Genomic DNA, 57,671 nt, shown 5'->3' on the forward strand with positions numbered 1-57,671 from the left:
CCTTCATCATGGTGGCTTTCAGATGCACCGAGAACAGCACGTCGCGGGCCTTGGCATCGGCGATCTGCGCGTCGATGAAGCTGGCCAGCGCGCGCTTGCTCAATACGGCAGCATCGACGATTTCGCCGGCTTTGACCGCGACCTTGTCTTTCAGCACGGTGCTGCTGCCATCGGCACCGACGAATTCGATCTTCAACGTGCCGGCGTCGGCGATGGTGGCGGACTGCTCGCTACCGAAGAAATCGCCGGACTCCATGTGCGACACGTGCGACTTGGAATCGCTGCTCCACTTGCCCATGCGATGCGGGTGCTTGCGTGCGTAATTCTTCACCGACAGCGGTGCACGACGATCGGAATTGCCCTCGCGCAGCACCGGATTCACCGCGCTGCCCTTGACCCTGTCGTAGCGCGCCTTGATGTCTTTTTCCGCAGCATCCTTGGGCTCGTCCGGATACGCCGGCAACGCGTAGCCCTGGCCTTGCAGCTCCTTGATCGCGGCCTTGAGCTGCGGCACCGAGGCGCTGATATTGGGCAGCTTGATGATGTTGGCCTCCGGCGTGGTGGCCAGCTCGCCCAGTTCGGCCAGGTCGTCGGCGATCTTCTGCGTGTCGCTCAAATGCTCGGGAAACAGCGCAAGAATGCGCCCGGCCAGCGAGATATCGCGCGTTTCGACCACGATGCCGGCGGTATCGGTGTAGGCATCGATGATCGGTAGCAGCGACTGCGTGGCCAGGTAGGGTGCTTCGTCGGTGAGCGTGTAGAGGATCTTCGGTGTCTTCGACATGGCGCGGGATAGGACCTCGGAGGAAAGGAGACAGTGGCGACTATACGGAAGGGTACGTCGCCGACTGGATCGCGGGCGGCATCGGGGAGAACGCCCCCGGGGGGTTACGTCCCGCGATTGTCGCGCGTCCATCCCGTTCTGGCAAAATCCGGCTCGACCATCCTGCCACTGTGTCATTGGCGCAGATTCGCCCATACCTGCATGACAGCACGCTTTTCGCCTGCCGATCTCGATCGCTCCTTCCTGCTCGGCATCACCACGCCCAGCTACTATGCGCGCGGGCTGGTCTATGCAGATCAGGACCGCGTCACCTTGCAGACGGTTGAGGCGCTGCGGGTCGACGCTCTCGTCAGCGGTAGCGACGACTATGCCGTGGAGCTGGTCTGGCGAAATGGCCGCTTGCTGGGGCGGTGCGACTGCCCGGTCGGTCAGCAAGCGGAATTCTGCAAGCACCAGGTGGCTGTTGCCCTCAGCTGGGCACGGACGAGTGCCGACCCCAGCTCCCAAAAACGCACCAAGCGCACGACTGCCGGCATGCCAGTGGCCGAATCGAGCGATCGTGTATTGCAGCACTGGTTGTCGACGCTGACCACACAAGCCTTGCAGGCTTTGATCCTGGAGTTGGCTGACAACGATGTCCAGTTGCGCAAGCGTCTGCTGAGCCAGGCACAACTGGCAGTCGCACCCTTGCAGCAGTGGCGCAAGGCGATCTCCACCTTGCTTGGCCGCAAGCGATTCATGGACTGGAGCGCCACCATTGCCTATAGCAGGCAGCTGGGTGTGTTGCCATCCTTGCTGGAGCAGGCGCGGCAACGCGACCCGCTGGCGGCGCTGGATCTGCACGAGTACGCGTTCAAACGGCTGCTGGCGATCTACGAAGAGGTCGACGATTCGCGCGGCGATCTGGGCGAGCGCCTGCGTGTGTTGGGACATGCGCACCTGGAGGCCGCGCGTGCAGCCGGCACCGATACGCTCGGCGATCGCCTGTTCGAGCTGCGCATGCTCGACCAATGGAGCCTGCTGCGCCCCTTGCAGGACTATGCCGCATTGCTGAGCGCTACGGACATCGCACGGCTGCAACACGCGGCACTGGAGATCCTGCATGCCCGCGGCAACCGGGCGCGGCGACTGTCGGCCGAGTCGCTACTCGAAGACACCGCGCGTTGCGGCGGCAGCGTGGATGCCATGCTGGAGTTCTTCGCCCACACCTGTTCCAGCGGCTGGGATCACCTGGAGATGGCGCGCCGCTGTGGCGAACACGGGCGCCAGCGCCAGGCCTTGGAGTGGCTGGAACGCGGCGTCAAGGCCGACCCGCAAGACGGCCGCCTGCTGGCCGCGTTGGCGACAGCCTACGTGCATGATGGCTTTCCTGAGGATGCGTTGACGTTACGCTGGAAGGCGTATCTGCTCATGCCCAACGAAGAGACCTACCTGGCCCTGCAAGAGGCGGCATCGCTGCTGGACGCCTGGGAGGCATGGCGCGAACGTGCATTGCAGGCGCTGGACACCAAGGCGGTGCCGCGCTTCATCGATGCGCACGATACCCGCATCAGTCTGCTGCTCGCCGAGGAACAGATACAGCGCGCGCTGGAACTGGCAGCAGACCAGACACGCAAGCTCCCATTGGGTACCTGGGAGCAGCTGCTGCCGGCGGCCGAGACGTGCGACCCGGCCGCCGCGCTTCGGATTTGCCATACCGTGATCGGCATGCACATCGAGCGCACTGTTCGCCAGGGCTACGTGGCGGCGATCAGGCTGCTTCCCACCCTGCAGCGCCTCTACCAGCAACAGGGTGGGCAGGGTCATGCCGCATTCGACGCCGAACTTGCCCGCTTGCGCCAGCAATACCGCGTCAAACGCACGTTCATTGAATTACTGCACAAGCGGTTTCCTGCACCCTAGGTTATGCACAGCAGCGAGATTGGACAGCCGCAGACTGCGACCAGATGCGGCCCGCATCGGCAGAAACCCCGCTGATGCACAGCGGCGGCGCGATGCAGACGCTCCACTGCAGGGGCAGACAGCATCGGCCTGCTCTCACCAAGGCCACAAACGGAGCAACGCCATGGACTTCTTTGCGCATTCGACCAAGCGGCAGGATCGCAGCGATTGGCAACGGCTGGCCGATCACCTACTCGCCGTCGGCGAACGCGCCGCCAGGAATGCCGCACCGTTTGGAGGCCAACTTCTGGCCAGTCTGGCCGGACAACTGCACGACCTCGGCAAGTACACACAGAAATTTCAGGGCCGGCTGGACGGTGACCCGGCCCGTGTCGACCATGCGACCTGGGGCGCTCGGATCGCCTGCGAGCGCTATGGTACCGCCGGCACCTTGCTCGCGTACGGCATCGCCGGCCATCACGCCGGCCTAGCCGATGGACGACCAGGACACGCAGCGCAATCACGCCCTTCGCTGCACGAGCGCCTATCGGAGGACTACCGCGAACGGGAACTGCCACCGCTGCTGTCGGACTGGGAACGGGAGTTGTCACTCCCGGCCAAGCTGGCGTTGCCGGACGGCTTTATTGGTCATCCGCGCCAGGAGCGTCGCCCTTTTCAGCTCACGGTCCTGACGCGGATGATCTTCTCCTGCCTGGTCGATTCCGACTTCACCGAGACCGACGATTTCTATCGCCGCCTGGAAGGGCGCCAGTCGCGTGCGGAGGACACCGGCACGCGTCCGGCCCTGCCAGAATTACGGCAATGCCTTGATGCGCACCTGTCCACGTTGCCCACCGAGGGCGGCATCAACCCCTTGCGCGCGCAGATCCTGAGCGAAGTTCGTGCCAAGGCCGGCATGCGTCCTGGTCTGTTCTCCCTCACCGTACCCACCGGCGGCGGCAAGACGCTGGCTTCACTGGCATTCGCCCTGGACCATGCCATCGCCCATGGATTGCGCCGGGTGATCTACGTGATTCCGTTCACCAGCATCGTCGAACAGACCGTACAGGTGTTTCGGCACGCATTGGGCGTGCAGGAGCGCGACGACATCGTGCTGGAGCACCACAGCGCCTTCTTCGACGATCCGACCAAGGCACCGCAATCCATCGACAAGCGCAAATTGGCCATGGAGAACTGGGATGCGCCGATCGTCGTTACCACCGCAGTGCAGTTCTTCGAGAGCCTGTTCGCCGATCGTCCTTCCCGCTGCCGCAAGCTGCACAACATCGCCGGCAGCGTGGTGGTTCTGGACGAAGCGCAGACCCTGCCGCACGCATTGCTGCGCCCGTGCGTGGCGCTACTGGACGAACTGGCGCGCAACTACCGGGTCAGTCCGGTGTTGTGCACCGCCACGCAACCCACGCTGCGCCTGGACCAGGGCTTCGTTGGGGGTCTGGACCAGGTGCGAGAGCTGGTGGACGACCCACCGGCGCTGTATGCAAGGCTACGACGCGTCCAGGTGCGCCACGTCGGCACGCTCGACGACGCTGCGCTGACCGACCACCTCCGGCAACGCGAACAGGTGCTGTGCATCGTCAACAATCGTCGCCACGCGCGGCACCTGTTCGACGCGATCGCCGACCGACCCGGTGCACGGCACTTGACCACGCTGATGCACGCGCGCCACCGCAGCGCGGTGCTGGCCGAACTGCGCGAAGACCTGAAAGCAGGCCGGCCATGCCGGCTGGTCGCCACGAGCTTGATAGAAGCGGGGGTGGACGTGGACTTCCCAACGGTGCTGCGCGCTGAAGCCGGTCTGGATTCCATCGCCCAGGCTGCCGGCCGCTGCAACCGCGAAGGCTTGCGGCCGGTAGAGGTCAGCCAAGTGCAGGTATTCGCGCCGGCCAATCCCGACTGGGCACCGCCAAAGGAACTAGACCTGTTTGCAGAGGTCTTCCGTGGCATCGAGCGTACCCACCGCAACGACTTGCTGGCGATGGCAGCAGTCGCCGACTACTTCGCGGCGCTCTATCGTCGCCTGGGCGATGGACGGCTCGACCGCGAGGACGTGCTCGGCCTGCTGCGCGATGCCGACATCAAGGGTTTGCCGCTGGACACCCTGGCGCGGAAATTCAAGATGATCCAGACCACCCTGCGGCCGCTGATCGTACCGTACGCCCCCTACGCCGAAGGCTGCGACAAAGAGGTGCCCGAGGTGGCCGACATCCTGCGCCAGCTCGAACATGCAGAACACGTGGGCGTAGCCGGCGCTGCCCGACGCCTGCAGCCGTGGCTGGTGCAGGTGCCCGAGCAGGCCTACCGCGCGCTGTGGCAGGCCAATGCCATCGCCCCGGTGGCACAGGCGCGCTATGGCGAACAGTTCGTGAGGCTGGTCAATCCAAGACTGTACGACCCGCGATTCGGGCTGCGCTGGGACGACAGCCCGCAGTTCCTGGCAGCCGAGGCTCTGGTCCAGTGAGCTAAGGCAACCCCGATCCAAATCTCGGCATTTGAGATACCAGCCAGGTAGGCTAGCTTGTGAAACGCTAGCTAGGGGACACAAGGATGAGTTACGGAGTGAAGCTCCACGTCTGGGGCGAACGAGCGCTGTTCACGCGGCCGGAAATGAAGGTGGAACGCGTCTCATACGACATCATCACGCCATCGGCGGCGCGCGGCATCCTGGAGGCGATCCACTGGAAACCGGCGATCCGCTGGATGGTGGACAGCATCCAGGTGCTCAAGCCGATTCGCTTCGAGTCGATCCGCCGCAACGAAGTGGGCGGCAAGCTGTCTGCCGCCAGCGTGAGCAAGGCGATCAAGGCCGGGCGCACCGATACGCTGGTGAGCTACGTCGAGGAGGACCGCCAACAACGCGCCGCCACGCTCCTGCGCGACGTGGGTTACGTGATCGCTGCACACTTCGAATTGACCGACAAGGCGGGCGCCGACGACAACGTCGGCAAGCACCTGGACATCTTCAACCGCCGTGCGCGGCGCGGGCAGTGCTTCCAGGCCCCGTGCCTGGGCACGCGCGAATTCCCGGCCAGCTTCGCGCTGATCGAAGACGACGCGGCGATGCCGGCTGCCGATGCAACGCTGGCCGGCGAGCGCGACCTGGGCTGGATGCTGCACGACATCGACTTCGCCGACGGCATGACCCCGCGCTTCTTCCGCGCACGCATGGTCGATGGCCAGGTCGAGGTGCCAGCGCCGGAAAACGGTGGGGTGCGCGCATGATCCTGTCCGCACTTGCCGACTACTACCACCGGCTGCTGGACGATCCCACATCGGGGATCGCCGCGCCCGGCTACAGCCAGGAGAAGATCGGCTACACCATCGTGCTGGACGGCGGTGGCCGCGTTGTGGCCGTGGAGGACGAACATGACTACGACAGCAAGAAGCGAGTCGCCAAGGCGCTGAGCGTGCCGCAGCCGGAGAAGCGCACCGTGGCGGTCAAGTCCAACTTTCTTTGGGACAAGACCAGCTACGCGCTGGGCGTCAGTGCCAGCAGCAAGCGCAGCGCGCAGGAACACGCTGCATTCAAGACCTTGCACCAGCAGGCGCTCGGCGGCAGCGAAGACCCCGGGCTGCGTGCGCTATTGACGTTCCTCGACACCTGGTCGCCCGCGCAATTCGCCGATCATCCACAGTTTTCCCGTCACGGCGAGGCGCTATTGGATACCAACCTGGTGTTCCGCCTGGAGGGCGACACCGGCTATCTGCATCAGCGCGCCACGGCGCGCGCGGCATGGGAGCGACTGCAAGAGGCCAAAGCGCCGACGGCGCATCCGGCATGTGCCTGGTCAGTGGCTTACGCGCGCCGTTGGCGCGGCTGCACCCGCCGATCAAAGGATTTGAAAGCACGGGATCTTCCATCGTTTCTTTTAACGCGGATGCTTATATTTCATACAGAGGTTCGCTCCTAAAAGTTCAGTCGAAACACAAGGAAAATGATAGCGGTGCCAATGCGCCGATTTCTAAATCTGCGGCTTTCGCCTACACCACCGCGCTCAACCATCTGCTGCGCCGCGACCCACGCAATCGCCAACGTGTGCAGATCGGCGACACCACGGTGGTGTTCTGGGCGCAGGCCAGGACGACCGCGCACGCTGAGGAGGCCGAAGATCTGATCGCCGATTTCCTGCGCGGCGGTGAAACAGAAGGCCCTGGCATCGCCGACGGCCAGGCCACCCAGCGCCTGCACCTGGCACTGGAGCAGGTGCGACAGGCACGTCCACTACGCGAAATGGACGACGCACTGGACGACGACGCCCGCATCTTCGTACTGGGCCTGGCACCCAACGCCTCGCGCCTGTCGATCCGCTTCTGGGAAACGCAGACGCTGGCCGGCTTTGCCGCACGGCTGGCTGCCCACTATCAGGACCTCAAGCTCGAGCCGCCAGCCTGGAAACGCGCGCCTACCCCGCAGTTTCTCGCCCTGCAGACAGCGCCGGTCTACGGCGAGCACGGCAAGCCCAAGGCCGAGGACGTCTCGCCGCTTCTGGCAGGGGAGCTGACCCGCGCCATCCTCGCCGGCACCCGCTATCCGCGCAGCCTGCTCGGCGGCATCGTCATGCGCTTCCGCGCCGATGGGCAGGTCAACCCGCTGCGCGTGGCCTTGTGCCGGGCAGTACTGGCACGCGAGGCACGTCTGGACACGCAACAAGGACTGTCATCCACCAAGGGAGAGCCCCCCGTGAGTCTCGATACCGCCAATACCGACCCCGGCTACTTGCTGGGCCGGCTGTTCTCATCGCTGGAAAACCTGCAACGCACCGCACTGGGCGGGCAGGTCAACGCCACCATCCGCGACCGTTACTACGGCGCCGCCTCTGCAACCCCGGCGAGCATTTTCCCGGTGCTGTTGCGCAATGCGCAGAATCACTTCGGCAAGCTGCGCAAAGACAAGGCGGGCCTGGCGGTGAACCTGGAAAAAGAAGTCGGCCAGATCATCGACGCACTTCCCGCCAGCTTCCCGCGCAGCCTGCCCATCCACGAGCAAGGCCGTTTCGCCATCGGTTACTACCACCAGACCCAGGCGCGCTTCGCCCGCAACAACGGCCAGGACGCCCCCGACACCGCTTCCGAAGGAGAACCCACATGAGCGCCATCGCCCACCGCTATGAATTCGTCTATCTATTCGACGTGGCCAACGGTAACCCTAACGGTGACCCCGACGCCGGCAACCTGCCGCGCCTGGACCCGGAGACCAATCGCGGCCTGGTGACCGACGTGGCGCTCAAGCGCAAGATCCGCAACTACGTGGCGCTGGAGAAAGACAACGCGCCGGGTTACACGATCTACATGCAGGAGAAATCGGTACTGAACAACCAGCACAAGCAGGCCTACACCGCACTTGGCATCGAGCATGAAGCCAAGAAACTGCCCAAGGAGGGCGACAAAGCGCGCCAATTGACCGCGTGGATGTGTGAAAACTTCTTCGACGTGCGCACCTTCGGTGCGGTGATGACCACCGAAGTCAATACCGGCCAGGTCCGCGGCCCGGTGCAACTGGCCTTCGCCACTTCGGTCGAACCGGTATTGCCACTGGAAGTATCGATCACCCGCGTGGCGGTGACCAACGAAAAAGACCTGGAGAAGGAGCGCACCATGGGCCGCAAGCACATTCTGCCCTACGGCCTGTATCGCGCGCATGGCTTTGTGTCGGCAAAGCTGGCCGAGCGCACCGGGTTCTCCGAGGAAGACCTGCAACTGCTGTGGCGCGCATTGACCAATCTATTCGAGCACGACCGCTCCGCCGCGCGCGGCGAGATGGCCGCACGCAAACTGATCGTATTCGAACACGAACACCCGATGGGCAACGCACCGGCGCATGTGCTCTTCGACAAGGTCAAGGTCGAGCGTATTGACCAGGCGGACCAGGGACCGGCACGCAGCTTTTCCGATTACCGGGTGGTGATCGACCACGCGCTTCCTGCCGGCGTAAGCGTGACCGAACTGTTCTGACAATCAGGAGAGCGGGACCATGGACGACGACGACCTGATCCCGCTCTCTGCCCTACAGCACTACCTATACTGCCCGCGCCAATGCGCGCTGATCCATGTCGAACGGCAATGGGCAGAGAACAGGCACACCGCCGAAGGCCGGCTGCTGCACGAACGTGCCGATGTGGCACACACGCAGCGCAGGCGTGGCGTGCGCACCGTCACCGCGATGCCGCTGCTGGCGCTCGAACTGGGCATCACGGGCAAGGCCGATGTGGTCGAGTTCCATCACGATCCCGCAGGGGAATTCGCGTTCCCCGTGGAGTACAAACGGGGCCGACCCAAGTCGCACCGGGCCGATGAGGTACAGCTGTGTGCCCAGGCACTGTGTCTGGAGAGCATGCTCAAACGCCCAGTAGACGCCGGCGCGCTGTTCTACGGGCAGCCTCGCAGGCGCAAGGATGTGGTCTTCGATCCAGCGCTGCGCGAGCTCACGCAGCGCACCATCGCCGAAACCCGTGCACTGCTGTCTCATGGGCTGACGCCCGGTGCGCGCTATGACAGCAAACGCTGCGATGCCTGTTCATTGATCGACCTGTGTCAGCCGCGCCTGCTCGGCCGCGGCAGCGTGGACACCTGGCTGCGTCGACAACTCGATGCTGAAGAGGAATGACGATGCGCCGCCAACTCAACACCCTGTATGTCACCACCGATGGTGCCTGGTTGCACAAGGACGGTGCCAATGTCGTCCTGAATGTGGAGCGGCAAGAACGCACACGATTGCCGGTTCACATGCTGGAGAGCATCGTCTGCATCGGACGTGTCGGAGTCTCGCCTCAGTTACTCGGCTTCTGTGCCGAGCAAGGCATCAGCATCTGTTATTTGACTGCGCAAGGGCGCTTTCTCGCGCGTGTCGAAGGCCCGGTGTCCGGAAATGTGCTGCTTCGCCGCGAACAGTACCGATGCAGCGACGACCCCGTGCGTTGCGCCGCGATTGTGCGTCACATGCTGGCAGGAAAAATCCACAACCAGCGTGCCGTCCTGGCGCGCGGCTGGCGCGACCACGGCGACCGCATGATCGATATCCCCGCCTTTCAACACGCACTCAAGCGACTCAAGCGCATTCCACAGCGCCTGCTCATCGAGACCAGTGTTGACGTGCTGCGTGGCCTGGAAGGCGAGGCAGCGCAGTCGTATTTCGGCGTCTTCGGCCAGCTGGTGCGCACCGAGTCGCCGCTGCTGCGCTTTGGCGGACGCAATCGCCGCCCACCGCGCGACGCCTTCAATGCGTTGCTGTCGTTTCTCTACACCTTGCTGACCCACGACTGCCGTTCGGCCTTGGAAACGGTTGGTCTGGACCCGGCAGTCGGCTTTCTGCATCGCGACCGACCAGGACGGCCAAGCCTGGCCCTGGACCTTGCAGAGGAATTCAGGCCACTGCTTGGCGAGCGCCTGGCACTGTCGCTGATCAACCGCCGGCAATTGAACCAGCGCGACTTCCAAGTCTTCGACAACGGCGCGGTTCTTCTCAAGGACGATGCGCGCAAGACGGTGCTGATCGCCTACCAGGAGCGCAAACGCGAACAGCTTCAACATGCCTTACTGGGTGAAAAGATCGACATCGGCCTACTGCCCTTTGTGCAAGCACAGTTGATGGCACGGCACCTGCGTGGCGATCTGGATGGCTACCCCTCCTTCTTCTGGAAATGACGCGGCTCAAGTCCCATGATGATTCTTGTAAGCTACGACGTCAGCACCAGCTCTCCCGGGGGCGAGAAGCGCCTGCGCAAGGTCGCCAAAGCCTGCCGGGACCGTGGCCAGCGCGTGCAGTTCTCGGTCTTCGAGATCGAAGTCGAGCCTGCCCAATGGACTGAATTACGGCAGCAGCTATGCGACCTGATCGACCCGGCCCTGGACAGCCTACGGTTCTATCACCTTGGCGCGAAATGGGAGACCCGCGTGGAGCACATCGGCGCCAAGCCCAGCCTGAACCTCAAAGGCCCACTGATTTTTTGACGCGAACCCCAAGCGCCCCATAAAAACCGGGCAGGTTCGCAGTCTCCTCAAGCAACTGATTTGCAAAAAAAAAAAAAAAATACATAGCGGATTCACGGGGTCCGCATGACGACTTCTCGACTGCTTTTTTCAGCAAGTCCGCGCAATTGCCCGTGTTTTAGCAACGATGGCAAACACTTATGCTAAGGGGGGGTCGCGCCCTCACGGGCGCGTGGATTGAAACAAATGCTTTCGACGCGCATAAAGCGCTGGCGCAGGAGGTCGCGCCCTCACGGGCGCGTGGATTGAAACCTGTTCAAGCTCCGCCGCCTGATCCGCTTGCCGAGGTCGCGCCCTCACGGGCGCGTGGATTGAAACCTCGGGTTTCGGGATGTGCTTCAGATCTGCGTCGGTCGCGCCCTCACGGGCGCGTGGATTGAAACCGCTGCACGGATGCGCCAGGCGGCGAGGCGATCATGTCGCGCCCTCACGGGCGCGTGGATTGAAACTCGAGCGCATCGATGACGGTCACCCATCCCCCAATGGTCGCGCCCTCACGGGCGCGTGGATTGAAACGTGCCACCGACAGCGACGCACGTGGACCTGCAGATCGTCGCGCCCTCACGGGCGCGTGGATTGAAACCTCTCTCACGCCGCGCGTGCGAGATCCTGCGTGCGTCGCGCCCTCACGGGCGCGTGGATTGAAACGCAGACTGCCGAGGCCGGCATGCTGGAGGGGCGCCTGTCGCGCCCTCACGGGCGCGTGGATTGAAACGGGTTAACAACGCCTTGAAACGGCTTTGCCGCGACGCGTCGCGCCCTCACGGGCGCGTGGATTGAAACGCCATCATGCTTTGAATGCGCTTACCCACGGCGAAGTCGCGCCCTCACGGGCGCGTGGATTGGAACGCGGATATGTGATTAGACCCTTTTACGACTTTCAGGTCGCGCCCTCACGGGCGCGTGGATTGAAACTCATTGAACCCAAGGACCACTTCGCAGGGCGACTGTCGCGCCCTCACGGGCGCGTGGATTGAAACTGTCGAGCGCGCACTGCTGCCGCGATGGCCGGAAGTCGCGCCCTCACGGGCGCGTGGATTGAAACGGCTGGGAGCGTTACAAGTTTGAGCAGCCCGTAGGTCGCGCCCTCACGGGCGCGTGGATTGAAACTGGTTCAGGGCTGGAAAGACTTGGATGCCCGCATCGTCGCGCCCTCACGGGCGCGTGGATTGAAACCTGACTATCCCTGCATAGGCCACGACCTGCGAGGGTCGCGCCCTCACGGGCGCGTGGATTGAAACCTGAGTTCGTCGCCGTCCCGGTCGTCTGACGCGTTTCGCGCCCTCATGGGCGCGTGGATTGAAACCATGCCATATGCGGCGAGATCGCACAGCAGAAGGAAGGCGCGCCCTCACGGGCGCGTGGATTGAAACAATTTAAACTCGCCCCGCCAGCCGGACGCTGACGAGGTGCAGGTTGGACATGCTTGAGGCCTGCGTATGGCAAAGATCAATACGCACGCAGATCAAAAATTGGGCTCCGTCCATCAACGCTTGAGAACCATTATTTGACGATGATGGTCTGAGGCGTGCCTGCAGGCTTGCCGTCCACCATGACCTGCGCGGTGTAGGTGCCGGCCGGCCAGCCATCGGGCTTGCTGAAGCTCAGGTTGGTGGTTTCGGCACCGGTGGTGTTCAACGTCGCGTTCTGTTCGCCAGCCACCTGGCCATCCTGGTAGGTCAGCTTTGCCGACACGGCCACGTTGCTCGCGCTGCCGTCCGTCTTGACCGAGACGATGATGGTGTCTTTGCTGCCGACACTGGTCGCCGGGGTCACCGTCTTGTCGGCTGCGGCCTGGGTGCCGACGGCCACACTGGACACCGTCACTGCGCTACCCGTGGCAGCACCGCCATCGGTGCTGGCCGCACCGGTTGCGCTGCCCTGGGCTGCCTGATCGCTCGCCGGCGGGGTGGCGGCCGGGCCGGGCATCGCTTCGGTCGCGGCACCGGAAGTGGGGTCTTTGGAAACGCTGTCGTCGTCGGCCTTCTTGCTGCAGCCAGACACGGCGAGAACGCCCGCCAACGCCAGGGCCAAGCTGCTCGAAACAGAGGTAGTACGCATAAATCGATTCTCCGGTAGCCAGAACGCCTGCAGTGGCAGTGTTCGAGTTGGTTTCTGGGTTTGTTGACTGGCGTTACCGCCAGCGACTGCAAGCCGACCTGCGATTACGACTTGGGAGGCAGGCGCAGTACCTGCCCAGGAAAGATCTTGTCGGGATCCTGCAGCGTTTCGCGGTTGGCTTCGAAAATACGTGGCCACAGATTGCCGTCGCCTAGATGGCGCTTGGCAATACTGGAGAGGCTGTCGCCGGCCTGGACGGTCACCGATTCTTCAACGAGCTGTGCGGTGCTTTGCACACTGGTGCGCACGTTGGAAAAATCGGGCGCAGGCGTCACCTCGGCGGTGCTATCGACCGATGAGGTGACGTTGGAGAAATCTGCCTTCTTGTCGACACTCATTGCTGCAATCCCTGTGCATCGCGGTGTCAGCAGGGTGCGCGGGGCGCTGTTAAGCATGGATCGCGCCGCCGTGAAGCCCGCGCGATCCCGCATGAGCGCGATCTACTGACGCAGGTCGCGGAAAATCGACAGCGGCGTCGGGACACTGGCCGAGCTGCGCAGCGGATTGATGTCCAGGCCGCCACGACGTGTGTAGCGCGCTTCCACCACCAGCCACTGCGGCGCGCACTGCGTCAGCACGTCGTTGAAGATGCGCTCGACGCATTGCTCATGAAACTCGGCATGGTCGCGGAAACTCACCAGATAACGCAGCAATCCCTCGCGATCGATCGGTGCGCCGCGGTAACGCAAGGTGACGCTGGCCCAGTCCGGCTGGCCAGTCACCGGGCAATTGGATTTGAGCAAGGCCGAGGTCAGCACTTCTTCCACCACTGGCTGCGCATGCGCGCAGAGATAGGCCGCGTTCGGCGGGCCGTAATCGTCGATGCTGAGATCCAGTGCATCAATGGATTCGCCCTCGCCCACCGCATCGATCGGCGGCAGGCCGAACTCCACCGCCACATCGGCACCGGCGCGCGTGGACAGGTCGGTCGCAATCCGCGTGCGCACCGCTTCGGCGCTGTTGAAGCGGGTGGCGTTGAGCGAGTTGAGATACAGCTTGAGCGACTTGGATTCGATCAACGAGGGCGAATCGCAGGGCACGTGCAAGGTGGCGGTGGCCACGCAGGGCTTGCCCTGTGCATCGAGCCAGCTGAGTTCGTAGGCGTGCCAGCGATCGCGGCCGATAAACGGCAGGTCACCAGTCAGCCCGATGGCCTGGCGCCCGGCCGCACGCGGAATCGGAAACAGCAACGACGGGTCGTAGCCGCTCGGATAGGCGACCTCACGACCGAGGGTGGAATCTTCTGGGGTATTCATATCGCCATTTTAGGCCGCACGGGCTGGCCGTGAGGTGTATGGCAACGCGTGACAGAGAGCGAATGGAAAACCCGAAGATCGCCGCTCCAGAATCGAGCCACCGGCCCAACCAGCGAAAGCGGGAATCGCCCAGCCCACGGACGATTCCCCATTCCCCATCACCCCTGCTGCAGATAATCCAGCGACACCTGCAACAGCGCGCGCAAGCCCACATCCAGCGACGACTCGTCCAGCAGGAACTGCGGCGAATGGTTGCTGGGTGCGGTGGCCGGGTCGATACCCTTGGCGGTGGAGCCGACGAAGAAGAACATCGACGGAACCTGCTGGGCGTAGAACGAGAAATCTTCAGCGCCCATCTGCAACGGCGGTTCGTACACATTGTCGGCACCCACCACGGCCTGCAGGCTTGGCAGCATCCTGGCCGTCAGTGCGGGGTCGTTGACGGTGGCCGGATTGCCCGGCTGATCCGGCACCTGTGCCTGGACCTTGGCCCCATGCGCGGCGGCGGTGTGTTCGGCCACGTTCTTGAGATCGGCAAAGATCTGCTGGCGCATGCCCTCGTCGAAGGTGCGGATGGTGCCGACCATTTCCACATCGTCGGGGATGATGTTGTAGCGGATGCCGCCCTTGATCGCGCCGAAGCTGAGCACCGCCGGCTGCTTGGACAGGTTGGCGCGGCGGCTGATCACCGTTTGCGCGGCGCCGATCATGTCGGCGCTGGCCACGATCGGGTCGATGCCGTTCCACGGCGCCGAGCCATGGGTCTGGCGGCCGATCATCTTGATCGCGAAGCGGTCCGAGGCCGCCATCAGCGGGCCGCTGCGCACCGCGATCTTGCCGGCCTGCACGCTGGAGAACACATGCAGGCCGAACACCGCCTGCGGGGTGAAGTCGGCAAACAGGCCTTCCTTGAGCATCAGCGAGGCGCCGCCCTCTTCGTTGCCTGGGGCGCCTTCTTCGGAGGGCTGGAAGATCAGCATCACTTCGCCGGGCAACTGCTCGCGCATGCCCACCAGCGCTTCGGCCACGCCGAGCAGGATGGCGGTGTGCGCATCGTGGCCGCAGGCATGCATCACCCCGACCTGCTCGCCGCGGTATTCGGCAGTGGCCTTGGAAGCGAACGGCAGCCCGGTCTGCTCTGTCACCGGCAGCGCGTCCATGTCCGCACGCAGCGCGATCTTCGGCCCCGGCTTGGCGCCCTTGATGATGGCCACCACGCCGTGATGGGCGATGCCGGTGCGCGGCTTGAGGCCCAGCTTGCGCAGCTGCGCGGCCACGGTGGCGGCCGTGCGCTCCTCGCGGTTGGACAACTCCGGGTGCTGGTGGAAGTCGCGGCGCCACTGCACCACCTTGGCCTGCAGCGGGGCGGCAGCGGCCTGAACGTCGGGCCGCTGCGCAGTCTGCGCGGTGGCGAGCATGGGCAGGGCGAGCAGCAGCGCGCTGGTCAGCAAGCGGGAGGGGCGCATCGGCAATCCTCAAAAGATGGTTGCCTAATGTAGTGCAGGCGCGTGCCGGATGGGCTGTAGTGGGGCCCGATTCAGCCCGGCGGTCAACCGCGGTCGCCGTGGCGCGTTGCCGCTGCAGTGCAAGTGTGACCGTTGCGGTCGTTTCGCCAGCCGAGCCGTTACTTCAGTAACGCTCAATCGGGAGAGCGCAACGATATGCTTGCACAGCCGCCCCCACGGTCGCATCCACGCGCCCGGCCCGCCCTCAGGAGTTGTCGCATGTCGCGTTTTTGGAAGGTCACACTGCTGGTTGTCGCGGTGCTCGTCGTGGTGTTCGTCGCAGTGCGGATGATGGGTGGGGGCAATCACGGCAAGCGCGCAGGCGCGCCGGACGGCAATGACCCGGACAACAGCGGCCCGGTACCGGTGACGGTGGTGGCGGCCACCACGCAGGACGTTCCGGTCTATGCCAGCGCGCTAGGCACGGTCACCGCGCTCAATACGGTCACGGTCAGCCCGCAGGTGGGCGGCCAGCTGATGAGCCTGAATTTCAAGGAAGGCCAGGAAGTGAAGAAGGGCGATCTGCTGGCGCAGATCGATCCGCGCACGCTGCAGGCCAGCTACGACCAGGCACTGGCGGCCAAACGCCAGAACCAGGCGCTGTTGGCGACCTCGCGGGTGAATTACCAGCGTTCCAACGACCCGGCCTACAAGCAGTATGTCTCGCGCACGGATCTGGATACCCAACGCAACCAGGTGGCCCAGTACGAGGCCGCGGTTGCGGCCAACGATGCGCAGATGCGCTCGGCGCAGGTGCAATTGCAGTTCACCCGCGTCACTGCGCCGATCGACGGCATCGCCGGCATCCGTGGCGTGGACGTGGGCAACATCGTCACCAGCAGCTCCACGATCGTCACCCTGACCCAGATCCGCCCGATCTACGTGTCTTTCAACCTGCCCGAGCGTGAGTTGCAGGCAGTGCGTACCGGTCAGACGGCGGCGCCACTGGCCGTGGCGGCACTGGATCGCGGCGATGCGCATGTGATCAGCAGCGACGGCAAGCTGGATGTGATCGACAACCGCATCTCCGCCGACAGCGGCACCTTCGGCGCACGCGCGATCTTCAACAACACCGACAACGCGCTATGGCCGGGCCAGTTCGTCAATGTGCGCCTGCAGCTGCGCACCATCGCCGGCGGTACCGTGGTGCCGTCCCAGTCGGTGCAGCGCGGCCCTGACGGCGATTACGTGTACGTGGTGGGCAGCGACAACACCGCACAGATGCGCACCGTGGTGCAGGGCGTGGAAGTGGACGACAGCCATGTGCAGATCACCAAGGGCCTCAAGCCCGGCGAGCGGGTGGTGACCGAAGGCCAGTTCCGCCTGAAACCGGGCAGCAAGGTCAGCGCGCTCAAGCCGGGCGAGACGCCGCCGGAACCGACCGAGGCCGAACTCAAGGCCGCGAAGGACAAACAGAGCCGTGGTGGTGGCCCCGGCGGCCGTCGTGGCGGCGGTCCGCGCTAATTCTCGACCATCGGCGACGGAACCTCCGTCGCCGATGTGCGCCGGCGCTGCATGCGCCGGCTTCGCCTGACGTCTTCAGCAAGGACACCCCCCGTGGGCTTTTCGACCATCTTCATCCGCCGCCCGATCGCCACTTCGTTGTTGATGGCCGGCGTCCTGCTGCTGGGCATCCTGGGCTACCGTCAATTGCCGGTCTCGGCATTGCCGGAAATCGACGCGCCCAGCCTGGTCGTCACCACCCAGTACCCCGGCGCCAATGCGACCACCATGGCCTCGCTGGTGACCACGCCGCTGGAGCGCCAGTTCGGGCAGATTTCCGGCCTGCAGATGATGACCTCCGATTCGTCGGCGGGCCTGTCCACGATCATTCTGCAGTTCTCGATGGAGCGCGATATCGATATCGCCTCGCAGGACGTGCAGGCGGCCATCCGCCAGGCCACCCTGCCCTCTTCGCTGCCGTACCAACCGGTCTATAACCGGGTCAATCCGGCCGATGCGGCGATTCTCACGCTCAAGCTCACCTCCGATTCGCTGCCGCTGCGCGAGGTCAACCGCTATGCGGATGCGATCCTGGCCCAGCGCCTATCGCAGGTGCCGGGTGTGGGCCTGGTGTCGATCGCCGGCAACGTGCGCCCTGCGGTGCGCATCCAGGTCAACCCGGCGCAGCTGTCGAACATGGGCCTGACCATGGAGTCGCTGCGCAGCGCGCTGACCCAGACCAACGTCAGTGCGCCCAAGGGCTCGCTCAACGGCAAGACCCAGTCCTACAGTATCGGCACCAACGACCAGCTCACCGACGCGGCGCAGTACCGCGAGACCATCATCAGCTACAAGGACGGCCGCCCGGTGCGGCTTGCCGACGTGGCCAACGTGGTCGATGGGGTGGAGAACGATCAGCTTGCCGCCTGGGCCGACGGCAAACAGGCGGTGCTGCTGGAGATCCGCCGCCAGCCCGGCGCCAACATCGTGCAGACGGTGGAGCAGATCCGCAACATCCTGCCGCAGCTGCGATCGGTGTTGCCGGCCGATGTGCATCTGGAGGTGTTCTCCGACCGCACCGAAACCATCCGCGCCTCGGTACATGAGGTGAAGTTCACCCTGGTGCTGACCATCGCGCTGGTGGTGGCGGTGATCTTCGTGTTCCTGCGCCGGCTGTGGGCCACCATCATTCCCTCGGTGGCGGTGCCGTTGTCGCTGGCCGGCACCTTCGGGGTGATGGCCTTCGCCGGCATGTCGCTGGACAACCTCTCCTTGATGGCGCTGGTGGTGGCGACCGGGTTCGTGGTCGACGATGCGATCGTGATGATCGAGAACATCGTGCGCTACATCGAACAGGGCAAGAGCGGGCCGGAAGCGGCCGAAATCGGCGCCAAGCAGATCGGCTTCACCGTGTTGTCGCTGACCGTGTCGCTGGTGGCGGTGTTCCTGCCGCTGCTGTTGATGCCGGGCGTCACCGGTCGGTTATTCCACGAGTTTGCGTGGGTGCTGTCGATTGCGGTGGTCATCTCGATGCTGGTGTCGCTGACGTTGACGCCGATGATGTGCGCCTACCTGCTCAAGCCCGATGCCTTGCCCGAAGGCGAAGACGCGCACGAGCGCGCGAGCGCGGCCGGCAAGACCAACCTGTGGACGCGCACCGTGGGCGCCTATGAGCGCAGCCTGGACTGGGTGCTTGCCCACCAACCGCTGACCCTGGCCGTGGCGATCGGTGCGGTGGCGTTGACGGTGGTGCTGTATGTGGCCATTCCCAAGGGCTTGCTGCCCGAGCAGGACACCGGCCTGATCACCGGCGTGGTGCAGGCCGACCAGAACGTGGCGTTCCCGCAGATGGAGCAACGCACCCAGGCGGTGGCCGCCGCGTTGCGCAAGGACCCGGCGGTGACCGGCGTGGCAGCCTTCATCGGCGCCGGCACCATGAACCCCACGCTCAACCAGGGCCAGCTGTCGATCGTGCTGAAGACGCGCGGCGACCGCGAGGGCCTGGACGAGGTGCTGCCGCGCCTGCAGAACGCAGTGGCCGGCATTCCGGGCGTGGCCTTGTTCCTCAAGCCGGTGCAGGACGTCACCCTGGACACGCGGGTGGCCGCGACCGAATACCAGTATTCGATCTCGGACGTGGACAGCAGCGAGCTGGCCACCTGGGCCGGGCGCATGACCGAGGCAATGCGCAAGTTGCCCGAGCTTGCGGACGTGGACAACAACCTGGCCAACCAGGGGCGTGCGCTTGAACTGAGCATCGACCGCGACAAGGCCAGCATGCTCGGCGTGCCGATGCAGACCATCGACGACACGCTGTACGACTCCTTCGGCCAGCGCCAGATCTCCACCATCTTCACCGAGCTCAATCAGTACCGCGTCGTGCTGGAAGTTGCGCCGGAATTCCGCACCAGTACCGCCTTGATGAACCAGCTGGCGGTGGCCAGCAACGGCAGCGGCGCGCTCACCGGCACCAACGCCACCAGCTTCGGCCAGGTCACCTCGTCCAACTCGTCCACTGCCACCGGCGTAGGCGCGCAGAACACCGGCATCGTGGTCGGTGCCGGCAGCATCATTCCGCTGGCCGCGCTGGCCGAGGCCAAGGTCACCAACACACCGTTGGTGGTGAGCCACCAGCAGCAGCTGCCGGCCGTCACCATCTCGTTCAACCTGGCGCCGGGGCATTCGTTGTCGCAGGCGGTGGCGGCGATCGAGAAGGCGCGCGAAGAACTCAAGATCCCGACCCAGGTGCATGCGCAGTTCGTCGGCAAGGCCGCCGAATTCACCGGCAGCCAGACCGACATCGTGTGGCTGCTGCTGGCCTCGATCGTGGTGATCTACATCGTGCTGGGCGTGTTGTACGAAAGCTACATCCACCCGTTGACCATCATCTCCACGTTGCCGCCGGCCGGTGTCGGTGCGTTGCTGGCGCTGATGATGTGCGGGCTGAGCCTGTCGGTGGACGGCATCGTCGGCATCGTGCTGCTGATCGGCATCGTCAAGAAGAACGCCATCATGATGATCGACTTCGCCATCGACGCACGCCGCGAGGGGGCGACTGCGCACGATGCGATCCGGCGCGCCTGCCTGCTGCGCTTCCGCCCGATCATGATGACCACCGCTGCCGCCATGCTGGGCGCGTTGCCGCTGGCGCTGGGCACCGGCATCGGCTCGGAACTGCGCCGCCCGCTGGGCATTGCGATCGTCGGCGGCCTGCTGCTGTCGCAGCTGGTCACGCTGTACACCACCCCGGTGATTTATCTGTACATGGAACGCGCCGGCGAGCGCCTGCGCGCATGGCGTGCGCGGCGGGCGGCACGCCGTGACGGCCTCAACCCGGCGCCGACCTCGGAGCGCCCGGCATGAGGACCGGTAGCGGCATCGCTGATCGGTCTACTGGCCCGCGGCATCGCCCGCTCGCGCACACGCGGGGTAGCCGCCTTGGCTTCGGCTTTGGTTCTGGCCCTTACCGATTCCCGATTCCCGAATCCCAGTTCCCGATTCCCGATTCCCGGCAGTCACCCCATGAACATCTCCGCGCCCTTCATCAAGCGCCCGATCGGCACCTCGCTGCTGGCGATCGGTTTGTTCGTGATCGGATTGATGTGCTACCTGCGGCTGGGCGTGGCGGCGCTGCCGAACATCCAGATTCCGATCATCTTCGTGCACGCTACCCAATCCGGTGCCGACGCCAGCACCATGGCCTCCACCGTCACCGCGCCGCTGGAACGTCACCTGGGCCAGTTGCCCGGGATCGACCGCATGCGCTCGTCCAGCTCGGAGAGCAGCAGCCTGGTCGTACTGGTGTTCCAGAGCAGCCGCAACATCGATTCGGCCGCGCAGGACATCCAGACCGCGATCAACGCATCGCAATCGGACCTGCCCTCCGGGCTAGGAACGCCGATGTACTCCAAGGCCAACCCGAACGACGACCCGGTGATCGCCATCGCGTTGACCTCGGAGACGCAATCGGCCGATGAGCTCTACAACGTGGCCGATTCGCTGCTGGCGCAGCGGCTGCGCCAGATCACCGGCATCAGCTCGGTGGACATCGCCGGTGCGTCCACCCCGGCAGTACGCGTGGACGTGGACCTGCGCGCACTCAACGCGCTGGGCCTGACACCGGACGATCTGCGCAATGCGGTGCGCGCGGCCAATGTGACCTCGCCGACCGGATTCCTGTCCGACGGCAACACCACCATGGCCATCATCTCCAACGATTCGGTGTCCAAGGCCGCCGATTTTGCGCAGCTGGCGATCTCCACCCAGTCCAACGGGCGCATCGTGCGCCTGGGCGATGTGGCCACCGTTTACGACGGCCAGCAGGATGCCTATCAAGCCGCCTGGTTCGACGGCAAACCGGCGGTGGTGATGTACGCCTTCACCCGCGCCGGCGCCAACATCGTCGAGACCGTCGACCAGGTGAAGGCGCAGATTCCCGAACTGCGTAGCTATCTGCAGCCCGGCACCACGCTCACGCCCTACTTCGACCGCACGCCCACCATTCGCGCCTCGCTGCACGAGGTGCAGGCCACGCTGATGATCAGCCTGGCGATGGTGATCCTGACCATGGCGCTGTTCCTGCGCCGGCTCGCGCCCACCCTGATCGCCGCTGTCACCGTGCCGCTGTCGCTGGCCGGCTCGGCGCTGGTGATGTACGTGCTCGGCTTCACCTTGAACAACCTCAGCCTGCTGGCGTTGGTCATTGCGATTGGCTTCGTGGTCGACGATGCGATCGTGGTGATCGAAAACGTCATGCGCCATCTGGACGAAGGCATGTCGCGCCTGGACGCGGCGTTGGCCGGTGCGCGCGAGATCGGGTTCACCATCGTGTCGATCACCGCCTCGCTGGTGGCGGTGTTCATCCCGATGCTGTTCGCCAGCGGCATGATCGGTGCGTTCTTCCGCGAGTTCACCGTGACGTTGGTGGCGGCGATCGTGGTGTCGATGCTGGTCTCGCTGACCTTGACGCCGGCGCTGTGCAGCCGTTTCCTGTCGCCGCACGCCGAGCCTGAAACACCCGACCGTTTCGGCGCCTGGCTGGACCGCATGCACGAACGCATGCTGCGCGCGTACACGGTGGCGCTGGATTTCTCGCTGCGCCACGCACTCCTGCTGTCGTTGACGCCGTTGTTGCTGATCGCCGCCACCATCTTTCTGGGCAGTGCGGTCAAGAAGGGCTCGTTCCCCGCGCAGGACACCGGCCTGATCTGGGGCCGCGCCAATTCCAGCGCCACGGTGTCGTTTGCCGACATGGTCAGCCGCCAGCGCCGCATCACCGACATGCTGATGGCCGACCCGGCGGTGAAAACCGTCGGCGCACGCCTGGGCTCCGGCCGTCAGGGCTCCAGCGCATCGTTCAATATCGAGCTCAAAAAGCGCGATGAGGGCCGTCGCGACACCACCGCCGAAGTGGTCGCGCGCCTGAGCGCCAAGGCCGACCGTTACCCGGACCTGGACTTGCGCCTGCGGGCGATCCAGGACCTGCCCAGCGACGGCGGCGGCGGCACCAGCCAGGGCGCGCAATACCGCGTGTCGCTGCAGGGCAACGACCTGGCGCAGCTGCAGGAATGGCTTCCCAAACTGCAGGCTGCGCTGAAAAAGAACCCGCACCTGCGCGATGTCGGTACCGACGTGGATACCGCCGGCCTGCGCCAGAACATCGTGATCGACCGCGCCAAGGCGGCGCGCCTGGGCATCTCGGTGGGCGCCATCGATGGTGCGCTGTATGGCGCGTTCGGCCAGCGCTCGATTTCCACCATCTATTCCGATCTCAATCAGTACAGCGTGGTGGTCAATGCACTGCCCTCGCAGACAGCCACCCCCAAGGCGCTGGATCAGATCTTCGTGCCCAACCGTGCCGGCCAGATGGTGCCGATCACCGCGGTCGCCACCCAGGCACCGGGCCTGGCGCCGCCGCAGATCATCCACGAAAACCAGTACACCACGATGGAGCTGAGCTACAACCTGGCACCGGGCGTCAGCACGGGCGAGGCGGACTTGATCATCAAATCCACCGTGGAGGGCCTGCGCATGCCCGACGGCATCCGCCTCAGTGGCGACGACAGCTTCAACGTGCAGCTCAGTCCCAATTCGATGGGCATCCTGCTGCTGGCCGCAGTGCTCACCGTCTACATCGTGCTGGGCATGCTCTACGAGAGCCTGATCCATCCGGTGACCATCCTGTCCACCTTGCCGGCCGCCGGCGTGGGCGCGCTGCTGGCGTTGTTCATCACCAACACCGAACTGTCGGTGATCTCGATGATCGCGCTGGTGCTGCTGATCGGCATCGTCAAGAAAAACGCCATCATGATGATCGACTTCGCGTTGGTGGCGCAGCGCGTGCATGGCATGGATGCGCGCGCAGCCGCACGCGAGGCCTCGATCGTGCGCTTCCGCCCGATCATGATGACCACGATGGTGGCGATCCTGGCCGCCGTGCCGCTGGCGGTGGGCCTGGGCGAGGGCTCGGAGCTGCGTCGCCCTCTAGGTATCGCGATGATCGGCGGGCTGGTGTTCTCGCAGAGCCTGACCCTGCTCAGCACGCCGGCGCTATACGTGATCTTCTCGTGCCTGAGCGAGCGCTGGAAGGCGCGTCGCGCCCGCGCGCGGGCACGCCGTGCAGAACGCGCAGCGGCGCGTCGCCCGGCCGCCCAAGCGCACTGAGGTTTGCGTCGACTGACCGCCCAGCCCGGCAGCGCAGCCTCGGTGCGAAGCAACCGGAACCACGCAGGCGCTCGTCTGCGTGTCGACCCATGCCGTGGTGCGACGACACCTGCGTAAAGCAAGCACATACGCACGCGCTGAGCCCCACTTGATACCGCCGACGCCGCCGCATGCGGCGCGTGCTACGCCAGCAACCCCTGCAGGGACTCCCGCTCCAACTGCGCATACAGCGCGAATTCGTCGTGCACCTGCGCACCGAGCGCCTGCTCGAAACTGCGCTTGCTCGAATGGGCGGCATAGGCGCGTTGCTCGGCACCACCGAGGTTGGACTGGAAGATGCCGGCCGCGCTGACCGGCAAAAAATCTTCGTAGATGATCGGGTCGGCACTGACCAAGCCGAGCGCGATCGCGGTTTCTGCCGGCATGGCGGCCACCTGCGCGGGATCGGCGCGGCCGGCGTCGGTGAGCGCATAGCGGAAATAGCCCAGCCCTTCCTGCCGCAGCAACGCCTCGTCGTCGGGGAAGGCCACGAAGGCAGTCTGCAGCCGGGTGGCGTAATCGGTGCCGGTGCTGCCGGCGCCATCGGCATCGCGCGCCTGCGCCAGCAGCGCGTCGTACAACGCGCGGCCCTTTGGCGTGAGGGCAAGGCCGCGCTGCTCGATCTCGCCAAAGCGTGCGGTATGCGTGCCGTGTTCCGGTTGCCCGTCATCGCCGACAAAACGCACCGGCTCTTCCAGCGCCTTGAAACTGGTCTGCCGCAACAGGATCGGCACGCGCCGACGCGGCGGCCCCTCGATCACCGCCTTGGCATCGATGCCGGCGCGCTGCATCTGTTCCTGCGCCGCATCGATGTCCAACGTGCGTGGCGTGAGGTGATTGATGTGCGGGCCGTGGAAGCTCACCACATCGGCAATCAACTTATGCGCCTGGCTCAGCGCGCGATAGGTCGGCAACGACACCGTGGCATCGCCATGCCAGCGGAAGGTTTCCAGCGCTTCGGCCACGAACTGCCGTGCCTGGTCGGCATCCAGCCCGCCCTGCTGTTCGTAGCGCTCGATCAACTGCAAGGCGCCGACGGTAAAGATCTGTCGCTGCTGCAGGATCTGCTGTGCCTGTTCGCGCAGGGCGGCGTCTTCGATCAGTTCCAGCCGCAGCAGCGAGGTGAACACGCGAAACGGATTTGCCGACAGCGCCGCCTCATCGATCGGGCGGAACGCGGTGGAATGCACCGGCACGCCGGCCACCGACAGGTCGTAATAGCCCACCGGCTGCATGCCCATCACTGCGAACAACCGGCGCAAGGTGGCCAGTTCGGCCGCCGTGCCGACGCGGATGGCGCCGTGCCGTTCCAGATCCAGCCGCGCGCGCTCGTCGTTGCGCTGCAGCCGCTGCGCCAGCGCCGGATTGGCTTGCAGCGTCTGTGCGTTGACCTGCGCCACCAGCGACATCAGATCGCCATACAACGGCACCTCGGTGCGATACATGTCCGACATCGCCTGGGCGAACCAGCTGCGGATCTGATCGGGAGAGATAAAGGCGGTATCGCGCATGGGCTGGTCTTGGGCAGGTGCCGGCCGAACGCCAGCGGTACCGCATTCTCGCCGACCGCGCCCTGCGTCGACCAGCGGCACGGCAGCATCGCAGGCGACGCGTTAGTACGCAGACGGCCGCGCCATGCCGGGAAGTGCATAGCGCGACGCCACAGCGACCGCGTCAGAGCCCGGCCTGCGCCGCCGCTTCGGCCGCTTCGCTCGCCTGGCGCGCCGCTTCCAGGCGCTGCGCATGATCGCCGAGCTGACGCCGCAGCAATGCGTCCAGGGTGATCGGACGTTCCCAGCGGTCGTAGCTGGCGACGATGGCATGCCGCAGTGCGCGCATGTACAGGTTGTCCGGTGCCACCGACAGCCGCGTGACCACACCCTCCCAGCCATCGCGATGGTCGCGGCTGTAGGCGCGTACCGTGTCGCGGCACGACAGCTGCACGGTCTGCGCCCAGAAGCACGCGAAATAGATATCCCCGGCATGCCAGCCGTGCACTTGCAGCAGCGCCTGCACGTATGCGCGCGGCGTGCCGGTATAGCGTGCCACCTCGTCGATGAAGCTGGCCGGATAGCGCTGCGCATAACTGCCCATATCGGCCAGGTGCTGATCCACCCAGGCGTCGCCGGTGCCTGGCGTCACCGCAGGCGCCGCCTCTTCCGTTGCAGCTGCGGTCGCCGATGCCGGCGGCGCCTGCGCGGCGCCCAGCGCCGGCCACAGCGATGCCACCAGCAATGACACGGAGCGCAACACGGATGAGCGGGATACGGGCATGCAGCGATGATGCCGCATGCGTGCGGTGCTGTCAGGCGGACGCCGGATCAAGCGCCGCTGCCGGGCGCCAGGCACTACGCTTTTCAACGACCCACGCCTGGCGAGGAAGCGCACCGGAGCCCCAGGTGCGTTATCGGGCATAGATGAGCGCGTAGGCCGCAGCGGCCCAGTGCGCTCTGATTCCGACCAGCCCTTGCGGTGCTGATCGGCAACGGCGCGCAATCGAAGGTTAGGGGAAAGATCGGACACTGCGAGCTGCACGGCGATGCCGCACGATACGTCCGGTGGATGGCGCGGGCCATCCCCTGACTCCTAACGCAGGTCGTAAAACCCGAACTGGTGGACCTCGTGGCAACCGCTCAGATCGCAGGAGCCGATGTAGCCAGGACCGATGTCACGCTGGCGCGCGTCGCGGTTGTGCGGACTGCTGTACGGATCCGGACCATAGAGACCATTTCCATAGTAAATCTGGCCGTAGGGGCGATTGCGCGAAGCGCCAAGGCGAAGTGGGCCACCAACAGCCCGATATCCGCCATCGCCCACATACCGCTCGTCGTACCCGGCGCCGACAAACCCGGCGCCGCGATCGCGATCGCTCGGTCGAGCCTGCAACCTGGCGACACTCTCGCCCTGCGCATCCACGTAGCCCTGCTCGCGATCGAAGCGCACGGTGCGAAAATACACCGGCTCGCCATCCACCTGACGGGTCTGCAGGCGGATGTAGTCGCCACCGTCGTCGTAGTAAGGCTGCCCGTTGCGAAAGATGACTTCGCTCGGATGGATGATTTCTTCTTCCAGCTCGGCGGCGGCCAGTGGCACGGCACCGATCAGCAGCAAGAGCAACAAGGCCAGGCTGGCGCGCTGGGTCATGGACAACATGGTCATCGGCACTCGCTCCAAGCTCGGCCATGCACACATGCACGGCCGTAAACATCCTGTCGTTGGGCGCCATGCAGCGCCCGCATGTGACGCATCGAGCCAGATCCGTGTCGCCAGCCCGCGGCGCCCCGGCACAGCTTAGAGCGTGTCATGCACGTTGAGATGAAATGCGTTGGCCGCCAGCGGTACGGAGCGGGTGCTGGGCCGCGCCCGCTCCGTGCCGCTGGCCGCCAACCCTCCGGGAAGCGCACTGTGGCGCGCCGAGACCGCGTTGCGCGCCCTGCCCAGGCGGGCCAGCCTGGGCCGCAGCGCACGCCTTGTCTCGACGCGCCACAGGACGCTTCGCACTCACCTCAACGTACATGACACGCTCTAGCCCTGCCGCCGCGCCAACGCTTCCAGCGCCTGCACCGCTGCCGGCCAGCCGGCGGCGTCGGGCACTTCGCGCATGCGCGGTTCGTCGGCAGCGACACCGTGCTCCTGTTCGTGCGCCCAGGTCACTGCGTACGGGGTGTAAATGCCCCAACCCCCGATGGCCAGCACCGGTTCCACATCCGAACGCAGCGAATTGCCGATCATTGCAAACTGCTGCGCCGGCAAACCGAATTCGCCGAGCACGCGCGCATAGGTCCGGGGATCCTTTTCGGACACCACTTCCACGCGCGGGAACAGATCGGCCAGGCCAGATTGCTCGATCTTCTGCTCCTGGTGAAACAGGTCGCCCTTGGTGATCAGCACCACCTGATAATCGGCGGCAATCGCACCGACTGCCTCGCGTACGCCGGCAATCACTTCCACCGGATGCTGCAGCGTGGCACGGCCGATCTCGACGATGCGCTGGATATCGTGCGCGGCAATGCGCGCCTGGGTCAGTTCGATCGCGGTTTCGATCATCGACAGCGTCATGCCCTTGGCGCCATACCCGAAGACCTTGAGGTTGCGCCGCTCCACCGCCAGCAGATGCTGCTGCATGCGGCTGTCGCCCAGATCCAGGTACCCGGCCAGGATCGCTTCGAAATCCGCTTCGGCAGTGCGGTAATAGTCCTCGCTTTTCCAGAGGGTATCGTCGCCATCGAAGCCGACCAGTTGGATCGCCTGGCCGTCGCGCTGTGCAAGTGAGCTCATGGGGCAAGTTTAGCAGCGCACCGGTATGGCGCCGTGCTCAATCGCCTGCGGCATCGCCCGGGCCAGGCTGATAGCTGGCGAATTCCTCGCGCGACAGGCGCCCGTCGCCGTTGCTGTCGAAGCTGGAGAAGTTTTCGCGCAACACCGGGTCGGCGCTTGCTTCGGCCAGCGTCAGCGATCCGTCGGCGTCTGTATCCAGGCTACGGAAACTGCGCGGTGCCAGGCTGCCGACGACGGCAGCGGACGCCTCGGCACCGCTCGTGGACCTGGCGGGCCCGGGTGCCGTCGGCAGCAAGGGCGTGGTGGCCGGAGCCGGCGGATCGATCGGCAACGGCGACATCGCCGGTGTGGTGTTGCCAGCGCTCGCCGGCACCGACGCCGTCGGGGTGGCGCGTGGCAGCTCCGGCGGCGCGGCGAGCGCAGACACGGGGTTCGCCAACCCGAGCAGAAGTGCAAGACGTAAGTGCAACATGATGGATGAGCGCCCGACGTGGAACGGCTCACCCTAACGCGGCAGACGTCAACAAAACGGGAGCGACCCTGGCAGATCGCTCCCGCGTGTCCATCCTGTTGCTAATGCTGGTGAGTGCTTGTCGCAGAGCGCTGACGGGGCTGTATGCCAGCGCTCTGCATGCGTCACTCTCAAAACCTCAAAGGTGCCTGAGCCTTGCTTAGTTGCCCTGCGAACCGGTGGCACCGCCACCCTGCTGCTTGGCGACGAACGCCTTGTACTCATCCGGGGTCAGCTTGCCATCGGTGTTGCCGTCGGCCTGATCGAAGATCTGCGCAAGGCCGGCGTTGACCTGCGCTTCCTGCTTGCTGATGGCGCCATCGCTATCGGTATCCACGCTGGCCCAGGTCTGGCCGCCACCGGAGCTTGCACCGCTCGACTGTGCCGCGGTGGCCGAACTGCCCGACTGCGCCGCGGCGTCCTGAGAGGTGCTTTGCGCCATCGCCGGCAGCGCCAAGGCGGCAGCAAGAGCGGCGGTAGCGGCGAGCAGCGAGGTGCGGTTGCGATTCTTCATTAGGGTGGTCTCCTTATGCTTGGGAATGCGCGGTGTCGCCGCACATGGCACCACCCTACCCATCGCAAATGAACGCCCAACCCGGCGCAATTTCGCGCAAAACAGTCTTTTAACCACAGCCTGAATGTTTGCGGCTAACCGCCTGTTAGGCACGAGTGAGTCAAACCGAAGCACCTCATTCAATGCATGAAAATGTGCGACCTGCCCCGCACTTTATGCCGCACGCTCAGGCACTTGGCGGGTCGTTTTCCCAGCCCCCGGAACTGAACAGTTTCCAACCCAGCACCACGCCCGCGAGCGCGCCGGCCACTTCCAGCACCACGCGCGAGCCCAGTTCGTTGGGGTCGTGGATCCTGGCCAGCGCCAGGCGCGCATACAGCGGCGATTCCAGTCGCACGATGCTGGTGTAAACGAGATGCCAGATGTCGTATCCGGCACCGATGGCCACGGCCAGCAGACACGCAATGCCCAGCGTGTGCCCATGGTTGAACTGCAACCGCCGCCCGCCCCGCTCCACCGCCGCAAAGACCACTACGCCCAGGATGAGCGCAATCAGCCCGGCCTCCAGTGAACCGAGCAGGCCGAAATGCAGGGGCAAATTCATTGTGACGATCCAGGCAGCAGGCGCACCAGTCTAGCGGCTGCAGCGCCTGGATCCGCGCGCCTCACGATGCAGGCGCCCTGAACGAACTGGAGGCTGCCATGCCGGTGGCAGCCGTGGCGACCTGCAGATGGCAGGCGATTGCCGGCATCCGGACGCTGTCGGGCGCTACTGTCGCGCATCGCAACCACAGGCAGGTCAGATGCGGCGGCCCGCACAATGGCTCAGGCGTCGTCCTGACCGCGCGCACTCACCTGCGCTTCGCCTTCTTCGTCCCAGCGCACGCTCACCGCAATCGGCTTGCAGCAGACCTGGCAATCTTCGATGTAATGCTGGTCGCCGCCCGTCAGATCCAGCGCCAGCGTGATCCACTCCCCGCAGTACGGGCAGGCGATATCGACAAAGCGTTCCGGGTCGGACATGGCGGTTCCTTGGATCTGTCGAGGCGAGTGACCGGACGTGGCGGGCGACGCCGGCCGGTGCTGCTGGCGGGCATCGGAGTGTACGACTGGCCCTGCGCTGATGCTTGCGCCGTTGCTGGTGAGGCGAGCGAGCGCCCGACGTCGACACGATGCACTGCATCCACACTAGCTGCTTGCGTGTCGCATCCACGCGTCTTGCAAGCGGCCAACCGATCGCGAGCAGCACCGGATCGATCAGCGACGAAGAGCGTGTTGCCCGACCGCTGTCAGTCCACCGGAACATCGTAGGCCGTCTCGGGCGTGGGCTCGGGACGAAACGTGAAATGCCACCATTCCATCGGATAGTTGGCAAATCCTTCGGCCGCCATCGCTCGCAACAGGCGCTGGCGGTGCGCGCGTTGCGCTGCGCTGATGTCGGGCGCGTCGGTGTGCGCCCGCGCATCGAAGAAATCGAATCCTGTGCCCATGTCCACTGCACGGCACCCGGCCGGCCGGCACTCCAGCAAGCCCAGGTCCAGCGTCGCGCCACGGCTGTGCCCGGAGGTGGGCGCAATGTAATCGCCCAGCAGTGCGCGCTTGGCCACCCGCGGGTAGTACTGCGGCTTGGTCGCCTGATCCTGCAGATCCGCAGCCCAGGTGACGAACGCGTTCACCGACCGCACCGGCCGATAGCAATCGAACACCTGTAGCCGATAGCCGTCGGCCTTGAGCGTCTGCGCCACCCGTGCCAATGCGTCGGCAGCCGGCCGCAACAGGTAACACCGCGGCGCGTCATACCCCGGCACCACCCGTCCGGTGAAGTTGTTGCTGCTTGCATACCGCATGTCCAAGGCGATGTCCGGCGCAAGGGCGTGCACGTCCACAAGGCCGGCCTCTGCAGCGGTCCTTGCCGAGGACACATGCACCTCGCCGGCGACCAGTGCAAATGGCGCCACGGCGCTCATCAGCAAAACGCGTTGCACAACACATTGCCGCCAGCAGCGCCCATTCCGAAACAGCAGGTTGTCCGTCATGTCCGTTCCCTTGCAAGATGCCGCGTTTGCGCGGCAGATCAAGCCGCGCGTCTTTCGCCACCGCCTACAGCATGGCGCGATCCCTGTGGGCCTAGCGGTTGTCGCCTTCAGTTGGCTCAAGCGCCGGCCGCAGGCTGGAAGGTCTCGCGTGGTTGGTCAACGCAGACAGGATGCGCAGGTCTTCGGCATCCAGGGTGGTGGCGCTGGTGCCGCGATAGTGGTGGTGAAACGCCTGCAGGGCGGCGGCGGGATCGTCGATGCTGTAGCCGATCAGGGCAAGCGCCTGCCATGGGTCGAAATCTTCCGGGGCTGCGGGCGCGTCCGCAGCGGGCCAGCGGCCGAAACCGGCGTCGGCCAGGCGCTTCCAGGGGAAGAGCGGGCCAGGGTCGTTCTTGCGCGTCGGGGCCACGTCTTCGTGGCCAACGATCTGCGTGCGGGGGATACGCAGGCGTTGACACAGATCGTCCAGCAACACCAGCAGGCTGTCGATCTGCGCCGGCGCGAACGGCTCGCTGCCGTCGTTGTCCAGTTCGATGCCGATCGAGGCCGAATTGATGTCGGTGATGGTGCCCCAGCGACCGGCCCCGCCGTGCCAGGCGCGCTGCCCATCGCTGACCAATTGGTAGCGCTGCCCGTCTTCGCCGATCAGGTAGTGCGCACTGACGCGACCACCGCTGTTGCGGCCGCGCAGGGTACTCAGGCTTTGCCGGACTGAATGCTGGTCGGTGAAGTGCAACACGATCAGGATCGGTCGCCGCGTGTCGTAATTGGGCGATGGCACCCACTGCGCCAGCGGATTGCGCTGCGGTGCGTGCGCACAGGCACCCAGCGACAGCGCGACCAGGCAAACGGCAGTACGCAGCCAGGCCGGTGACGAGAGAGGACAGCTGGGCAGCATGGATTGCTCCTGGGAAGGCCGGACGACCTGCGCCGTCGCATTATCCGCCGAGTTGTGCTTGCGCGGCCGTCTGCAGGTGGGAGCGTCGGCAGCGCGGTGCCCTGCGCGCTGCCGTCGTCGGGCGTAGGCGGTGTCTCGCATCTTGGCAAGCATCGCCATTGCGGTGACGGCAGTAACGGCCACTCGCGCGTCCACGGCTGCGGCAAAGAGCCTCACTCACTTGCTGCACGCTCCGCTACCAACGCGCCCCCGAATGTCCATTGCCGGCAGTGGTCGCTACGCAGCCAGGACCTATGGATACGCCCTGCGCCGCATGCCACTATCGGCCTTGCCTCGCAGCTCGCCAGCGGCTGCCTTCCTCCTGAGCCCTGCATGCCACTGTCGCGCCACCTGCTGATGTTGCTGCTGACCGCGCTCGCCTTGCCCTACGGTGCCGCCCCCGCGCTTGCTGCCACGCCGGTTGCGCAAGCATCGCCCTTCGTCGTCAGCGATGCGCAGCTCACCCCGGAGTATTGGATCCGGCGCAGCCGCAACGCGCAGCTGCCGCGGATCAATCCCGCGCAGATCGCTGACGTCAATGCACGCCTGCTGCGCGACGATGCATCGATGCACGACATCGCGCAGCTTCCCCGGACACTGCCCGCAACCGATGTGAGAGCGCGCATCGACGCGTTATCGGCAATACCGACGCGGCCGCTCTACGACGCAGATGGGCGGCTTCTGGATACCGCACGCTTGGCGCCATTGCGCAAGGCCTTGGCATTGGATGCGATACCCGCACAGGTGCCACTGCACTTTGCGCTGGTCGTCGCACGTGGAGCATTGCGGACCTTCCCCACCGCGCAGCGTGTGTTTACCAGTACCGACGACCGCGATATCGACCGCTTCCAGGAATCGGCGCTGTATCCCGGCACGCCGGTGGCGATCCTGCACAGCAGCGCCGATGGGGCGTGGAAGTTCGTGGTCGCCGCCAATTACGCTGCCTGGATCGCAAGCACGCAGCTTGCCGAAGGCAGCCGCACCGAGGTGCTGAATTACGCACAACGCGGCCCGCGCCTGATCGTTACCGCAGCCCGCGCGCAGACCGCCTACACGCCCGAAAGTCCGGCGATTTCTGCACTGACGCTGGATATGGGCACCAGCCTGCCCTTGCTCGGCGACTGGTCGCCGCAGCAGCCAGTCAACGGACAGTTGCCGCTAGCGGCCTACGTGGTGCAACTGCCACTGCGCAGTGCAGATGGGCGTCTGCAGCTGGTGCCGGCATTGATGCCGCGCGGCGCCGATGTGCGCATCGGCGCCTTGCCCGCCACCGACGCCGCACTGCTCCGGCAGGCCTTCAAATTCCTTGGCGAACGCTATGGCTGGGGCAACGATTACGATGCGCGCGATTGCAGCGGCTTCGTGCTGGATGTCTATCGCAGCCTCGGCCTCGCACTGCCTCGCAATACCGGCGACCAGGCGCGCAGCACGGTGCTGCACAGTGTCGCGTTCGACGCTGGCGCACCGTTGGCGCAACGCCTGCAACAGCTCGCACAGCTGCAGGTTGGCGATCTGGTCTACATTCCAGCCCATGTGATGCTGGTGATCGGACATGCAGATGGTGCGCCATGGGTGATCCATGATGTGGCCGGGGCCAGTTACCGCGCGGCCGATGGCAGCGTGCAGCGCGCGCGTTTGAATGGTGTGTCGGTCACCCCATTGCTGCCCTTGCTCGCCAGCGATGGCACTGCATTCATCGACCACATCACCCGCATTCAAAGGGTTTTTCCAACGGGCACATTATGAAGATCACCGGCTTCCGGCTTGGCATGGTGCGCGTGCCCCTGAAAACACCGTTCAAGACGGCCGTGCGCACGGTGCAGGCAATCGAGGACGTGGTGGTGCTGTTGCAGACCGACAGCGGCCACATCGGGTACGGCGCCGCGCCCGCCACCGCACCCATCACCGGCGATACCCATGGCAGCATCGTTGCCGCGATCGAACACTGCATCGGCCCCAAGCTGATCGGACAGGACGTAGCCGATCTCAACCGGCTATGCGGGCTCGTTCAACACGCGCTCGAACGCAACACCAGCGCCAAGGCCGCGGTGGAAATCGCACTGTACGATCTGTGGGCGCAGGGTTTTGGTGCGCCGCTGTACCAGTTGCTCGGTGGCGGCACGCCGCGCGTCACGACCGACATCACCATCAGCGCCGATACCATCGACACCATGGTGGCGCAGGCGCAAGCGGCGCTCGCGCACGGCTATCGCGCACTGAAGATCAAGGTCGGCAAGGACATCGAGTCGGATGTCGAACGCGTCACGGCAATTCATGCCGCAGTCGCTGGGCGCGCATCGCTGCGGCTGGATGCCAATCAAGGCTGGACGCCCAAACAAGCGGTGCGCACCATGCGTACGCTGGAAGATGGCGGCATCGCGCTGGGGCTGCTGGAGCAGCCGGTCAAGGCCGCCGACCTCGACGGGCTCGCCTTCGTCACCGCACGCATCGACACGCCGGTGATGGCCGACGAGAGCGTCTTCTCGCCCATGCAGGTGATCGCGCTGATTCAGCGTCGCGCCGCCGACATCATCAACATCAAACTGATGAAGACCGGCGGGCTGTCCAATGCCATCCGCATCGCCGACATCGCCGGGTTGTACGGGTTGCCATGCATGATCGGCTGCATGATCGAATCCAGCATCAGCGTGGCCGCCGCGGTGCATCTGGCGGTGGCCAAGGCCGACAGCATCACCCTGGCCGATCTGGATGCGCCCGCGCTTGGGCAGTTCGACCCCACCGAGGGCGGCGTGCGGTTCGACGAGGCACAGATCCACATCGACGATTCGCCGGGACTGGGCATCCGCCGCATTCGTGGGCTGGAGCTGTTGCCGGCGTGAGAGCGGCCGACGCGGGCGGCGAACAGCCCCCCAAGTGGAGGCAGACCGCGCTGTAACGTTGGTTTGACCAGCGTTACTCGCCGATTCCGAGCAAGGGACGCGCCTGTCTGGTGCGCGGCACGCACATGCACCACGCAACAGCATTGCTGAGTACAGTAGCGACAACGCGGCGTCGGTCACGCACCACCGTAGCGCGCCGTTTCCAGACAACCGTGTCTCGCCTTTAGACTCATCCCGCTCGACCATTGCCCGGAGCCTGCATGCGCCTTGCCATCGTGTTTCGATCCTTTGTGCTGCTGGTGCTGACAAGCTGTAGCAGTCTTGCCATCGCGGCCAGCCCGATCGATGCGTTGAACCATGCACGCACGTTGATCGTGGTGACCACCGCAGACTGGGACAGCACCCAGGCGCGTCTGCGCACCTTCACCCGTGTGGATGGCAAATGGCAACCGGCTGCCCAGAGCTTCGCCGTCGCGCTCGGGCGGCATGGCAGTGCCTGGGGCGAGGGCCTGCATCCTGCGCAGATGCAAGGCCCGCAAAAGCGCGAAGGCGATGGCCGCAGCCCTGCCGGCGTCTTCGCCATTGGCCCGGCGTTCGGCTATGCGTCGAAGATCGACAGCGCGATGCCGTACCAGGCGATGAGCGCTACCCATTACTGCATGGATGTGCCCAGCTCGCCGCTGTACAACCGCATCGTCGATGCCGCGCAAGTGGGCGAGGCGGCCGTTGCCGGCTCGACCGAGCCGATGCGCCTGGATCTGCGCCACGCAGGCGATGCGCGTTACAGCGAGGGCTTCGTCATCGCGCACAACCCCAGGGCCGTTGCCGGACGCGGCAGCTGCATCTTCGCGCACGTGTGGCGTACCCCGGGCCAGTTCACCGCCGGCTGCACCGCGATGGCAGCGGCCGACATGCAACGCTTGCTCGCCTGGCTGAAGCCGGACGATCACCCGCTGTTCGTGCTGCTGCCACGCGCCGAATACGCGCACCTGCACACTGCATGGCAATTGCCCGAACTGACCGGGGACGCGCCATGAGCACACCGCAGCCCGCGCCGGACGCGACAGGCTTGGTCCGCGTCGTCAGCCGATGGCAGATCGTCGGCCTGTCGATCAACGATGTCATCGGCAGCGGCATCTACCTGCTGCCTGCCGCAACCGCCGCGCTGCTCGGGCCGATGAGCCTGTGGGCCGTGATGCTGGCCGGCCTTGCGGTCGCCTTGCTGGTGCTGTGCTACGCGCAGGCGGGCAGCTACTTCGATACGCCCGGCGGCAGCTACCTCTACACGCGCGAAGCATTCGGCCCGTTCGTCGGTTTTCAGATTGGCTGGATGATCTGGCTCACGCGCATCAGTTCGGCGGCTGCCTTGAGCAATGGCCTGGCCGACGCAGTGGCGCGGTTCTGGCCCACCGCCGCCACCGATACCTGGGCGCGCTTGCTGGTCGTCGTCGGCTCGCTGGGCCTGCCCACCGCGATCAACGTGATCGGCGTGAAATCGGCCGCGCGTACCGGCATCGCGCTGGTGATCGGCAAGCTGGTGCCGTTGTTGCTGTTCGTGGCGATCGGCCTGTTCTATGTCGATTGGTCATGGGCGTTTGCCGGCACCGCGCCCGATCTGCGCGACCTGGGCAATCTCGGTGAAGCGGCCTTGCTGCTGCTGTTCGCCTACGCAGGTTTCGAAAACATTCCCGCAGCCGCTGGCGAATACCGCAACCCGCGGCGCGATGTGCCATTTGCGTTGATCACCATGATCGTTACCGTCACCCTGATCTACGCAGCGGTGCAGGTGGTGGCGCAGGGCACCCTGCCCAACCTTGCGGCCTCGCCGACGCCGCTGGCAGATGCCGCAAGCCGATTCGGTGGCGAAGCGTTGGCACTGATCCTCACCGTGGGCGCCACCATTTCCATCCTCGGCACCACCAGCAACACCGTGATGCTTGGCCCGCGCTTTCTGTTTGCGCTTGCGCGCGATGGCTATGGCCCTGCGTTTCTGGCACGCGTGCATCCGCGCTTCCACACGCCCGCAGCGGCGGTGCTCACGCAGGGCGCGTTGTCGCTTGCATTGGCATTGTCGGGATCGTTTACGCAGCTGGCGTTACTGTCGATGGTCACCCGCCTGTTCGCCTACATCGGCACCGCCGCGGCAGTGATCGTGCTGGCGCGCAGGTACCGGCAGCGCACCGACACGTTGCGCCTGCCCGGCGGACCGGCCATCCCCATCGCCGCCTTGGTGCTGTCGCTGGGCCTGCTGGCCAGCGCCAGCTGGCAGAATCTGGCCGCAGCAGGCGTGGCGCTTTTGGTCGGTTGGGTGTTTTATCTGTTTCCGCGCAAGCGGGTCGAAGGCGGCTGAGGGCACAACGAACTGCTGTTGAGCAGCCTTTGAAGCGGCATGCCCGCACCACACCATGTTTTGTGTAGGTTCCCGTGCATCGGACAGTGAGACGCTCCCCGCGCGGTGACCTGCGATTTCGCGGCATGCTCGCGCAGCGCTCACGCACGCCTAACCGCGTGCACTCAACGCTGCGCTTCTATCTGCATGGGAGCTTGCGATGAAACTTCGCCATGTCTACAGCGCCGCCGATCTCGACAGCGCTCAGCGCGTGCTGCAGGCCGCGCGCAGTGCCGGCATCGACAACGATGCGCTGTCGTTGATCGCCCGCTCCGATATCGAGCTGCAGGACGTGCCAGACGAACGGAAGGACGTCAAAACCGACTTCCTCCCTGCTGCCGCGCGCGGCGCCGCCACCGGTGGTGCGGCTGGCCTGGTGGCTGGCCTGGTCGCCATTGCAGTACCCCCGATCGGGCTGACCTTGGCCGGCGCGGGCGTCATGGCACTGGCTGGCGCGCTGGTCGGTAGCTGGTCGTCGGCGTTGATCGGCGCCACGGTGCCCGATCCGGTACGCCGTCAGTTCGAAGAGCAAATCCAGGCCGGGCGCGTACTGGTGATTATCGATGCAGAGCAGCCGGCGCTGCAGGAGGCCGAGGCCGCCATGGTGGCTGCCGGTGCAACCCCGTTGCCGTATGAAGCGGCCTCGGCGACCACCTGAAGCGCCATCCAAGACCGCCCTCCATGCCGCGCAACGCGGTCGCGATCGCGCGTTGAAAGCCTGGTCTACGCCGCCGTGTCGAACCTGCTGCGTTGATGTACTCCTCACCTGCCATGGCAATGAAATTAACGGCAAGCGACCTAGGGTAATGCGCACATCCACCACGGAGACGCGCATGAACGTGCCGTATCAGATTCCGGGCCGGGCGCCGGACGAAGACCGCAGCCAGAACGTATCGACGTATTGGCGCGAACGCTTCACCGAAGAGCCGTATTACACCGAAGGCGATCGCTACGAAGACTACGAAGGTGCTTATCTCGCAGGTCATGAAGCGCGTATCCGCGACAACGCGCGCGCTTACGACCAGGTCGAAGCCGAGTTGCATCGCGATTGGGAAGCCAAGCGCGGCACCTCGTCGCTGAGTTGGAGCAAGGCGCGGCATGCAGTCAAGCGCGCCTGGGAAAACGCGGCCGATTTCGTCACTGGCGACGACACGCCTAAACGCTAAAAACGGCAACGCCACCGTCAAGGTGGCGTTGTTGCATCGCGCGATCTTTAGCGTATCAGTCCAGTGCCGGCGGCACGCTGCGCGCACTACGCGATGCGTCACTGATCTCCATCGCATCGCGGGTATTCTTCTGTACCGCAACTGCACCAAACAGGCTCAGCGCATAGGCCATTGCGTAAAATCCTTTCTCGCTCAGCAACAGCGTGGCATTGATCAAGCCGATGGTCAGCAGCACCAACGCAACACTCAGCGAAAACCAGCAGATGGCATAGTACAAGCCGGTCACCGGAATTCCATCTGCGCGGTCACGTACGCTTTTCTGCAACGAGACAGAGGCGAACAAACCGAACAACAATAGCGTGAAGTAGTAGCCCTTCTCGTTGAGCAACATCTGGGCATTCCACAAACCCACCAGATACGCCGCACCGCCCAGCAATAATGCGGCCCAGGATGCGGCGACAAAAGCAGGCGAGGTTTTTTGCGTGGCCATGGAAACTCCTTTTCATGGTGGAACGATGCACGACATACGACGATGTGAGACGCGGGCGTCTTGCAGACAGTGATCTGCAACAAGGGCGACCCTCGCGACGTCGTGTAAGGTACTTGAAAACCCGACGCGGGACACGTTGCGGGAGGGCTGCAGCGTACCGTGCCCATCCCCAGGAGGACCCCATGTCTGTCCGTCGCCTGCTTGCCCTGGCCTGCTCGGCCAGCCTGTTCACTGCCGGCACTGCAGTTGCCGCGCCCGCAGCCGCCCCCGCGGCCTCCATCCCCAAAGCACAGTGGCCATTTCAGGCCACCACGGTCGCCGATTTCGACGAACCCTGGGCAATGACCTTCCTGCCCGATGGCAGCTTGCTGGTCAGCGAAAAGCGCGGTGCCTTGATGCGCCTGGACACTAAGACCAAACGCAAGAGCGCCGTCACCGGAGTGCCGACGGTTGCCTACGGTGGTCAAGGCGGTTTCGGCGATGTTCTGGCGCATCCGCGCTTCGCCAAGAACGGGCTGGTCTACCTGAGTTATGCCGAGCCGGGCGAAGGCGACACGCGCGGCGCTGCGGTGGCGCGCGCCAAGCTCACGCTGGATGCAACCGGCGGCGGCACGCTCTCGGACCTGAAAGTGATCTGGCGCCAGGACCCCAAAGTCACCGGCAATGGTCATTTCGGGCATCGGCTCGCGTTCGGGCCCGATGGCAAGCTGTGGATCAGCTCCAGCGAACGGCAGAAGTTCACTCCTGCCCAGGACATGAAAGCCAACCTCGGCAAACTGATCCGGCTCAACGACGACGGCAGCGTGCCGGCCGACAACCCGTTCGTTGCGCAAGGCGGCGTTGCTGCGCAGGTGTGGTCGTTGGGCCATCGCAATATTCTTGGCCTGGCCTTCGACAGCAAGGGCCGCCTGTGGGAACACGAAATGGGGCCGCTCGGCGGTGATGAGTTGAACCTGATCCAGCGTGGCGCCAACTACGGCTACCCGATCGTCTCCAACGGCGACAACTATGACGGCACGCCGATCCCCGATCACAACACGCGCCCGGAGTTCGCCGCGCCCAAGATCAGCTGGACGCCGGTGATTTCGCCGGCAGGTTTTGTGATCTATAGCGGCAAGCAATTCCCGACATGGCGCGGGAATGGCTTTATCGGTGGGCTGTCGTCGATGGCGCTGGTGCAGGTGTCGCTGGGTGACCAGCCGCGCGAAGTGGCCCGTTACGACATGGGCGCACGCATCCGCGAAGTGGAGCAAGGCCCGGACGGCGCGCTCTGGCTACTGGAAGACGAAGCCAGTGGCAGTACCGGGCGTCTGCTGAAACTCACGCCCAAGAGCAAGGCCGCGGTCGAAAACGACGCCTGATCGATTCCGCAGCATAAGCCGGTGCATCCGATGCGCTGCACCGGCAAGGGCGATGGCGACATTGGACAGTCGTCATCGCGTTTGACCACGACGTCAGCGGGCGCTTCGTGCTGTAGCCAAGTGTGCCAAGCGCGCTTCTATCAGCGTTCCAGCAGCTCGAAGGTGACTGCCTCGCCGCTCTTGGCCGACGCGCACACCCATACATCGAACAGACCCGGCTCCGCACCGAAGACGCCCTTGTGGTTGGTGAATGCCAGCGCATCGCGCTCCAGCGTGAACACCACGTCCTGGCTCTCGCCGGGCTGCAGCAATACCTTGCGAAACCCCTTGAGTTCGCGCACCGGACGCACGCGACTGGCCACGCGATCGTGCACATACAACTGCACCACTTCCTCGCCGGCGACCTTGCCGGTGTTGCTGACGCGCGTGGTGATGGTCAGCGCCTCATCCCAGCCGAGTTGCGCCGCGCTCAACTGCGGCTGCGCATACGCAAACGTGGTGTAGCTCAAGCCATGCCCGAACGGATACAACGGCTCGTTTGGCATCTCGCGCCAACGCGCCTTGTACTCGGACAGGGTCGGCAATTCCGGGCGCCCGGTGCGCAGATGGTTATAGAAATAAGGTTGCTGCCCGGTCGCCTGCGGGAAGCTGATCGGCAGACGCGCCGACGGGTTGTAGTCGCCGAACAACACATCGGCCACACCGGTACCGGTCTGCGTGCCCAGGTACCAGGTCACGGCAATCGCGTCGGCATCGCGCACCGCGCCACCCAAGGCCAGCGCGCGACCATTGCGCAACAACACCACCATCGGGGTGCCGGTCGCTGCAATCGCTTCAGCCAGTGCCTGTTGCGCCGGCGGCAAGGTGATCTCGGTGCGCGATTGCGCCTCGCCACTGAAACGCTGCGGCTCGCCCAACGCCAGCACCACCACATCGGCCGCCTGCGCCGCATCGATCGCAGCGGAAATGCCACCCGGCAGCGCCTCTTCCAGTCCGCAGCCCGCCACCACGCTCAGATCTTCGGTGCCGACCACCGCACGCACGCCCTGCTCCAGGGTCACGTAGCGTTCCTTGTCGCCGAACAGGGTCCAGCAGCCCTCGATGTTTTCGCGGTCCTGCACGAACGGGCCGATCAACGCGATGCGCTGGCCGCTCTTCTTCAGAGGCAACACGCCGCCTTCGTTTTTCAACAGCACGATCGAACGCCGCGCCGCGTCGCGCGACAGCGCATCGTGCGCCGGCAGATGCGTGGTGTCGGCTTCGCGCGCCGGGTCCAGCGAGCGATACGGATTGTCGAACAGCCCGATCGCTTCTTTGAGCTGCAGGATGCGCCGCACGCTGGCATCCAACGTGGCCATCGGCACCTCGCCGCTTTCCACCAGCGACGGCAGATGCGCGGCATAAAAGCCGCTTTGCATGCTCAGGTCCAACCCGGCCAGGAAGGCCTTCTTGGTCGCGTCGCGCTCGTCGGCGGCATAGCCATGGGCGATCAATTCCATGTCGGCGGTGTAATCGGAAATCACCACGCCGGGGAACTGCCATTCCCCGCGCAGGATCTCGGTCAGCAACTCATGGTTGGCGCTGGCCGGTACGCCGTTGATGTCGTTGAAGGACGACATCACGGTCAATGCGCCGGCATCGAAGGCGGCCTTGAACGGCGGCAAATGCACATCGCGCAGCGTCTGCGGCGCAATGTCGACGGTGTTGTATTCCATGCCTGCCGCCACTGCGCCATAGGCGGCGAAATGCTTGGGCGTGGCCAGCAGGCAATCGTGGGCGGTCAGGTCGCTGCCCTGGAACCCGCGCACACGGGCAGCGGCAAAGGCCGCGCCCAGCATCACGTCTTCGCCGGCACCCTCGGCGCCACGGCCCCAGCGCTGGTCGCGCGCGATGTCCACGGCCGGCGCGTAGGTCCAGTGCAGGCCGGCAGCGGTGGCCTCGATCGCGGTGGCGCGCGCGGTGCGCTCGGCCAACGCCGGCTCGAAACTGGCCGCCTCGCCCAGCGGGATCGGGAACACCGTGCGCATGCCGTGGATCACGTCGGCGGCCAGGATCACCGGGATCCCCAGGCGACTCTCTTCCACGGCGACTTTCTGGATCTGCACGCCCAGCGCGGCGCCCACGCCATTGAACAGCGAGCCGACCCGACCCAAGCGCACCTGCTGCAACACCTCGTCGGCATTGAGCACGTTGGCCTCGGGATTCACGTCCGGCGCGAACGGCCGCACCATGTCGGCGAACACACCCAACTGTCCGACCTTCTCTTCGACGGTCATCCGGGCAATCAGGGTTTCGATGCGATCAGCAGCCATGAGATCCTTGAGAAAACGTTTACATGGCCGTCAATTCTAGCCTGACGCGCCTGCGGGGAGGCAAGTTTTGAAGGCCGGGATTCGAGATTGGGGATTTGTAGAGGCCGGTTGCACGGCATGTTGCCCGCCGGAGCGGCAGCGGCGCAGCGCCTGGGCCGCCGCAACCGTCGATATTCCGGGATCCAAGCATGCAGCGATAAGCCAGCCAGGCGAGCGGTTCGCGACAATCAGGCGGCGCGTTCCCGCTCGATGATCACGCCCACCGCCTGCGCGCCGCGCACTGCCCCCGGCTTGCTCAGCTTCAACCGCAGCCAGTGCACGCCGAATTCGTCCAGCACGAGCGCCGCGCAGCGCTCGGCCAGCGTCTCCACCAGCCCGAAGTCCGAGGCTTGCACGAACTCGATCAGGCGCTTGCTCACCGCCTTGTAGTTCAGCGTATCGGCGATGTCGTCGCTGGCCGCCGGAATGCGGTTGTCAAAGCCCATTTCCAGATCGAACCGCAAGGTCTGCCGGATGCGCCGTTCCCAATCGTAGATGCCGATCAGCGCATCGATGTCGAGACCTTCAATAAACACTTTATCCATGGGGAATCGGGAGTCGGGAATAGGGAATTGGTAGGAGCAAAGACAACAGCGCACGTACGGATAGGATCGGAGTAGAGTTCTTCACTCTTCACTCTTCACTATTCCCGATTCCCCACTCCCGATTCCTGCGCCGCCAGTGGCGGCAGCGCCGCCATATCCCACCGCGGCGTCACATGCACCGCCGCATCCGCATGCTCACCGGCCTGCAGCCGCAGCGCGCCGGCGAAGGCGATCATCGCGCCGTTGTCGGTGCACAAGGCCGGGCGCGGGAAGCAGACCCGGCCGCCGCGGCGCTGGGCAGCCTCTTGCAGGCGCGCGCGCAGGCGCTTGTTTGCGCCCACGCCGCCGGCCACCACCAGGGTGTCGCAGCCGGCCGCGTCCAGCGCGCGCAGGCACTTGATGGCCAGGGTGTCCACCACCGCGTCTTCGAAGCCGCGCGCGATGTCCGCCCGGGTGGTGTCGGACTGGTCGCTGGACCGCCAGGCCAGCAGCACCTGGGTCTTGAGCCCACTGAAACTGAAATCCAGGCCGGGCCGGTCGGTCATCGGCCGCGCGAACTTATAGCGCCCCGGCGTGCCGGTTTCGGCCAAGGCGGCCAGCTGCGGGCCGCCCGGGTACGGCAGGCCCATCATCTTGGCGGTCTTGTCGAAGGCTTCGCCGGCCGCATCGTCCAGCGTCTCGCCCAGCACTTGGTAGCTGCCCAGCGCCTTCACCGACACCAGTTGGGTATGCCCGCCGGATACCAGCAAGGCCACGAACGGCGCCTGCGGCGGGTCGTCTTCCATCAACGGCGCCAGCAAGTGGCCTTCCATATGGTGCACGCCGATCGCCGGCACATCCAATGCCCAGGCCAGCGAGCGCGCCACGCCGGCACCGACCAGCAATGCGCCGACCAGCCCCGGCCCCGCGGTGTAGGCCACACCATCCAGTTCGTCGATGCGCAGCCCGGCCTCGCCCAGGGTCTGGCGGATCAGCGGCAGCAGCTTGCGCACATGGTCGCGGCTGGCAAGCTCCGGTACCACGCCGCCGTATTCGGCATGCAGCGCGATCTGGCTGTAGACCGCATGCGCGCGCAGCGCCGGCACGCCGGATAATTCGGTGTCGTAGACCGCTACGCCGGTCTCATCGCACGATGATTCGATCCCAAGAACTTTCACGGCAGCTCGGCATGGGGAGATGCAGCTATTTTCGCAGCTTTTGTGCTGCGCAGATCGGCCGATGGCAAGATGCTGCATCGCCCTACCGTGCCGGCCGCATATGGCCCGGGCGCATGCTTTATTCGCGTCGCGCCGGCAAATTCTGCCGGGGGCTTGCAGGTCGTCGGCAAGTCGTTATAATGCGCGGCTCGCCGGGGCAACCCGGAAATTCCGTCACGCGAGTCCGCTCGCACCCGCCCGGGGCTCCCGGACGGAAATCCCATTTCTGGAGAACACATGCCCAGCGTTAAAGTCCGCGAGAACGAGCCCTTCGAATTTGCGCTCCGTCGTTTCAAGCGCACCTGCGAAAAGGCCGGCGTGCTGGCCGAAACCCGCAAGCGCGAGTTCTATGAAAAGCCGACCCAGGAGCGTAAGCGTAAGGCTGCCGCTGCCGTGAAGCGTCAGCTGCGTCGTTCCTCGCGCGACGTCACCAAGCGTCAGCGCTTGTACTGATCGAATGCGGTTCCTTGCCGATGGGTCTGCGCTGAAGGCGCGACCTATCGGGAGCGAACCCAAGAGCCGGCACGCGCAAGCGTCGCCGGCTTTTTGTATTGGTCCGCTACACGGCATTGCACTGGAGACATTAAGCAATCCGCGCGAGGCGCGAGGCGCTGCAAGGCATCTCTCCACGCACGCCCTGCCCCCCGTTCGGCCGAGGTACCCAGCCCGCTTAGGCGCCTTGTCCACCACTCGATACCTACACTCAGGAGTTACCGCATGTCCATGAAGCAGCAGCTCACCGATGACATGAAGGCCGCCATGAAGTCCGGCGACAAGCACAGCCTGGGCGTGATCCGGCTGATCAACGCCGCCATCAAGCAGAAGGAAGTGGACGAGCGCATCGAGATGGACGATGCCGCCGTGATCGCCGTGCTGGACAAGATGGTCAAGCAGCGCAAGGACTCGGTCACCCAGTTCGAAGCCGCCGCGCGCGATGACCTGGCGCAGATCGAGCGCGAGGAGATCGTGGTGATCGAGCGCTATCTGCCGGCCAAGATGGGCGAAGCCGAGATCGTGGCTGCCATCCGGGCCGCGATCTCCGAGACCGGGGCAAGCAGCCCGGCGGATATCGGCAAGCTGATGGGCGCACTCAAGCCCAAGCTGGCCGGTCAGGCCGACATGGGCCTGGTCTCGACTTTGGTCAAGCAGCAGCTGGCAGGCTGATCGATCGCCGCAGCGCCCTGTGCCACGGCCACGGCCAGGGCACTGCGGCGAGTGCGGCACTGCCTGCCGCACCACCGAGCGGCTTTTCCAATGGAAGGCGGACCTCTTAACGCGCAGTGATGTTGCAAGACGCCGCTGGAGCGCCAAGGCCGTTGCACATCTGCGACACGCAACGCATCGGGCAGGGCGCGCGCCCTCGTTCAAACGCGCATGGCCCAGCATGCGGCCGAAGCGCTCTGCACAGTCTGCGTCCCGGTCGTCGCGTGGACTCCGGCAGTGCCAAGCACGCGGCCCTACAGGTGCACCGGCGACTGGCGCACATTGAACGCGCTGACAGACACGCCGCGCGCGTTGCTCACGACGCGCAACAGACTGCGCATATCAGGTGCGCCGCCTGCTGCTTAGCCCGCAACACGTGCGCGCTTTCACCCGTCCTTCGATCCGGCCCTGCTAGAACGGGTACGCCAGCGCAGGCATGGGCAAGGTCTTTCCGCATACCGTCTTTGCCCTGACGCCGCCTCCGCGCCAACGGTATGCGCCAAGGATCCTCCCACCGGTGACGACGCTTTCCTCCGCCTATCTGCACAAGCATCTTAGCCGTCTGCAGCGGAGCGTGCCGATGGCGCTGCTGAACCGCTTCATCGAGATCGACGTGATGACGCAGGCGGCGTCGTTGTCGTTCTACGCGCTGCTGTCGCTGGCCCCGTTGCTGGTGCTGCTGTTGTGGCTGACTGCCTCGCTCTATCCGCCAGCGCAGGAAGCATTGGTGCAGCAAATCGGGCAATTGGCCGGCGGCAGCGCGGCCGAAGTCGCGCAGACCGTCATTCGCAATGCCACCGATCAACCTGGCGTTGGCTCGCTGGCCGGGGTATGGAGCACGCTACTGCTGTTCATCGGCGCCACGGCGGTGTTTGCGCAGTTGCAGAACGCCTTGAACCTGATCTTCCGCACCGACAAGCAACGCCTGGACGGCTTGATGGCTTGGCTGCAGAAGCGGGTGTTCTCGTTCGGGGTGATCCTGGCGTTGGGCTTCTTGCTGATCGTGTCGATGATTGCCACCACCGCACTGCAGGTGGTCTTTGCGCGCCTGCCCTCGGTCCTGCCGGCAGTCGGCTACGTGACCACGCTGGCCCTGTACTCGCTGGCGTTCGCGTTCCTGTATCGCTACCTGCCCGATCGCACCGTCGACTGGCGCCAGGCGTTCCTGGGCGGCGTCATCACCGCGGTGTTGTTCGCGCTGGGCCGCTACGCCATCGGCGTGTACATCGCCACCGCAGCGCCGGGCAGCGCCTACGGTTCGATGGGGACATTGGTCATCCTGCTGGTGTGGATGTACTACGCCTCGGTGGTGTTCTTCGTCGGCGCCTTGATCACCGCGGTGATCGACGAGCGGGTGCGCTCGCATCGCAAGCTGCGCGAGGCGGGCGTGGATCCGGAACATCCGCCGGTGATCGTGCCGCCTGCCGATGCAGCGCCTGCATCTTCAGCATCGGAGTCGCACGCGCTGCCACGCGGCTGAGGACTCTGCTGCAGTGCCGGCCTCCCCGGCCTCGTCGGCGGGGGCGACGAAGTACTGGCAGGCCGCTGGGATATCCTAGCGGGATGGCCCGCATCCCCGACGCGTTTATCGACGAACTGCTTGCACGCACCGACATTGTCGAGGTGGTGGGCGGTCGCGTGCCGCTCAAGCGTCAGGGCAAGGAATATTCGGCGCGCTGCCCGTTCCACGACGAGCGTTCGGCCTCGTTCACGGTGTCGCCGACCAAGCAGTTCTATCACTGCTTCGGCTGTGGCGCGCACGGCACCGCAATCAGTTTCCTGATGAATTACGACCGCCTCGAATTTCTCGATGCGGTCGACGAGCTGGCCAAGCGCGCCGGCATGGACATCCCGCGCGAGACGCAGCAACGCACGCCGCAACAGCAGGACGACAGCCGCGAGCTGTACTCGGCACTGGAAGCGGCCACCAAGTTCTTCCAGCGCCAGCTCGAGGGCAGCGGACGCGCTCGCGACTATCTGGACGGGCGCGGCGTGGATGCCGACAACCGCGCGCGTTTCCAGATCGGCTATGCGCCCGACGGCTACAGCGCATTGAAGGACACCCTGGGCACCGATGCGCGGCGCATGAGCGTGCTCGAGCGCGCCGGGCTGTTTTCCAAGAACGATCGCGGCCATGTGTACGACAAGTTCCGCGACCGGGTGATGTTCCCGATCTTCGACCGCCGCGGCCGCGTGATCGCCTTCGGCGGACGCATCATGGGCGCGCCGGCCGATGGCCGCGACCCGGGGCCGAAGTACCTCAACTCGCCGGAAACCGCGCTGTTCCACAAGGGCCGCGAGTTGTACGGCCTGTGGCAGGTGCGGCAGGCCAATCAGAAGATCGAGCGGCTGATCGTGGTGGAAGGCTACATGGACGTGGTCTCGCTGTTCCAGTTCGGCGTCACCCAGGCGGTGGCCACGCTGGGCACCGCCACCACGCCCGAACATGCCGAGCTGCTGTTCCGCAACGCGCCGGATGTGTATTTCTGTTTCGATGGCGACAACGCCGGGCGCAAGGCCGGCTGGCGCGCGCTCGAATCGGTGCTGCCGCGCATGAAGGATGGCCGCCAGGCGTTTTTCCTGTTCCTGCCCGATGGCGAGGACCCGGACACCATCGTACGCAAGGAAGGCGCACAGGCCTTCGATCAGCGCCTGAAACAGGCCACGCCGCTGTCGCAGTTCTTCTTCGACGAGATGTCGCGTGAGATCAACCTGCACACGCTGGACGGCAAGGCGCGCCTGGCCGAACGTGCGCGCCCGCTGTTGGCGCAAATCCCCGAGGGCGCATTCGGCGATCTGATGAAACAGGAACTGGCGCGCCTGACCGGGGTTGGCGCCAATGCGTCTGCGCAGCAGCCCGCACCCAGGCCGCGGCCGCCTGCCCGCATGGGCGCGCCCACACAGAAACGCAGCCTGGTGCGTGCGTCCATCGCCATCCTGCTGCAACGGCCGTCATTGGCGATGAGCCTGGAGGGCGTGCATGATTTTTCCGGGCTGCGCCTGCCCGGGATCGACTTGTTGATGGAATTGCTGGACCTGGTCCGGCAACGCCCGGAAATCAGCACGGGCGCGCTGCTGGAGCACTTCGCCGAGCGCGAGGAACTCGCTGCCTTGCAGAAGCTGGCGGCGCAGGAGCTTCCCGGCGACGAACACAGTTGGACGCTTGAGCTGCATGACGTCGTCGCGCAACTCGACAAGCAGTTGCTGCGTCAGCGCGTGGAAGAGCTGCAGGCCAAACAGCGCGCGCAAGGGCTGGACGACACCGACAAATACGAAATGCGCGAACTGCTCAAGGCGCTCGCAGCGTTGTGATGCAGCGCTGTGCGGCTGGATGCAGCGCAAGGCAATCGCGCACCGCCGGGCCGTTTCAGGCGTGAACGGTGGCGTCGATGCCACAGCACGCATCGTAGAATGGTCCATACCAGGCGCAAGATCGCGCGCTACCGTTGGATCTCGATGAAGAAGCTGCTGGCGCGGTTGCGCATTGACCCCTTCACCCTCGCGCTGCTGTGCACGGTCGCACTGGCCTCGTTTCTCCCGGTCTCGGGTACGGCTGCTGCGGTCATGGACGATGTCACCGACGTGGCGATCGCGGCGCTGTTCTTCCTGCACGGCGCGCGGCTGTCGCGCGAAGCGGTCAAGGCCGGCGCGTTGCACTGGCGCCTGCATCTGGTGATTCTGGGCTGCACCTTCGTCCTGTTCCCGTTACTTGGGCTGTTGTTCAAACCACTGGCGCATCTGGTACTGACGCCGGAGCTGTATGTCGGCGTGCTGTTCCTGTGCGCGCTGCCGTCCACGGTGCAGTCCTCGATCGCGTTCACATCGATGGCGCGCGGCAATGTGCCGGCTGCGGTCTGCGCGGCTTCGCTTTCCAGCCTGCTGGGCGTGTTTTTCACCCCGTTGCTGATGGGCGCACTGGTCGGCAGCCAAGGCGCGATGGCGCATCCGGCCGAGGCGATCGGCAAGATCCTGCTGCAATTGCTGGTGCCGTTTCTGGCCGGCCATTTCATGCGTCCGTGGATCGGCGGCTGGGTCGAACGCCATCGCGCCGTGCTGCGTTACACCGATCAAGGCACCATTCTGCTGGTGGTCTATACCGCCTTCAGCGCATCGGTGAACGAAGGGCTGTGGCAGAAGACGCCGCTGCCTGCGCTGCTGGCGGTACTCGGCGCTGCAGCGTTGTTGTTGGCCATGGCGATGCTTTCGATCACCTGCATCGCGCGGCGCCTGCACTTCAGCCGCGCCGATGAAATCGCCATCGTCTTCTGCGGCTCGAAGAAGAGTTTGGCCACTGGCGTGCCGATGGCCAAGGTGATGTTTGCCGGCGGCGGGCTGGGCGCGATCGTGTTGCCGATCATGTTGTATCACCAGCTGCAGCTGATCGTCTGCGCCGTTGTGGCCGCACGTTATGCGCGCGGTGCCTCGGGCCAGCCGCAAGGCGCAACCGAGCGCCATTGACGATGCGCCGCGCCAGCGCCTGCCCGCTGCGCATTGCGTAACAGCAGTTCGCATCGCCGCAAATCCGGGTTGTAAGCAGATGTACAACGGTTATGACGCACTCCGGCCCTGGTCCGCCAGCGGCCGCTAGAGTGCGTGATCGACCTCCTGCCGCCCCACGGTGATTTGCCATGACGCTGTCGCTGCGACGCCCTTCCCCATCCTTGATCGCGCTGCTGGCAGTGCTGGCTGCGCTGGCCGCCTGCAACAAACCAGCACCGCCTGCGGCGCCCCCACAGCCCAAGACAGCGTCCACGCCGACAGCCGCTGCCGGCATCGCCTGGCGCGAGGGCGATGTGGAAGACGCTTTTGCCGAAGCCAAGGACAGCGGCAAGCCGATCCTGTTGTATTGGGGCGCAGCCTGGTGCCCGCCCTGCAATCGCCTCAAGGCCACGCTGTTCAAGGATCCGGCCTTCATCGCGCGCACCCAGCAATTTGTCGCCGTGCACCTGGACGGCGATTCCGAAGGCGCGCAGGCCTGGGGCGAGCGCTTCGGGGTCAAGGGCTATCCCACCATCATCGTGCTGCGCTCGGATCACAGCGAAATCACCCGGCTGGCAGGCGATGCCGATAACGCACGCCTGGCTGAGGTGTTGCGGGTTGCGGCCAAGAGCACCAGCACCGCCCAGCAACTGCTCGACAAGGCGCTGCACACGCCGCAACAGCTCAGCGCGGACGACTGGGCCGTGCTCGGCAACTATGCCTGGGGCACCGACGACCGGCTGGTCAAACCCGATGACGCCGCCGACGTGCTCACCCGGCTCTCGGCATCGGCGCCACAGCCGGCACTGCAACGCAGCTTCGCCCTGGCCGCCATCAGTGCCGCCAAACACCCGCCGGCTGCCAGCAGCGCAAATCGCACGCTGCTGGAAACAGTGTTGGCCGACCCGGCAGAAGTGCGCGCCAATCTCGGCACGCTGAACTATGTGCCGGCGCGCCTGGTCACCGCCGCCAGCAATGAAGCCGGCGTGCGCAGCGCGCTCTCCAACGCACTGAATCAGGCCTTGGACAAGGTCTACGCCGATCCTTCATTGCCGATTTCCGACCGGCTTGGCACCGCGTATGCGCGCATCCAGCTGGCACGCCTGGCACAAGGCCAGCCCACCGAAACCGAAGCCGAAGGCCCGCAACCGCCGCTGCCGAAAGACGTGGTGGAGGTCGTGCACCAGCGCGTGCAGTGGGCCACCGACACGGCCAAGACCGACGAGGAGCGCCAATCCACCATCAGCACGGCCGCCGCGTTGCTGAGCGAGGTCGGCGATCGCAGCGCGGCAGAGCAATTGCTGCTGGCCGAGTTGTCGCGCAGCAAGACCCCGTACTACTACATGCCCGAGTTGGCCGATCTGGCCGAACAACGCGGCGACAAGAAGACCGCCCTGTTGTGGCTCAAACGGGCCTACGACAGCGCGCAGGGCCCCGCCACACGCGTGCAGTGGGGCGTGATGTACGTAGATGGGCTGATCCGGCTCAGCCCGGACGATACTGCCGGCATCGAGAGCGCCGCCGCCCAGGTGATTGGCGAGTTGGCCGGTCAACCGGATGGTTACCGGCAACGTACCCGTCAGCGCTTCACCACCCTCGGCACCGCACTGAAGACCTGGAGCAAGCAGCACCGCCGCGAAGGCAGCGCAGTGCTGGCACGTCTGCAACAGAAAATGCAGTCCAGCTGCAACAGCAAAACTACCAGCGAGTGCGCCAGTTGGCTGAGTTGAGTCGTCACAGCTCTGCCGTGTGCTGGCAACGCGTGATGATCAGAAGCTTGCAAGCCGCAAACCGCGGCGCCTGCTGACGTGGACGCCGCTGGTGACCTCGACGCGCCGCACGCGGCGCCTCATCCGGCGATCTTTCGCCACGCGCCGCAGGCGCTGCAGGCGCGCTATAGACGTGATCCATCCATACGCTGGTGCGACGCAGTCAGTGGCGGCAGACCACACCGCGTTGCCGCTCGTATCAGCGCAGCGACTAGCGCACCCACGGCAGCAGCAGATGGTCGACCATCAGGAAGGCGAACAACGCCATCAGGTACACGATGGAGTACCCGAACATCTTCATCGAAAACAGTTCGTCCGGCGGGTTCAGCATGCGCCACGCGTACCAGAGGAACACCGCATTGAGCACGGCTGCGCCGCCCAGGTAGAACATCCCGCTCATGCCCACCGCCACCGGCGCCAAGGTCACGATCGCCAGCAATACGGTGTAGACCAGGATCTGCTTGCGCGTATGCGGCACACCATGGGTTACCGGCAACATCGGGATGGCCGCCTTGGCGTAATCGGCGCGACGAAAGATTGCCAGCGCCCAGAAATGCGGCGGCGTCCAGATGAAGATGATCAGCACCAGCAACGAGGCATTGATCCAGTCGGCGCTGGTCGGCAGCCCGGTCACCGCGGCCCAGCCCAGCATCGGCGGCGTGGCGCCGGCCAGGCCGCCGATCACGATGTTCTGGGAGGTCGCGCGCTTCAGGTAGACGGTGTAGATCACCGCATACCCGATCAGCGAGGCGAAGGTCAGCACGGCGGTGATGACATTCACCCACACCACCAGAATGGTCATGGAGATCACGATCAGCACGCCGGCGAACACCAGCACCTGCCAGGGCCGCACCTTGCCCACCACCAATGGGCGCCATGAGGTGCGCGCCATCTGTGCGTCGATCTTGGCATCAAGCAATTGGTTGATCGCCGCCGCCGCCGAGGCGGCCAGCCAGATGCCCAGGAAGCCCAGCGCGCCGGTGCGCACCTGCAGCCAGGTCGGCATGTCGGGAATAGCCAGGAACATCCCCACCAAGGCGGTGAACACGATCAGTGCCACCACCTTGGGTTTGGTCAGATCCCAATAATCGCGTGCGCTGACAGCCATGCTCACTCCGGCGCGCGCAGCCGCGCCAGCAGCGAGACCAGCACGAACAACAACGCCACCGCCCCGCCGTTATGCATGAGCGAGACCTCCAGCGGCAGCGCCAGCTTCACGTTGAGCATGCCCAGGGTCACCTGCACGGCCACCAGCAGCGCCAATGCGCCGGCCCACACCCGCATGCCCGGCGAGCGCGACAAGCGCCAGGCCAGCCACCATAAGTACAGCGCGGTCGCAATTGCCCATAGCCGGTGCGCCATCTGGATCGCGATACGTGCCGCACCGTCCAGCACGCCGCCTTCGTAATCCACCCCGATGCCGCGCCATAGCGTGAAACCTTCACGGAAATCGTGCGGCGGCCACCACTGGCTGACGCAGCGCGGGAAGTTGTCGGCCGACCAGCTGCCGCCGCCGCACGCCAGCGCGGCGTAGTTGGCGCTGACCCAGCCACCGAGCGCGATCTGCAGACCCAGCACCGCCACGCCCAGGCGCAGCAGCCACTTCAAGCGCGATGCATCGGCCAGGGTGATCGGCAGATGCGTCGCACGCCAGGCCATCCACACCAGCAGCGAGAACATCAGCATACCGCCCAGCAAGTGCCCCATCACCACGATCGGCTTGAGCAGCAACGTCACCGTACACATGCCCAGCAAGGCCTGGAAGATCACCACCGCCAGCGTCAGCACCGCTGCGCGCGCCAGATCGATGTTGCTCCAGCGCAATGCCGCCAGCAGCAGGATGGCCTCGCCGGTGATCGCCATGCCGAACGCCGTGGCGTGCCAGCCGGACATGTAGAGCGGGATCGACAACGCCACCAGCACCGCAGCCGACACCACCTGGGCAATGCCCATGCGACGGCGACGCACCGCCAGCAACGACAACACCAACACTTCCACGCCCAACGCACCGGCCAGGAAACGGTGAACCTGTTCGCGCCAGGCCTTGTGCGATTCCAGCGGGCGGATCTTGCTGGCCACGTGCGTATTGGCTTCGTCGCTGGTCTGCGGCCAGGTCACACGGCCGTAGCAGGTGGGCCAGTCCGGGCAGCTCATGCCGGCATCGGACAACCGCACGAACGACCCGAACAGGATCGTGCTCGCAGTGAACAGCGCGGCCAGCCAGGCCATGCGATGGAAGTGACGGAACAACGCCGGTGGCGCAAACAGGTTCATCGAAACGGGCTCACATCAGTTTCAGCAGCTTGACCAGATCCGACCGCAGGCCGGCCGGGTCGAAGCCGGGGGCATACCGCAGGATCACAAAGCCATTGGGGTCGATCACATACACCGGCACGCCGGCCGCATCGGTGCCGCGCGGCAATGCCTGGCGCAAGGGGGCATCGTCGCGTAGCACGCGCAATGCGGGCATCGGCGGCAGCCCCGCCGGCGGCGCACCGATCCACAGTACCTCCACCTTGTCGGCACGATGCCCGAGCAGTTGCCATACCTTGTCCAGCTCTGCGGCCAAGGCCACGCACTGCTGCGTGCAATCGGCCGGCGGCGCCACTGCAATGCGCCAGATGCGCTCGCTCGGCGCCCAGGCATAGGGCTGCCCGTTCGCACGTACCGGCACCAGCGCCCGCAGATCCGCGGGCGGCTTCAGCAGTTCGCCGTTGTTGCGCATGGAAGCCGGCTGCCATCCGGAGAAGCGCAGCACGCCGGCCAGCAACATCGAGCCGAAGAACAGCACCGCCAGGGCAATCAGCATCCTGCGGCCGCGTTTGACCGAATGCGGCGTGGCCGATGTGGAGGAGGTCATGACAGCGATTTTCTCATGCCGCAGGCGTCAGTGCCTGCGGCTGCGGCGGCGCGCACGCCATGTCAGCAGCGTTGCGGTCGCCAGGACCGCAGCGGCCAGCCCGAACCATTGCACCGCATAACCCAAGTGCCGCGCGGGCGGCAGGGTGTTTGGCAGCATGTCCAGATCGCGTGTGTAGCCAACCGGCAGTGCAGGGTCCAGGCGCAAGACCTGCGACGAAATGTCGCGCCTGCCAAGCGGGCTGCGTAGGACCTGCAGATCCAGTCGGGTGGCCAGCCAGGTCTGCGCCGCAGCCCCCGGCGCCAGCGCCGGCCCGATCGCCAATCCCGCCGACGGCGGTGCGCTCAAGAGACCCTGCACCGTCTGCACGCCTTTCAGCGCAACGATGCCGGGCAGCTGCCGATCGGCCGGTAATGGCAGCCAGCCCAGATCCACCAGCACGCCTGTCGATACGCCTTCTGGCGCTGCCAGCTGATACACGCGCACGCCGGCACGTCCGTCATGCAGCTGATTGTCCAGCAAGACCAGTTGCGGCAAGAAACGAACGCTTCCACGCACCCATGCCAACTCATTCGGCGTCGCCAGCGCCTGCCCCAAGGGCAGCGTGGTGTCTCGCACATGTGCGGCACGGTCCAGCAAGGCTTGCTTGCTATGCATCCGCTGCAGTTGCCAATGCCCAAGCGCCGCAAAACCCGCGCTCACCAGCAGCGCCAAGCACCAGCCAAACACCGCCGTGTGCTTGCGCGTCATGACAAGCGACGCAAAAAGGCGTGCAATGCCATCACCACGCCGACTGCACCCGGGGCTGTTGTGAACGATTCGCTCAAGACGCTGCTGATTGTCGCCTTCCTGATCGTGATCTTATGGAACCTGGGCGCCGGCCTCTACTACCTGCTGACCGACCGCGGCCAGACCAAGCGCACCGTCAACGCCCTGACCTGGCGCATCGGCCTATCGGTGGCGTTGATCGCCATCGTGATCCTCGGCATCTATACCGGCTGGATCAAGCCGCATGGGCTCGGCCGCTGAGGAGCCGGGAAAGGGGAATTGGGAGTAGGGAATCGTAAAAGTCAAAAGCAGGCTCGCTCTGGCGATTCCCGACTCCCGATTCTCAAAGGACATACACGAACAAAAACAGCGCCAGCCACACCACGTCGACGAAGTGCCAGTACCACGCAGCCGCTTCGAAAGCGAAGTGATTGTCGCGGCTGAAGTGCCCTTTCGCCGCGCGCAGCCACATCACTGCCAACATGATCGTGCCCAGCAGCACGTGCATGCCGTGGAAGCCGGTCAGCATGAAGAACGTCGAACCGTAGATGCCCGAGCCCAGCGTGAGATTGAGCTCGGTATAGGCGTGGATGTATTCCTCGGCCTGCAAGAACAGGAACACGCAACCCAGCAGCACGGTCAACCCCAGCCATAACAAGAGCGCGCCACGGCGCCCGCCCTTGAGTGCGTGGTGGGCGATGGTCAAGGTCACGCCGGAGCTGAGCAGGATCAGCGTATTGATCAGCGGCAGGCCCCAGGCCGGGATGGTCTGGAACTGCCCACCGATCGTGCCCGGGCCATTGGTCGGCCAGGCAGCGGAATAGCCATTCCACAGCAGTTCGTTGGTCATCACGCCGTCGCCTTCCCCGCCCAGCCAGGGCAGCGTCAGCACACGCGTGTAGAACAGCGCACCGAAGAACGCGCAGAAGAACATCACCTCGGAGAAGATGAACCACACCATCCCCATGCGGAACGAGCCATCCACCTGGCGGTTGTAATGCCCGGCATTGGATTCGCGGATGACATCGCCAAACCACATGAACAACGTCGCCAGCAGCATCGCCACGCCGGCGAAGAAGGTCCAGCGCCCCCATGCGGCGTCGTTGAGCCAGCTGGCCACGCCGATCATCATCACGAACATCGCAATCGACCCGACAAAGGGCCATTTGCTCTGGCTCGGGACGAAATACGCGTCTGCGTTGGGACTGTGATCGGCCATGGCGTTGCTTCCGTGTCGTGGTGCGTGTGGATGAAGAATCAGGGTGCGGCGCGCGGCGCGGCAGACGTGCCGCCGCCCTGCAGTTCCGAGGTCAGCGCGTCGTTGCGATAGAACGTATAGGACAAGGTAATCGTGGTGACTTCCGGCGGCAGTGCGGGGTCGACGATGAAACGCAGCGGCATGTCGCGCGTTTCGCCGGCTTGCAAGGTCTGCGCGGTAAAGCAGAAGCACTCGGTTTTGTTGAAGTAGCCCGACGCACGTGCAGGGGCAACCGAGGGCACCGCACTGCCCACCACCGCACGCGCGCCATCGTTGCGCGCGAAATACAGCGCCTCGTTGAGCTCGCCCGGCACCACATCCATCGTCATCTGTTCGGGATGGAAGGTCCACGGCAGTTTGGAATTGACCCCGCCATCGAACTCCACGCGCACCGTGCGCTTGCCGGCGGCAGGTGGCGCGCCCGCGTTTGCGCGCGTGCTGCCAGGCGCACGCTCCATGCGGATGCCAAACACTTTCTCGCAGGCGATGCGGTAGAGCGGCACCAGGGAAAACGTCAGCACAAACACGCCCAGCACCACGCCCAGCAGCTTGAACAAGCCGGCGGTTGGTGCATGTGCGGGCGCGCGTGCACTCACCGCCCGATGACTCCCGAGGCGATGAAGCCTGCATAGATCAGCAACGCGATGATGCCGACCGTGATTGCGGTACGGCGTACCGCACGGCGCTGCTGCGCCTGCCGTTCCGCAGCAGAGAGCAAACGCGTCACCGCCGGCTCCGAGGCGGACTCAGTGGCCGATGTCTTCATGCGCAAGATCTCCAGGCTTGATCACCGGCGGCACGGTGAAGGTATGCGCCGGGGCAGGTGACGGCACCGTCCATTCCAGGCCCTTGGCACCTTCCCAGGAACGCGCCTGTGCCCGCGCGCCACTCCGCAACGAGGACAGCAGGATCGCGGCCATCAGGAACGGCGTGACGAACATGCCGAACGCACCGATCGAACTGACCAGATTCCAGTCGGCGAACACCACGTTGTAGTCGGGAATGCGCCGCGGCATGCCGGCCA

At 65.2% G+C, this 57,671-nt stretch carries 51 protein-coding genes, 1 pseudogene and 1 CRISPR repeat array (2 of these 53 only partly in view); of the genes and pseudogenes, 25 read left to right on the top strand and 27 right to left on the bottom strand.

What is annotated here, in order from left to right; all coding sequences use genetic code 11:
* On the bottom strand, positions 1 to 784 hold the start of the coding sequence (locus AMD14_RS19765; protein ID WP_011052553.1) for an NADP-dependent isocitrate dehydrogenase. The gene continues 1,448 nt to the left of window position 1, outside the view; only the first 784 of its 2,232 coding nucleotides appear in the window; it begins with the start codon at positions 782 to 784; its stop codon lies off the left edge, out of view.
* Positions 785 to 985: 201 nt separating this feature from the next.
* On the opposite strand from AMD14_RS19765, the gene AMD14_RS19770 reads away from it, so the two are divergent.
* From AMD14_RS19770 to cas2, 8 genes and pseudogenes are all read left to right on the top strand, one after another.
* Positions 986 to 2,686, top strand: a complete 1,701-nt coding sequence (locus AMD14_RS19770; RefSeq protein ID WP_015463671.1) for an SWIM zinc finger family protein — start codon at positions 986 to 988, stop codon at positions 2,684 to 2,686.
* Positions 2,687 to 2,849: 163 nt separating this feature from the next.
* Positions 2,850 to 5,144 carry a CRISPR-associated endonuclease Cas3'' gene (locus tag AMD14_RS19775; RefSeq protein WP_005927109.1) on the top strand — a complete coding sequence of 765 codons (2,295 nt, stop codon included), beginning with the start codon at positions 2,850 to 2,852 and terminating at the stop codon, positions 5,142 to 5,144.
* 98 nt (positions 5,145 to 5,242) lie between these two features.
* Complete coding sequence (cas5c, locus tag AMD14_RS19780; RefSeq protein ID WP_425508928.1) at positions 5,243 to 5,905, top strand: type I-C CRISPR-associated protein Cas5c; 663 nt, start codon at positions 5,243 to 5,245, stop codon at positions 5,903 to 5,905.
* Positions 5,902 to 7,772: pseudogene (cas8c, locus tag AMD14_RS19785) on the top strand (type I-C CRISPR-associated protein Cas8c/Csd1). The gene cas5c and the pseudogene cas8c overlap by 4 nt, the downstream one beginning before the upstream one ends.
* The gene (gene cas7c / locus AMD14_RS19790; RefSeq protein ID WP_005927101.1) at positions 7,769 to 8,635 is read left to right on the top strand and encodes a type I-C CRISPR-associated protein Cas7/Csd2; all 867 of its coding nucleotides are present in this window, start codon (positions 7,769 to 7,771) and stop codon (positions 8,633 to 8,635) included. Before cas8c ends, cas7c begins: the two are co-directional and overlap by 4 nt.
* Positions 8,636 to 8,654: 19 nt before the next feature.
* Entirely contained in the window at positions 8,655 to 9,287 is a 633-nt protein-coding gene (cas4, locus tag AMD14_RS19795; protein WP_015463672.1) for a CRISPR-associated protein Cas4, read from the top strand.
* Positions 9,288 to 9,289: 2 nt separating this feature from the next.
* Positions 9,290 to 10,324 carry a type I-C CRISPR-associated endonuclease Cas1c gene (gene cas1c, locus AMD14_RS19800; protein ID WP_015463673.1) on the top strand — a complete coding sequence of 345 codons (1,035 nt, stop codon included), beginning with the start codon at positions 9,290 to 9,292 and terminating at the stop codon, positions 10,322 to 10,324.
* A 15-nt stretch (positions 10,325 to 10,339) separates the two neighbouring features.
* Complete coding sequence (cas2, locus tag AMD14_RS19805) at positions 10,340 to 10,630, top strand: CRISPR-associated endonuclease Cas2 (RefSeq protein WP_005927092.1); 291 nt, start codon at positions 10,340 to 10,342, stop codon at positions 10,628 to 10,630.
* A gap of 192 nt (positions 10,631 to 10,822) precedes the next feature.
* Positions 10,823 to 12,042: a CRISPR direct-repeat array (repeat unit 31 nt; unit sequence GTCGCGCCCTCACGGGCGCGTGGATTGAAAC).
* A gap of 130 nt (positions 12,043 to 12,172) precedes the next feature.
* Here the strand turns inward: cas2 and AMD14_RS19810 are convergent.
* From AMD14_RS19810 to AMD14_RS19825, 4 genes are all read right to left on the bottom strand, one after another.
* Entirely contained in the window at positions 12,173 to 12,730 is a 558-nt protein-coding gene (locus tag AMD14_RS19810) for a RodZ family helix-turn-helix domain-containing protein (RefSeq protein WP_011052559.1), read from the bottom strand.
* A 104-nt stretch (positions 12,731 to 12,834) separates the two neighbouring features.
* Positions 12,835 to 13,128, bottom strand: coding sequence for a LysM peptidoglycan-binding domain-containing protein (locus AMD14_RS19815; RefSeq protein ID WP_005927086.1), 294 nt, complete (start codon positions 13,126 to 13,128; stop codon positions 12,835 to 12,837).
* A 102-nt stretch (positions 13,129 to 13,230) separates the two neighbouring features.
* Positions 13,231 to 14,046 carry an NADPH-dependent 7-cyano-7-deazaguanine reductase QueF gene (gene queF, locus AMD14_RS19820; protein WP_003484546.1) on the bottom strand — a complete coding sequence of 272 codons (816 nt, stop codon included), beginning with the start codon at positions 14,044 to 14,046 and terminating at the stop codon, positions 13,231 to 13,233.
* 158 nt (positions 14,047 to 14,204) lie between these two features.
* The gene (locus AMD14_RS19825) at positions 14,205 to 15,512 is read right to left on the bottom strand and encodes a M20 family metallopeptidase (protein ID WP_015463674.1); all 1,308 of its coding nucleotides are present in this window, start codon (positions 15,510 to 15,512) and stop codon (positions 14,205 to 14,207) included.
* A gap of 258 nt (positions 15,513 to 15,770) precedes the next feature.
* Between AMD14_RS19825 and AMD14_RS19830 the strand changes: the two genes are divergently transcribed.
* The 3 genes from AMD14_RS19830 (at position 15,771) to AMD14_RS19840 (ending at position 23,657) form a co-directional block, all read left to right on the top strand.
* On the top strand, positions 15,771 to 17,015 hold the full coding sequence (locus tag AMD14_RS19830; RefSeq protein ID WP_003484548.1) for an efflux RND transporter periplasmic adaptor subunit: 1,245 nt from the start codon (positions 15,771 to 15,773) through the stop codon (positions 17,013 to 17,015).
* 93 nt (positions 17,016 to 17,108) lie between these two features.
* Positions 17,109 to 20,357, top strand: a complete 3,249-nt coding sequence (locus AMD14_RS19835) for an efflux RND transporter permease subunit (protein ID WP_015463676.1) — start codon at positions 17,109 to 17,111, stop codon at positions 20,355 to 20,357.
* Positions 20,358 to 20,516: 159 nt separating this feature from the next.
* Positions 20,517 to 23,657: an efflux RND transporter permease subunit gene (locus AMD14_RS19840; protein WP_011052563.1), complete on the top strand. Its 3,141-nt coding sequence runs from the start codon at positions 20,517 to 20,519 to the stop codon at positions 23,655 to 23,657.
* A 182-nt stretch (positions 23,658 to 23,839) separates the two neighbouring features.
* Here the strand turns inward: AMD14_RS19840 and hglS are convergent, their stop codons facing one another.
* The 10 genes from hglS to AMD14_RS19890 all read right to left on the bottom strand — a co-directional run bounded on the left by hglS (position 23,840) and on the right by AMD14_RS19890 (position 31,933).
* A complete protein-coding gene (gene hglS / locus AMD14_RS19845; protein ID WP_011052564.1) occupies positions 23,840 to 25,207 on the bottom strand; it encodes a 2-oxoadipate dioxygenase/decarboxylase HglS in 1,368 nt (455 codons plus the stop codon).
* 163 nt (positions 25,208 to 25,370) lie between these two features.
* A complete protein-coding gene (locus tag AMD14_RS19850) occupies positions 25,371 to 25,988 on the bottom strand; it encodes a hypothetical protein (RefSeq protein ID WP_043927303.1) in 618 nt (205 codons plus the stop codon).
* A 294-nt stretch (positions 25,989 to 26,282) separates the two neighbouring features.
* Positions 26,283 to 26,855, bottom strand: a complete 573-nt coding sequence (locus tag AMD14_RS19855; RefSeq protein ID WP_015463679.1) for a hypothetical protein — start codon at positions 26,853 to 26,855, stop codon at positions 26,283 to 26,285.
* Positions 26,856 to 27,221: 366 nt separating this feature from the next.
* Entirely contained in the window at positions 27,222 to 27,974 is a 753-nt protein-coding gene (locus tag AMD14_RS19860; protein ID WP_003484555.1) for an HAD family hydrolase, read from the bottom strand.
* Between the two features lie 37 nt (positions 27,975 to 28,011).
* Complete coding sequence (locus AMD14_RS19865; RefSeq protein ID WP_029829553.1) at positions 28,012 to 28,413, bottom strand: EF-hand domain-containing protein; 402 nt, start codon at positions 28,411 to 28,413, stop codon at positions 28,012 to 28,014.
* A gap of 232 nt (positions 28,414 to 28,645) precedes the next feature.
* On the bottom strand, positions 28,646 to 28,999 hold the full coding sequence (locus AMD14_RS19870) for an EF-hand domain-containing protein (protein WP_005923024.1): 354 nt from the start codon (positions 28,997 to 28,999) through the stop codon (positions 28,646 to 28,648).
* A gap of 226 nt (positions 29,000 to 29,225) precedes the next feature.
* Positions 29,226 to 29,603, bottom strand: a complete 378-nt coding sequence (locus tag AMD14_RS19875) for a hypothetical protein (RefSeq protein WP_005911463.1) — start codon at positions 29,601 to 29,603, stop codon at positions 29,226 to 29,228.
* 221 nt (positions 29,604 to 29,824) lie between these two features.
* The gene (locus tag AMD14_RS19880) at positions 29,825 to 30,022 is read right to left on the bottom strand and encodes a CPXCG motif-containing cysteine-rich protein (protein ID WP_003484563.1); all 198 of its coding nucleotides are present in this window, start codon (positions 30,020 to 30,022) and stop codon (positions 29,825 to 29,827) included.
* A 266-nt stretch (positions 30,023 to 30,288) separates the two neighbouring features.
* Complete coding sequence (locus tag AMD14_RS19885) at positions 30,289 to 31,035, bottom strand: M15 family metallopeptidase (protein ID WP_011052569.1); 747 nt, start codon at positions 31,033 to 31,035, stop codon at positions 30,289 to 30,291.
* A 91-nt stretch (positions 31,036 to 31,126) separates the two neighbouring features.
* On the bottom strand, positions 31,127 to 31,933 hold the full coding sequence (locus AMD14_RS19890; protein ID WP_011052570.1) for an N-acetylmuramoyl-L-alanine amidase: 807 nt from the start codon (positions 31,931 to 31,933) through the stop codon (positions 31,127 to 31,129).
* 372 nt (positions 31,934 to 32,305) lie between these two features.
* Between AMD14_RS19890 and AMD14_RS19895 the strand changes: the two genes are divergently transcribed.
* The 6 genes from AMD14_RS19895 to AMD14_RS19920 all read left to right on the top strand — a co-directional run bounded on the left by AMD14_RS19895 (position 32,306) and on the right by AMD14_RS19920 (position 38,367).
* Complete coding sequence (locus tag AMD14_RS19895) at positions 32,306 to 33,718, top strand: C40 family peptidase (protein ID WP_015463680.1); 1,413 nt, start codon at positions 32,306 to 32,308, stop codon at positions 33,716 to 33,718.
* Positions 33,715 to 34,812, top strand: coding sequence for a dipeptide epimerase (locus AMD14_RS19900; RefSeq protein WP_011052572.1), 1,098 nt, complete (start codon positions 33,715 to 33,717; stop codon positions 34,810 to 34,812). The genes AMD14_RS19895 and AMD14_RS19900 overlap by 4 nt, the downstream gene beginning before the upstream one ends.
* A gap of 260 nt (positions 34,813 to 35,072) precedes the next feature.
* Positions 35,073 to 35,849: a L,D-transpeptidase family protein gene (locus AMD14_RS19905; protein WP_015463681.1), complete on the top strand. Its 777-nt coding sequence runs from the start codon at positions 35,073 to 35,075 to the stop codon at positions 35,847 to 35,849.
* Complete coding sequence (locus tag AMD14_RS19910; RefSeq protein WP_011052574.1) at positions 35,846 to 37,162, top strand: APC family permease; 1,317 nt, start codon at positions 35,846 to 35,848, stop codon at positions 37,160 to 37,162. The genes AMD14_RS19905 and AMD14_RS19910 overlap by 4 nt, the downstream gene beginning before the upstream one ends.
* Positions 37,163 to 37,361: 199 nt before the next feature.
* Positions 37,362 to 37,859: a hypothetical protein gene (locus AMD14_RS19915; protein ID WP_011052575.1), complete on the top strand. Its 498-nt coding sequence runs from the start codon at positions 37,362 to 37,364 to the stop codon at positions 37,857 to 37,859.
* A 175-nt stretch (positions 37,860 to 38,034) separates the two neighbouring features.
* Positions 38,035 to 38,367, top strand: a complete 333-nt coding sequence (locus AMD14_RS19920; protein WP_005911477.1) for a hypothetical protein — start codon at positions 38,035 to 38,037, stop codon at positions 38,365 to 38,367.
* 55 nt (positions 38,368 to 38,422) lie between these two features.
* Here AMD14_RS19920 and yiaA read toward each other — a convergent pair whose 3' ends face one another.
* Positions 38,423 to 38,857, bottom strand: coding sequence for an inner membrane protein YiaA (gene yiaA / locus AMD14_RS19925; RefSeq protein WP_011052577.1), 435 nt, complete (start codon positions 38,855 to 38,857; stop codon positions 38,423 to 38,425).
* Positions 38,858 to 39,039: 182 nt separating this feature from the next.
* On the opposite strand from yiaA, the gene AMD14_RS19930 reads away from it, so the two are divergent.
* Complete coding sequence (locus AMD14_RS19930; protein WP_005911488.1) at positions 39,040 to 40,218, top strand: PQQ-dependent sugar dehydrogenase; 1,179 nt, start codon at positions 39,040 to 39,042, stop codon at positions 40,216 to 40,218.
* 140 nt (positions 40,219 to 40,358) lie between these two features.
* Here AMD14_RS19930 and AMD14_RS19935 read toward each other — a convergent pair whose 3' ends face one another.
* From AMD14_RS19935 to tsaD, 3 genes are all read right to left on the bottom strand, one after another.
* Positions 40,359 to 42,530 (bottom strand): glycoside hydrolase family 3 N-terminal domain-containing protein, encoded by a 2,172-nt coding sequence (locus AMD14_RS19935; protein ID WP_011052578.1) that lies wholly within the window; start codon positions 42,528 to 42,530, stop codon positions 40,359 to 40,361.
* Positions 42,531 to 42,757: 227 nt separating this feature from the next.
* Positions 42,758 to 43,114: a dihydroneopterin aldolase gene (gene folB / locus AMD14_RS19940; RefSeq protein WP_003484603.1), complete on the bottom strand. Its 357-nt coding sequence runs from the start codon at positions 43,112 to 43,114 to the stop codon at positions 42,758 to 42,760.
* Between the two features lie 98 nt (positions 43,115 to 43,212).
* Positions 43,213 to 44,271, bottom strand: coding sequence for a tRNA (adenosine(37)-N6)-threonylcarbamoyltransferase complex transferase subunit TsaD (tsaD, locus tag AMD14_RS19945; RefSeq protein ID WP_003484605.1), 1,059 nt, complete (start codon positions 44,269 to 44,271; stop codon positions 43,213 to 43,215).
* Between the two features lie 276 nt (positions 44,272 to 44,547).
* Here tsaD and rpsU point away from each other — a divergent pair, with 276 nt between their 5' ends.
* From rpsU to AMD14_RS19975, 6 genes are all read left to right on the top strand, one after another.
* A complete protein-coding gene (rpsU, locus tag AMD14_RS19950) occupies positions 44,548 to 44,763 on the top strand; it encodes a 30S ribosomal protein S21 (RefSeq protein ID WP_002808376.1) in 216 nt (71 codons plus the stop codon).
* Positions 44,764 to 45,027: 264 nt separating this feature from the next.
* Positions 45,028 to 45,474, top strand: a complete 447-nt coding sequence (locus AMD14_RS19955; protein WP_005911504.1) for a GatB/YqeY domain-containing protein — start codon at positions 45,028 to 45,030, stop codon at positions 45,472 to 45,474.
* Positions 45,475 to 46,030: 556 nt separating this feature from the next.
* Complete coding sequence (locus tag AMD14_RS19960; RefSeq protein ID WP_005911507.1) at positions 46,031 to 46,993, top strand: YihY/virulence factor BrkB family protein; 963 nt, start codon at positions 46,031 to 46,033, stop codon at positions 46,991 to 46,993.
* Between the two features lie 83 nt (positions 46,994 to 47,076).
* A complete protein-coding gene (dnaG, locus tag AMD14_RS19965; RefSeq protein ID WP_005911510.1) occupies positions 47,077 to 48,825 on the top strand; it encodes a DNA primase in 1,749 nt (582 codons plus the stop codon).
* A gap of 99 nt (positions 48,826 to 48,924) precedes the next feature.
* On the top strand, positions 48,925 to 49,971 hold the full coding sequence (locus AMD14_RS19970) for a bile acid:sodium symporter family protein (RefSeq protein WP_005911511.1): 1,047 nt from the start codon (positions 48,925 to 48,927) through the stop codon (positions 49,969 to 49,971).
* 170 nt (positions 49,972 to 50,141) lie between these two features.
* A complete protein-coding gene (locus AMD14_RS19975; protein ID WP_011052580.1) occupies positions 50,142 to 51,722 on the top strand; it encodes a thioredoxin family protein in 1,581 nt (526 codons plus the stop codon).
* Between the two features lie 250 nt (positions 51,723 to 51,972).
* On the opposite strand, the gene cyoE is transcribed toward AMD14_RS19975, so the two are convergent.
* The 4 genes from cyoE to AMD14_RS19995 are packed head-to-tail and all read right to left on the bottom strand — an operon-like array spanning position 51,973 to position 55,371.
* Positions 51,973 to 52,869, bottom strand: a complete 897-nt coding sequence (cyoE, locus tag AMD14_RS19980) for a heme o synthase (RefSeq protein WP_005923011.1) — start codon at positions 52,867 to 52,869, stop codon at positions 51,973 to 51,975.
* Positions 52,870 to 52,871: 2 nt separating this feature from the next.
* Complete coding sequence (locus AMD14_RS19985; protein WP_015463686.1) at positions 52,872 to 54,035, bottom strand: COX15/CtaA family protein; 1,164 nt, start codon at positions 54,033 to 54,035, stop codon at positions 52,872 to 52,874.
* A 10-nt stretch (positions 54,036 to 54,045) separates the two neighbouring features.
* Positions 54,046 to 54,621: a redox-active disulfide-containing membrane protein gene (locus AMD14_RS19990; RefSeq protein ID WP_003484638.1), complete on the bottom strand. Its 576-nt coding sequence runs from the start codon at positions 54,619 to 54,621 to the stop codon at positions 54,046 to 54,048.
* Positions 54,622 to 54,648: 27 nt separating this feature from the next.
* Positions 54,649 to 55,371 (bottom strand): SURF1 family protein, encoded by a 723-nt coding sequence (locus tag AMD14_RS19995; protein ID WP_011052582.1) that lies wholly within the window; start codon positions 55,369 to 55,371, stop codon positions 54,649 to 54,651.
* A 60-nt stretch (positions 55,372 to 55,431) separates the two neighbouring features.
* Here AMD14_RS19995 and AMD14_RS20000 point away from each other — a divergent pair, with 60 nt between their 5' ends.
* Positions 55,432 to 55,650: a twin transmembrane helix small protein gene (locus AMD14_RS20000; protein WP_003484642.1), complete on the top strand. Its 219-nt coding sequence runs from the start codon at positions 55,432 to 55,434 to the stop codon at positions 55,648 to 55,650.
* Between the two features lie 82 nt (positions 55,651 to 55,732).
* On the opposite strand, the gene AMD14_RS20005 is transcribed toward AMD14_RS20000, so the two are convergent.
* The 4 genes in view from AMD14_RS20005 to ctaD are tightly spaced (at most 38 nt apart) and all read right to left on the bottom strand, a layout consistent with a single transcriptional unit that may run on beyond the window.
* Positions 55,733 to 56,608 (bottom strand): cytochrome c oxidase subunit 3, encoded by an 876-nt coding sequence (locus AMD14_RS20005; RefSeq protein WP_005911522.1) that lies wholly within the window; start codon positions 56,606 to 56,608, stop codon positions 55,733 to 55,735.
* 38 nt (positions 56,609 to 56,646) lie between these two features.
* Positions 56,647 to 57,243, bottom strand: a complete 597-nt coding sequence (locus tag AMD14_RS20010) for a cytochrome c oxidase assembly protein (RefSeq protein ID WP_003484651.1) — start codon at positions 57,241 to 57,243, stop codon at positions 56,647 to 56,649.
* The gene (locus tag AMD14_RS25120) at positions 57,240 to 57,413 is read right to left on the bottom strand and encodes a hypothetical protein (RefSeq protein ID WP_003484652.1); all 174 of its coding nucleotides are present in this window, start codon (positions 57,411 to 57,413) and stop codon (positions 57,240 to 57,242) included. The genes AMD14_RS20010 and AMD14_RS25120 overlap by 4 nt, the downstream gene beginning before the upstream one ends.
* Positions 57,394 to 57,671, bottom strand: partial view of a cytochrome c oxidase subunit I gene (ctaD, locus tag AMD14_RS20015; protein WP_011052583.1) — the 3' portion only. Its footprint extends 1,327 nt past the window's final position; the window shows 278 of its 1,605 coding nt (coding positions 1,328-1,605); its start codon lies beyond the right edge, outside the window; the stop codon is at positions 57,394 to 57,396. Before ctaD ends, AMD14_RS25120 begins: the two co-directional genes overlap by 20 nt.

It is taken from the genome of Xanthomonas citri pv. citri (assembly GCF_000961215.1).
In the GTDB taxonomy this organism is placed as follows: domain Bacteria; phylum Pseudomonadota; class Gammaproteobacteria; order Xanthomonadales; family Xanthomonadaceae; genus Xanthomonas; species Xanthomonas cissicola.

Coding starts and splice junctions, on each gene's coding strand:
- AMD14_RS19770 (WP_015463671.1), top strand. CDS start 986: ATGACAGCACGCTTTTCGCCTGCCGATCTCGATCGCTCCTTCCTGCTC.
- AMD14_RS19775 (WP_005927109.1), top strand. CDS start 2,850: ATGGACTTCTTTGCGCATTCGACCAAGCGGCAGGATCGCAGCGATTGG.
- cas7c (WP_005927101.1), top strand. CDS start 7,769: ATGAGCGCCATCGCCCACCGCTATGAATTCGTCTATCTATTCGACGTG.
- cas4 (WP_015463672.1), top strand. CDS start 8,655: ATGGACGACGACGACCTGATCCCGCTCTCTGCCCTACAGCACTACCTA.
- cas1c (WP_015463673.1), top strand. CDS start 9,290: ATGCGCCGCCAACTCAACACCCTGTATGTCACCACCGATGGTGCCTGG.
- cas2 (WP_005927092.1), top strand. CDS start 10,340: ATGATGATTCTTGTAAGCTACGACGTCAGCACCAGCTCTCCCGGGGGC.
- AMD14_RS19810 (WP_011052559.1), bottom strand. CDS start 12,730: ATGCGTACTACCTCTGTTTCGAGCAGCTTGGCCCTGGCGTTGGCGGGC.
- AMD14_RS19815 (WP_005927086.1), bottom strand. CDS start 13,128: ATGAGTGTCGACAAGAAGGCAGATTTCTCCAACGTCACCTCATCGGTC.
- queF (WP_003484546.1), bottom strand. CDS start 14,046: ATGAATACCCCAGAAGATTCCACCCTCGGTCGTGAGGTCGCCTATCCG.
- AMD14_RS19825 (WP_015463674.1), bottom strand. CDS start 15,512: ATGCGCCCCTCCCGCTTGCTGACCAGCGCGCTGCTGCTCGCCCTGCCC.
- AMD14_RS19830 (WP_003484548.1), top strand. CDS start 15,771: ATGTCGCGTTTTTGGAAGGTCACACTGCTGGTTGTCGCGGTGCTCGTC.
- AMD14_RS19840 (WP_011052563.1), top strand. CDS start 20,517: ATGAACATCTCCGCGCCCTTCATCAAGCGCCCGATCGGCACCTCGCTG.
- hglS (WP_011052564.1), bottom strand. CDS start 25,207: ATGCGCGATACCGCCTTTATCTCTCCCGATCAGATCCGCAGCTGGTTC.
- AMD14_RS19850 (WP_043927303.1), bottom strand. CDS start 25,988: ATGCGGCATCATCGCTGCATGCCCGTATCCCGCTCATCCGTGTTGCGC.
- AMD14_RS19855 (WP_015463679.1), bottom strand. CDS start 26,855: ATGACCATGTTGTCCATGACCCAGCGCGCCAGCCTGGCCTTGTTGCTC.
- AMD14_RS19860 (WP_003484555.1), bottom strand. CDS start 27,974: ATGAGCTCACTTGCACAGCGCGACGGCCAGGCGATCCAACTGGTCGGC.
- AMD14_RS19870 (WP_005923024.1), bottom strand. CDS start 28,999: ATGAAGAATCGCAACCGCACCTCGCTGCTCGCCGCTACCGCCGCTCTT.
- AMD14_RS19875 (WP_005911463.1), bottom strand. CDS start 29,603: ATGAATTTGCCCCTGCATTTCGGCCTGCTCGGTTCACTGGAGGCCGGG.
- AMD14_RS19880 (WP_003484563.1), bottom strand. CDS start 30,022: ATGTCCGACCCGGAACGCTTTGTCGATATCGCCTGCCCGTACTGCGGG.
- AMD14_RS19885 (WP_011052569.1), bottom strand. CDS start 31,035: ATGACGGACAACCTGCTGTTTCGGAATGGGCGCTGCTGGCGGCAATGT.
- AMD14_RS19890 (WP_011052570.1), bottom strand. CDS start 31,933: ATGCTGCCCAGCTGTCCTCTCTCGTCACCGGCCTGGCTGCGTACTGCC.
- AMD14_RS19895 (WP_015463680.1), top strand. CDS start 32,306: ATGCCACTGTCGCGCCACCTGCTGATGTTGCTGCTGACCGCGCTCGCC.
- AMD14_RS19900 (WP_011052572.1), top strand. CDS start 33,715: ATGAAGATCACCGGCTTCCGGCTTGGCATGGTGCGCGTGCCCCTGAAA.
- AMD14_RS19905 (WP_015463681.1), top strand. CDS start 35,073: ATGCGCCTTGCCATCGTGTTTCGATCCTTTGTGCTGCTGGTGCTGACA.
- AMD14_RS19910 (WP_011052574.1), top strand. CDS start 35,846: ATGAGCACACCGCAGCCCGCGCCGGACGCGACAGGCTTGGTCCGCGTC.
- AMD14_RS19915 (WP_011052575.1), top strand. CDS start 37,362: ATGAAACTTCGCCATGTCTACAGCGCCGCCGATCTCGACAGCGCTCAG.
- AMD14_RS19920 (WP_005911477.1), top strand. CDS start 38,035: ATGAACGTGCCGTATCAGATTCCGGGCCGGGCGCCGGACGAAGACCGC.
- yiaA (WP_011052577.1), bottom strand. CDS start 38,857: ATGGCCACGCAAAAAACCTCGCCTGCTTTTGTCGCCGCATCCTGGGCC.
- AMD14_RS19930 (WP_005911488.1), top strand. CDS start 39,040: ATGTCTGTCCGTCGCCTGCTTGCCCTGGCCTGCTCGGCCAGCCTGTTC.
- AMD14_RS19935 (WP_011052578.1), bottom strand. CDS start 42,530: ATGGCTGCTGATCGCATCGAAACCCTGATTGCCCGGATGACCGTCGAA.
- folB (WP_003484603.1), bottom strand. CDS start 43,114: ATGGATAAAGTGTTTATTGAAGGTCTCGACATCGATGCGCTGATCGGC.
- rpsU (WP_002808376.1), top strand. CDS start 44,548: ATGCCCAGCGTTAAAGTCCGCGAGAACGAGCCCTTCGAATTTGCGCTC.
- AMD14_RS19955 (WP_005911504.1), top strand. CDS start 45,028: ATGTCCATGAAGCAGCAGCTCACCGATGACATGAAGGCCGCCATGAAG.
- dnaG (WP_005911510.1), top strand. CDS start 47,077: ATGGCCCGCATCCCCGACGCGTTTATCGACGAACTGCTTGCACGCACC.
- AMD14_RS19970 (WP_005911511.1), top strand. CDS start 48,925: ATGGTCCATACCAGGCGCAAGATCGCGCGCTACCGTTGGATCTCGATG.
- AMD14_RS19975 (WP_011052580.1), top strand. CDS start 50,142: ATGACGCTGTCGCTGCGACGCCCTTCCCCATCCTTGATCGCGCTGCTG.
- cyoE (WP_005923011.1), bottom strand. CDS start 52,869: ATGGCTGTCAGCGCACGCGATTATTGGGATCTGACCAAACCCAAGGTG.
- AMD14_RS19985 (WP_015463686.1), bottom strand. CDS start 54,035: ATGAACCTGTTTGCGCCACCGGCGTTGTTCCGTCACTTCCATCGCATG.
- AMD14_RS19990 (WP_003484638.1), bottom strand. CDS start 54,621: ATGACCTCCTCCACATCGGCCACGCCGCATTCGGTCAAACGCGGCCGC.
- AMD14_RS19995 (WP_011052582.1), bottom strand. CDS start 55,371: ATGACGCGCAAGCACACGGCGGTGTTTGGCTGGTGCTTGGCGCTGCTG.
- AMD14_RS20005 (WP_005911522.1), bottom strand. CDS start 56,608: ATGGCCGATCACAGTCCCAACGCAGACGCGTATTTCGTCCCGAGCCAG.
- AMD14_RS25120 (WP_003484652.1), bottom strand. CDS start 57,413: ATGAAGACATCGGCCACTGAGTCCGCCTCGGAGCCGGCGGTGACGCGT.